The following is a 55,937-nucleotide window of genomic DNA, read 5'->3' as shown; positions in this document are numbered from 1 at the left end:
GTTCGCACGGTTGCGGGTCATCGGCGCCATGATAATGCGATTAGGCAGTTCCAGTGTCCCGACTCGAAAGGGTTCGAATAGCATGGTTCTCTCCTTGGTCTGAACGTTTGTCTGATCCGGTTAGCGCCCCAGCATCCGCATCAGCGTGCGGTCGCGGTCCAGGAAGTGGTGTTTCAGGGCCGCCAGGGCATGCAGTGATGCCAGTGCCACCAGGGTGATGGCGAGTGTCAGGTGGATGGTCCCGGCGATGTCTTCCTGATGTTCGATTCCGTGGAGGGTGGCCGGGATGGCAAACCAGCCGAAGACCTCCAGCGACCGGCCGTCGGCGGTCGAGATCAGATAACCGCTGATCATGATGGCGAATAGCAGCAGGTACAGCAGTCCGTGCATCGTTTTTGCCAGGCGATGCTCCCAGCGCGCATGACTCGGCAAAGGCACCGGCTGCGGATTGAGGGCACGCCACCCCAGGCGCACCAGCACCAGCAGGAACAGTGATACGCCGATACTCTTGTGCCACCAGGGGCCGAGTTGATACCACTGATCATAATAGGTGAGTCCGGTCATCCACAGACCGAGGCCAAAGAGGCCGAATACCGTCAGCGCCACCAGCCAGTGCATCAGTACGGCGGCCAGACCGTAGCGGGTTGTATCGTTTCGCCATTGCATAGGTTGCCTGCGTTCTTCGTACCGGGACGTTCCGGGAATCGGCCGACCGAAACGGTGTCTATTGTATCGTTCCAGTTTATGCTAAAAAGACGTTAATCTCGAAAACTGTGTTGCGAAATTAAGAACAATGGATCGACTGGATGCCCTCGAGTCCTTTACAGCAGTAGTGGATGCCGGCAGCTTCAGTGCCGCCGCCGAGCGCCTGGGGATCGCCAAATCCGCGGTAAGCCGCCGGGTGACCGATCTGGAGTCGCACCTCGGCGTGCAACTGCTGCGGCGTACCACACGGCGTCTTTCGATGACCGAAGCCGGTCGCGATTTTCACCGCCGCGCCACTCTGCTGCTGGCCGAGTGGGAGGAGGCCGCCCAGTCGGTGAGCGAGGGTCAACAGACGCTGCGGGGCCGGATTCGTCTCGCGGCACCCCTCTCCTTCGGTCTGTTGCATCTCAATCCTGCCCTGACCGCCTTTTGTGCCGAACACCCCGGGGTAGTGCCGGATGTGGACCTCAATGATCGCTCGATTAGCCTGGTCGACGAGGGCTTCGATCTGGCCGTGCGTATCGGCTATCTGGCCGATTCGACGCTGATTGCCCGCGCTCTGGCGCCGGTGCGGATGGTGCTGTGTGCCAGTCCCGAGTACCTCGCTCGCCACGGGACCCCTCGTACTCCGCGGGAATTGGCGGATCATCAGGGTCTGGTATATGCGAATGTGCCCGAGTCACAGCAGTGGCGGTTTACCGACAGGGAGGGCCATGGCGAGTCGGTCCGCGTACCGGTACGTCTGCGTGCCAACAACGGCGATCTGCTCCTCGATGCGGCTGTTGCAGGACTGGGGGTGCTGGCCTCGCCCACCTTTCTCGCCTATCGGGTCATCGCCGAAGGGCGTCTGGTGCCGCTGCTCCCCGACTACCGTCTGTCGACGGCCTATGCCTATGTGGTCTATCCGTCGCGACGCTTTGTACCGCGACGGGTACGCGTACTGGTGGATTTCCTGCTTCAGCGCTTTGGTGATCATCCCTATTGGGACGATGGCCTGCCGGTGGCCGATGATGTCGAGGCCCCGCTCGCCAGGTGAGCGGACCTTCAGGCAAACACGCCCTGCAGGAACCAGCCTTGATTTCGCCGCTCGCGGAAGATCCAGAAGTGTTCGCCGTGGGCGTCTGCGGCGACGAAGTAGTCGCGGGCGGCGTCTTCGCCATCCCACCAGCCGGTTTCGATCCGCTCCGGCCCTCGAATCAGGTGTAACTCACCTTTCAGCCAGGGCTGGCCGTTGCGCTGTTCGAGCGGCTTCGGTTCGGGGAAGAGCCAGAGCGGGCGGAGGGGTTTCGCTGTCGGAAGCGGTGCATTATGAATGCACCCTGCAGTTTCGTCCTGTCCGGGTGGGCAGGGGCGCCAGGCCTTTTCCGGTCGGTGATCGGCAGCCGGACCCAGCCCACCGACGGCGTTGTCGCCCAGGCGGGCGCGCAATTTCTCCAGCCATACACTCGCATCGGGAATGCCGGTCTGCTCTCCGGTGAAGAGGTCGTCGTGCTCGCTTTCCCGTTCCGGGAACCGGTCGGCGTGCAGGCCGATGGCATCGGTGGGGGCGGGCAGTTCGAAGCGCTCCAGGCGCTCGCGGATCAGGGCAAGAAGGTGATCCGCATCCCGCGACGGGCGCCGCAGGCCGATCGGGAGTTCACTCTCCGGGCGCCCCCGGTGTTCCAGGATAAGGCGCATGTCCTGCACACCGGCTCCCTTGGCGCGCAGCAGCCCTATCAGCTCCAGCACCAGTCGGCGCGCGGCAAACAGCAGGGCGTCGGTGTTATCCACTTCCGTCGGCAGCGGCAGGCGACCATCGAAACGGGGAGGGGGCTCGAACGGCCGGCGCGGATCGGCACGCAGCCCCATGGCGCGATCCAGGTAATCATAAAATTCGGGGCCCACCCGACGCGCCAGGGCGCTGCGGGACTGGCGCAGTACATCACCGACCCGCCGCAGCCCCATTCCGCGCAGGGCGGCAATGGTTTCGGGCTTTACCTCCAGGCCGTTCAGCGGCAGGCGTTGCAGGATGTCCTGCAATCGATCCCGCTCCTCAATCAACAGCTCGGCGCCGTTTTTCGCCAGTAGCCAGCCCCCCAGTGGGGTCGGGGCGGCGGTGAGATGGGCCCGATAGCCCATATCCTGTAGTCCCTCGGCCACACCATCCCGCAAGGCAGCGAGGCCGCCGAACAGCTTCCGGCTGCCGGCCACCTCCAGCATCAATCCTTCATGAGGGCGGATGTGTACCAGCGGCGTGAATTGCTGGCTCCATAGCGCGAGGGCGTTCAGCGCCTGATGCTCCGCCGCCCTGTCCCGCTCGCGGGTCAGCAGGGTATGGCACAGGGCAAGGGCCGCCCCCAAGGGCTGGCCGGGATGGATGCCGTGCTCCTCCGCGGCGGCATTGCAGACATGCACCACCGGCCGGTTATCCGGTCCGGTACGCACGGCAAACGGAGTCTCCGTGTCTCCGAAGACCTCGAGTGCGAGGTTGGGTAGGTAGATACTGAGCCACAAGCAGCTCATCCCCGCATCTCGAATCTCTTATCTCGAATCTCGGTTATTGGTGCTCCCGCCCAGCCGCCGCGGCGTTTCAGTATGTGTATGGTCAGTCCTCCAGCATCGTGTTCCAGCTCCAGCCGCACGGCGGCGGGGGAGGGCTGGTGTGCTTCCTGGCGGGGTCGGAACAGGAAGCCGGAGGCTTCGCCGTGTTCGGCGGCGAGTTGCAGTCGGCGCAGGGCGTGGTTGTCGGCTCGCCCGGGCCAGCCGAGGACGGCGCCGCAGACGCCGGAGCGCAGGCTCTGTTCGAGACTCCAGAGGGTCTGGTCGTCTCCGCTGGTGCGGACCCAGACCAGGCGCTGCAGGTCGATTCCGGCCGCGGCCAGTGCGGGGGCGTAGGGGATGTGCGGCGGGGCTATCCAGGCCTGCCAGTACTCCTGCGACAGATGGGCCAGGGCGGGCATCAGCAGGCGCAGTTCCCCTATGCCTTTCTGGTTGACCAGGATCTCGGTCAGGGCGCCCACCGGCCAGCCGCCGCCCAGCCGCTCATCCAGCATCGGATGGCCGGTGGAGAGGTGAGGCGTCGTCTGGGGAGACGTCTCCCGCCCGCGCCAGATATCGGCGCGGGCAAGGAGGGAGTTCAGGTTCATACCAATTGGCCGTTGCGAACAATTCCGACACCGATACCTTCAATCACCAGTTCCTGCCGTGTTGGATTCACCTCGATAGGCTCGAATTCGGGGTTTTCCGGCAGTAGCAGAACCCGGTTCCGCCCCTTTCGCTGCAGCCGCTTGACCGTGACCTCGTCTTCAATGCGGGCCACCACGATTTGGCCATCACGGGCCTCGCCGGTACGGTGTACCGCCAGCAGATCACCGTCCAGGATGCCGATGTCCTTCATGCTCATGCCTTTTACCCGCAGCAGGTAGTCGGCACGGGGGCTGAACAGGCCCGGGTCGAGCCGATAGCGGTTTTCGATGTTCTCCTCCGCCAGGATAGGATTACCGGCGGCTACCCGGCCCACCAGCGGCAGCCCCTCGCCGCCGCGCAGACGGATACCGCGCGAGGTGCCGGGAATCAGTTCGATGGCCCCTTTTTTGACCAGGGCGCGCAGGTGCCCCTCCGCGGCATTGGGAGAGCGAAAGCCCAGAATACGGGCGATCTCCGCGCGGGTGGGTGGAGCCCCGGTGGCTTCGATGGTTTCGCGAATGAGTTGCAGAATTTCCGTCTGCCGGGGAGTGAGTTCATCGCCCATGGTCATTACCGGTTTTGAAAGACTGTATACTGTAAGTTTATACACTATGTATTCGGTGATCGGCAAGTTCGAGGGGAACGACCGTCCAGTGATATCCTGCAGCCCCTTCTGACGACAGGCGCAATCTGCTATAACCGCGTCCAGGAGTCTGTCCGAAACAGGAGTCAAACCGACTTTCCCCGCTACGATTGCTCAAGCTCGATAGATTCCAGATTTCCAGATTCCCGGTCCCGGAGGATTGCAGTGAGTGAACGGAACATCGTACGTGTCCGCGATGTGATGAAGGCGGAATTCGACATGGTGGACGGTATGGCGACGGTCAGTGAGGCGCTCACCGCCATGAGGCGCCTGCAAACCAAGTGTCTGATGGTCGACAAGCGCCACCCGGACGATGAGTTCGGCATGCTGCTGGTGTCGGACATCGCGCGCCATGTGCTCGGCAGGGACCGATCCCCGGAGCGGGTCAACGTCTACGAGGTCATGGCCAAGCCGGTGATCAGTGTTGATCCGGATATGGATATCCGCTTCTGCGCCCGTCTCTTCGAGCGCTTCCAGCTGACCCGCGCACCGGTGGTCGAAAGCGGTAAAATCATCGGCATCGTGAGCTTCACGGACATGGTCCTGCGCGGCATGTGTACCGACAGCGAATGACTTCTGTGAGATCGGTGACCGTTTCCTCCGGCCTTTCTATTGATCGCGTCTCCGGTCTCATCAATGAGGCGCGTCAGGTCCCGTCCCCCAATTGTGATGATCGGCCGGAAGACGCGGCGATTGACCTTGTAGTGGTGCACAGCATCAGTCTCCCTCCTGCCGAATTCGGTGGCCCCTGGATCGATGCCCTGTTCACCAATACTCTTGATCCGCAACTGCATCCCTACTTCCGTGAGATTCACCGGATGCGGGTCTCCTCGCATCTGCTAATCCGCCGTGACGGGGAGCTGGTGCAGTATGTACCGCTGCATCGCCGCGCCTGGCATGCCGGGGCGTCCTGTTTCGCCGGACGTGAACGCTGCAATGATTTTTCCATCGGTATCGAACTGGAAGGGACGGATGAGGACCCCTACGAGGTGGCCCAGTACCAGCGGCTCGCAGCGGTTATCGCGGTGCTGGAGAAGGTGTACCCGGAGGTAACCCGCGACCGCCTGGCGGGCCACAGCGATATCGCCCCGGGCCGCAAGACCGATCCGGGTTCGGCCTTTGAATGGGCGCGACTGGAACACGAGTTGGAGCGGATCGCCTAACTTTGGTTGCAAGTTTGCCCGCCAGATTCGAAACTAGGAGCCTGTCCGAGAATAGCGATCGTCACGAGGGCAAGACTGATTGAGTCAGATTTTTCGGTCATTTGAGGCGAATAATGGTTTTATTTAACGAAAATGAGCGGAAAATCTGGCCAATCAGGTTTGGCCGCACGACTCCATGGATGGAGGAGTTAGAGCGAAGCAGGATGCCCGAGCCGAGTAGGCCAGTCTATTCTCGGACAGGCTCCTAGATCGCGTTTATTCTTGGCCACAGAGGTCCACGGAGTCTCCAGACGAGCCTCCTGTTTGTGACACTTTTCTGTGTGCTCAGTGGTTAGCCCCAGACCCAGCGGAACCTTGTCCATGTCTCTGATTGCCATTATTTTTGCACTTTTTGTCGAGCACTTTCTCGGTTCGCTCGAGGAGTTGCGACGCTTCGACTGGTTTACTACCTTTTCTGACCGGGTGCGGGACCGGTTGCCGGCGGGGCGTTTTCGGGACGGTCCGTTCGGCGTCCTGCTGGTGATCGGCTTGCCGGTGATTGGCGTCGGCTTGGTGGGGTATGCCCTGGAGGAGCTGTGGGGTGTACTCGGGTTTATCTATGCAGTCCTGATACTGCTTTATGCCTTCGGACCCCGCGACCTCGAGGCGGAAGTGGAGGCGTTTGCCGATGCCCGTGAGCGCAACGATGAAGACTCGGCACGCTGGCACGCCGCCAGTCTGCTCGGCGGTGAAGTCCCCGAAGAGCCTGAAACTCGGGCGAGGGTCATCATCGAGACCATTCTCGTAGAGGCCCACGAACGCGTGCTCGGCATCATCTTCTGGTTTCTTCTGCTCGGGCCGGTGGGTGCGATCCTGTACCGGCTCAGCCGAGTGCTGGAGGCGCGTTACCGGGGGGCCGATGAGGGCTTTGGTCTGGCGGCCTGGCGGCTGCACTATGTCCTGGCCTGGGTGCCTGCCCGACTCTGCGCATTCAGTTATGCCCTGGCCGGCAGCTTCGTCGACGCGATGCAGCGCTGGCGGAACGAGGCCTGGCGCTATGCGGATGAGAATCGCGGCGCACTGGTGTCGGCCGGTTTCGGCGGCCTGCGTTATGACCCGGCGGAACAGGAAGATGGGCATCCCGATCAGCGGGTCGAGACCGAAAACGTTCGCGAGACCCTGGCACTGGTGCGCCGCGCCGCCATCATCTGGGTGGCGGTCCTCGCGGTGTTCACCCTCGCCGGCTGGCTCGGCTGACCCGATTTCGCGCCTCATGACTCACCTGATCCTGGGGGGCGCCCGTTCCGGGAAAAGCCGGTATGCCGAACAGCTTGCTGGTGAGAATGGCCTGGATGTCATCTATGTGGCCACGGCCACGATGGGCGACCAGGAGATGATCGAACGCATCACCCGCCATCGTGCCGATCGGCCGGCGGGCTGGCGCACCATCGAAGAGCCACTGGCGCTGGCCGCGACCCTCCAGAGGCATGCCGCCCCTGGGCATTGTCTTTTGGTCGATTGTCTTACCCTGTGGCTGTCGAATCTCCTGCAGGCCGGTGATACAACCCTGGATCAGGAGCGTGAGCGTCTGCAGGAGGCGCTTCCGCACCTCCCGGGGCGCATCCTTTTGGTCAGCAACGAGGTCGGCCTCGGTATCGTCCCCGACAATCCCTTGGCGCGCCGTTTTCGGGATGAAGCAGGCCGGCTCAACCAGGCGCTCGCCGCTGCGTGCGAACATGTGACCTTCGTGGCCGCCGGACTGCCGATGCAATTGAAGTGATGGAGAATTTGCCAGCCTATAACGGTACACGAGGGAGCGCGGGTCCTTGATTTTCCCCGTGAGCCCCGTGTTCCCCGTGGTTTTATAGCGAGTTCTGGATCGACTGACTGATGATTTCCACCACGATTGACATGATCCGCCATGGCGAGCCCGTGGGCGGCAGGAAATATCGCGGACAGATCGATGACCCGCTGAGTGAAAAGGGGTGGCGACAGATGCGCGAAGCCGTCGGCCGGCACTGTCCCTGGGATGCGATTGTCTCCTCGCCGTTGCTTCGCTGCGGTGCATTCGCGGCGGAACTGGCGAAGCAAAACGTCATTGCCCTGGCCTACGATGCACGGCTGAAGGAGATTGGTTTCGGTGAATGGGAGGGGAAAACGGCCGAGGCGCTGATGGAAGAGGATCCCGATATCCTCATGCGCTTCTGGAACGACCCGCTGAACAATACGCCGCCCGGTGCGGAGACCCTGATCGAATTCCAGAGCCGGATCACCGCGGCCTGGCGTTCCATTCTGGAAGAGAATGCCGGCCGGCACACCCTGATCGTCGGGCACGCGGGCCAGATGCGGATGGTGATCCGTCATGTGCTGGAGATGCCGCTGGATCGCATGTTCCGTATTCAGGTGCCGAACGCCGGCATCACCCGTATCCGTGTGGATGGGCTGGGAGACGAAGCACTGCCGCGGCTGATGTTTCACGGCCAATCGCTGCCGGGATAAACGACAGCTGACTGCCAAGGGCTACTGTTTACACAGAGGAAAAGCTCTCTTTTATGAACTTCCCCCCTTTGTCATTACGAGCCGTACCCGCCGCTGCGCGGCCCCAAATCAATGACGAACTTCCCTCTTGTCATAGCGAGGAGCCACAGCGACGAAGCTATCTCGAAGTGCCAAGTACCAGATTACTTCGTCGCTGGGGCTCCTCGTAATGACAGCAGGGGGAACAAGTTCATCAGGAGGAGCCTAAGCGACGAAGTAATCTCTGCTCCAACCCCGAGATTGCCGCGTCGCTGGGGCTCCTCGCAATGACGGTTAAGAATTCGTCACCGATTCGTCACCGATTCGGGGCCGCGCAGCGGCGGGTACGGCTCGCAATGACGGTTGAACGTTTGTCACTAATTCGGAGCTGCGAAGCGGTGGGTGGACTCGCAAGGCAGGCTTTCCCAAGTTTCTCTGTGTCCTCTGTGGTTAAAAATTTGAAAATCCAATGAACCCTATCGACCCCAAACACTTCTGGATTGCATTGCAATTCCTCACCCGATTGCCGACGCCGAAGCAGGAAGCCGCCGAACCGTCGGACAGTGCCCGGGCGGTGTTGTGGTTCCCGGTGGTGGGTTTTCTGATCGGCACGCTGTTGTGGATTACCGACAGCCTGTTGGGAGCCGCCGACCCGATGGTGCGCGCCGCCGTAGTCCTCGCGGTGTGGGTTTTGCTGAGCGGAGCACTGCACCTGGACGGGCTTGCCGACACCACCGACGCCTGGGTCGGCGGCCACACCGATCGCGAACGGATGCTGGCGATCATGAAGGACCCCTACCTCGGGCCGATGGGCGCTACTGCCATCGTCCTGGTTCTGCTTGCCAAGTTTGCAGCGCTCACGGCGTTATCCGGTGGTGCGATGCTGTTGCTGGCCCCGGTCCTGTCCCGCACCTTGATCATCGGTCTGTTTCTCACCACTTCCTACGTGCGTGCCGGCGGCATCGGTGAGGCGATGGCCTCCACCCTGCCGGGAACCCACGCCCGGTACGTGATACTCACCGTGGCGGTTCTTGCGCTGCTGCTGTTCGGGTGGACCGGTCTCCTCGCGGTGAGCGCCGCTGCGGCTTGGCTGTTTCTGTTCCGCGCCCGGCTAATGGCACGCCTCGGCGGCACCACAGGAGACACGGCGGGCGCCATGGTCGAAATTGGCGAAGCGCTGGTGCTCATCACGTTAACGCTGGTTTGAGTCCCCGCTAAGACTCAGAACGCAGAGCTTTTACAGGGAAATTTCCGCGAAGCGGAAACGTCGGTCACTGACGAATCTCTCCGCGCCCCTCTGTGGTTCAACCCCTATCCTGCTAAAATCCGCTCTTTGAGCCTCGAACTACGGAATACGTTTCACCATGAGCGAAAGCCAGCCGCAAGCCGTCTATCTCAAGGACTACACCGCCCCCGACTACCGCATCGAGACCATCAATCTGCGTTTTGATCTGGATCCGGAAGCCACCACCGTGACCTCGCGTATGGAGGTTCGGGCGAACTACGACCCGGCAGAGGGGCGGCGGCCTTTCGTCCTGAATGGTCAGGAGCTGGAACTGGTGTCGGTGAGCATGGATCACGACCCGGTCGGTGATGAGGGCTACGAGATCTCCGACGACACTCTGGTAATCCCGCACCCCCCGGCGCATTTCCATCTGGAGGTGGTGACCCGCATCAACCCGTCGGCCAATACCGCTTTGGAGGGGCTGTATGTCTCCGGTGGCAATTTCTGCACCCAGTGCGAGGCGGAGGGCTTTCGCAAGATCACCTATTTCCCGGATCGTCCGGATGTGATGACCCGTTTCACCACCACGGTTGTCGCCGACCGGAAAGAGTACCCGGTGCTGCTCTCCAATGGCGATCGCATCGACAGTGGTGAACTGGAGGACGGCCGTCACTACGTCACCTGGCACGACCCGTCGCTGAAACCCAGCTATCTGTTCGCGCTGGTAGCCGGTGATCTGGCCTGTATTGCCGATCATTTCACGACGATGTCAGGCAAGGAAGTAAAGCTCGAACTCTATGTGCAATACGGCAACGAAGACAAGACCGAGCACGCCATGCGCTCCCTGAAAAAGGCGATGCGCTGGGATGAGGAGGTCTACGGCCGCGAGTACGATCTGAACACCTACATGATTGTCGCGGTGGATGATTTCAACATGGGCGCGATGGAAAACAAGGGACTGAATATCTTCAATTCCCGGTTCATTCTCGCCAAGCCCGAAACTGCCACCGATATGGATTTCGTCAATATCGAAGGCGTTATCGCCCACGAGTATTTTCACAACTGGTCGGGTAACCGGGTCACCTGCCGCGATTGGTTTCAGCTCTCTCTCAAAGAGGGATTCACCGTTTTTCGGGATTCCCAGTTCACTGCCGACATGACCTCACCGGCGGTCAAGCGGATCGATGATGTCAGCCTGCTGCGGACCCGACAGTTTGCCGAAGATGCGGGGCCCATGGCCCATCCGATACGGCCCGACTCCTATGTGGAGATCAACAATTTCTACACGTTGACGATCTACGAGAAAGGCGCCGAAGTCGTGCGCATGATCCATACGCTGCTCGGTCCGGAGCGTTTCCGGAAAGGGAGCGATCTCTACTTCAAACGGCACGACGGTCAGGCCGTTACCACCGACGATTTTGTGCGGGCCATGGAGGATGCCAACGGGGTCGATCTGTCCCGGTTCAGTCATTGGTACGAGCAGGCCGGCACCCCGAGAGTCGAGGTTGAGCGCGCCTACGATGCCGCTGCGAAACAGTACCGCCTGACCCTCCGTCAGAGCTGCCCGCCGACACCGGGGCAGCCGGAAAAGGCCCCTTGCCAGATCCCGGTGAAGACAGCCCTGCTTTCGAGGGAGGGTGCCGCACTGCCGCTCAGGCTGGCCGGTGAGTCTCAGGCCGGCGGCAGTGAACGGGTGCTGGTACTCAACGAGCCGGATCAGACCTTTATCTTCGAAGAAATTCCCGCCGAGCCGGTGCCTTCCCTGCTGCGTGCCTTTTCCGCACCGGTGAAGCTGGAGGGTGGATACAGTGATGAAGAGTTGGCCTTCCTGATGGGGAACGAGACGGACGATTTCAACCGTTGGGATGCCGGGCAGCAGCTCGCTCTGCGGGTCATCGTTCGCTTGATCGAAGGCGCGCCGCGTGAGTTGGATCGGGGACTGTCTGCCGCGTTCGGAAAGATCCTCGCTGATGACCGGCTGGACCCCGCGTTGGTGGCCGAGGCCCTGGCATTGCCGCCGGAAGAGTATATTGCCGAATGCATGGACGAGGTCGATCCCCTGGCGATCCATGAGGCGCGCCAGTTTGTGCGAATCGCACTCGCCGAAACCCATCACGAAGCATTGGCGGCGCGATACACAGCGCTAGCCGACCCCGGCCCCTATCGTGTGGAGGCCGATGCCATGGGACGTCGTCGGCTTCGCAACGCCTGCCTGGCTTATCTGGTGCAGCTGGAGGGGGAATCGGAGCGGGCGTTTGCCCAATACGAGGCGGCCGGCAATATGACCGACTCCATGGCGGCCCTGGTTGCGCTGGTCCATAACGCCGCGCCCCGTTATGACGAGGCCTTGCAACACTTCTATCAGCGCTGGCATGAGGATCCACTGGTCCTCGACAAGTGGTTTGCCGTACAGGCAGCGGCACCCGCGCCCGGCGCGCTTGAGCGGGTCAGGAAACTGCTCGACCACCCGGACTTCACCATGCGCAACCCCAACCGGGTGCGGTCGGTGATCGGGGCCTTCGTGATGCGCAATCCCGCCGGTTTTCATCGCGACTTGGCCGCCTACACCTTCCTGGCTGATCAGATCATCAGCCTCGACAGGCTCAACCCTCAGGTGGCGGCCCGCATGCTCGATCCACTGACCCGCTGGAAGCGCTACGATGAATCACGCCGCAACGTGATGAAGGAAGAACTGGAACGCATTCTTCGCGTACCCCGGATCTCCAGCGACGTCTACGAGGTGGTGAGCAAAAGCCTGGCTGCCTGATTCTTCGGAATAGTCGCTCAACGCGTGTTGCGAGCCGTATTGGCAACCACGGGGTACACAGGGACTACGGGGTAAAACCAGTTGTTCGGGTTTTCTCCCCCGTGCGCCCCGTGTTCCCCGTGTTCCCCGTGGTTCGAAATTCACGTGACTAAAGAGCGTGATCGCTCCTCGCGGTCTCCGCCTCACCGCGCTCCTTGTCGCCCCTTCGCACTGTCGCTATCGGCAGCTTGAGAACGGCCCGTGTGCCACCGCCGTGGCGTGAGAGGAGGGTGACTTCCCAACCGTTGGCCTGGGCGAGTTGGTGGGCGATGGCGAGGCCGAGCCCGCTGCCGCCGGTGGCGCGGCTGCGGGAGCCTTCCAGGCGGTAAAAGGGGCGGAAGACAGCCTCGCTCTCGGATGCGGGAATCCCGGGGCCCCGGTCGAGAATATGGATGGCAATGGAACCTGCGCTACAGTGCCATTCGATATCCACGGGACTGCCCTCACCGTAGCGCACGGCATTTTCCAGCAGGTTTTCCAGGATGCGGCGCAGGGCCAGTTCCGAAGTCTCCAGGTTGCAGCTCTTGCCCGGCGTTATGCGAATCTCGGCACCGCTACGTTTGAATGCCTCGGTAACGGATGCCACCAAACCATCCATATCCACGTTGACCCAGCGGTCGTCCTCGAGTCCGCGGGCGACTTCCAGGAAGCGTCGGATGAGCGAATTCATGTGGGCAATGTCTGCGTTCAGTCCCTCCATCAGTTCCGGATCGTTTTCAGCCGGAAGCATCTCCAGGGCGACCTGCATGCGTGACAGCGGGGTGCGCAAGTCGTGGGAGATGCCGGCCAGTAGCGTCGTACGGTTGGCCAAAAGCTCCTCGACCTGAATCATCATGTGATTGAAACTGCGTGTCAGGTGCACCAATTCTTTGGGCCCGGTCTCCGGAAGGGGGGCCGGCCACTCGCCGCTTCCCAGGCGGTGGGTCGCAGCCGAGAGCCGCTCCAATGGCGCTGTGAGCCGCCGTACAAGGGCGATTGCCGTGGCCATCGTCACGAGAATGCCGACCGAAAACACCAGAAACAGGGCCAATGGGGGCTGCACACTCATATGGGTGCGGGGAACTCCGACGGATGCAACCTTGGCGCCCACATCGAACCGGGCAAAGTACCGCGGTGTACCATCCCGATCCGTTTCCACACACAGGGTCACCGGTTTGCCGGTTTGCTTCTCAAGGGCATTTTCAAGGAAATAGAAGTAGGGCAGTACCAGGCCGCGTTCAGGAAGATTGTATTGTGGATGACGAATACGAAGTCCACTGCGCGCCTCCAGCTCTCGGGCATAGGGCGCCTGTTGCTCATCGGGAAGTTCTGACCAGGTCTCTGCTGAAAAAACCATGAAGGCGGCCAGGTCGGCGGCGGAGCGTTCCCCGACCGGCATCAGCAGAAATTTCGCCATCACCGTGAGGGTAAACAAGAGAAAGCCCATGGAAACCAGGGCTATGGTGGCAAGTGTCTTGCCGAAAAGTGTGCTGGGACGAATTGTCATCTGGTTTTACTGGCCATCCAGGGCAAAGAGATAACCCTCTCCCCACACGGTACGGATATAGATCGGTGCGGTGGCATCGGTCTCGATCTTTCGGCGCAGCCGGGTGATGCGGACATCGATGCTGCGATCGAACGGCTGGTGTTCATAGCCTTTTAGCAACTGCAGCAGCCGATCCCGGGTGAGCACCTGATTGGGATGAGCGGTGAAGATGGAGAGCAGGGTGAATTCACCGGTGGTCAGCGGGATCTCTTTGCCGTCACAGGTCAGTCGGCGGCTCTCGACGTCGAGGAGGTAAGGGCCAAAAGCTCTTTCGTCCTGCATCGGTTGGGCCATGTTCCGGCTGCGACGCAGGACTGCGCGGATTCGGGCCAGTAGTTCACGCGGGTTGAAGGGTTTGGCGAGGTAGTCATCCGCACCCACCTCCAGGCCGACAATGCGGTCTACGTCCTCTCCGCACGCCGAGAGCATGACAATCGGCAGATTGCCGCGGCTTCGAAGCCGCTTGGCAAGGGACAGGCCATCTTCACCCGGCAGCATCAAGTCGAGGATGACGAGATCAAATGAAGTCTTCGTCAGCACACCTTCCATCGTCCTGCCGTCGGGTACGGTGGTGACTTCAAACCCATGTTCACCCAAATAGCGCTCAAGCAGCCGTCGCAGGGCATCATCATCATCGACGACAAGCAGGCGGTGCCGATCGGTCTTTTCGTTCATAGATTATTTCCTACGGCTTGCTGAATCTTACCCCTTAATGACCCGTAAATGCCCGTAACATTCTGTTACAACTTCATGCTTGCGGGAAATCCTTGCGAAACACCTCTTCTGCAGACTCCATGGGTAGAGCGTATCAAAACGCCTGACAAGCCTAACCAACTTATACACGGGAGAAAAATGATGCGGAAGAAAACGATCATCGGAGGATTGATTGCAGGGGTCCTGTTCATCGGCGGCAGCTCGGCGCTCGTCGCTGCAGAACCCTCGGTTGCTCAAAAGATGATGCAGAAGCAGTTGCAGATCATGGAGCCGGAAATGCGTAAGCGTATTCAGAAGCTTTCGCCGGAAACCAAGAAGGCCCTGCTCAAGATCTACAGCCAGCATACCCGCCACAGTGATAACGCCACGCTGCGCCACGTCATGCACGAAGTGCTTGGGGACTACCAGGCCGTGGCCACCGGGCTGATGACGGACAACCCGGAGCAGGCTGCCGAGGCCGCCCGCCGGCTGGCCAATCACCGTATCCCGCGTGGTGGCCTCCTTCCGTACATGAAACTGGAGGATATCACTGACGAGAAGATTGGCGTACTGGTGCCGTTCAACGACGACGTCGAGGGTAATGCCCTGCGTCTGGCCGACGCTGCTGAAAAGAATGATATGGCCGGGGCTGCCGAGTATTTTGGAAAGGTCACCAACGGTTGCATGAGCTGTCATCAGGTTTTCCGGGGCAAACCCGGCGTATCACAGTACTTGCGTTAAGTGCGCAATCGTTGTCGTGAATCATAACAATAAAACTGAACGATAAAACCATCAAACCAGAGGGGAATGGTTATGGAGGCAATAGGCAAAAAAGTCGGTTTCGTACTGTGTGCGACACTGGGAGCAAATGGGGTGGCCTGGGCGACCAACGGCGATCAGATGCTGGGTGTTACCGCCACCCAGTGGGGTATGGCTGGCGCGTCAACGGCAGCACCTCAGGATGCCGGTACGGTTCTGACCAATCCGGCGGGACTGGCCACCCTGGAATTCGACGAGTTCCGATCCGACATGGGGTTCGGTTTTCTCAATCCGCCCCGAAAGGCCAACGGGGTTGACAGTGACTCGGACCTTTACCTGATCCCCTCCGGGGCACTGGCCTACCGGGCCAACGACAAGCTGACCTTCGGGATGGGGATGTCCGGCCTCTCCGGCATGGGGGTGGATTTCGATGACATCACCCCAATGCCCGGCAATCAGAATGTCGTCACCACCAAGCAGTTCTACAAGATCGCCCCCGGGTTCGGATATCGAATCAATGAACAGTGGACCTGGGGGGCGGCACTCAACATCGACTACCAGAGTTTGGCTGTCGATACGTCTACTTTGCATCTGCCGCAAAACCAGACCTTCGGGTTCGGTGCCACCGTCGGTGCCACCTACCAGCCCAACGATGTCATGCGTTTCGGCCTCTCCTACATCTCCGAGCAGGACATGAATGAGTTTGAATGGAATGCGACTGACGGGAAATACGAGATGGACATGGACGCCGCGCAGCAGCTGGCCTTCGGAGCAGCCTTCATGCCTTCCGATGATCTGCTGATCGAGGCGGACATCAAATGGATCGCCTTTTCCGATGTGCTCGACAGCATCGATCTGTCTCGCGATGGTCAAGTTGTCAGCACCTTCAATTACGGTTGGGATGACCAGATGGTCTATGCCATCGGTGTACAGAAGAAGGTAAACCCCAAGACTACGGTCCGTGTCGGCTACAACTACGGCGAGTCGCCGATTGGCCCCGAGGACGTAAAGGCCAATATCGGTTCATTGGCAGTCACGGAGCATCACCTGTCTCTGGGTTTGACAAGGGAGCTGGCCAAGCGCCTTTCGGGTTCGCTCTCTTACGTACACGCGTTCAACAACGAAATTACTTCGGAAGATGGAACAACCACCATCGAGCTTGAACAGAATGTAGTTAACCTGCAGATTTCCTACCGCAACTAAAAAGGAGTCAGGAAATGACCGTAAACCGTGTGGTGGCACTCGTTGCCGGCCTGATGGTGCTGGCCAGCATCGGGCTTGCCCAATTCGTGCATCCGAACTGGATATGGCTGGGTGTTTTCGTCGGCTTCAATCTGGCACAGAGCGGGATTACCACGTTCTGTCCCCTGAGCGTGGCGCTCAAGAAGGCGGGCGTACCTGAAGGGAAAACCTGCTGATTTTTTGCGGGCTGGCCCGGGCCGCAAGGCCCGGGCCTTTATTTGAGCCCTAGTGGTTCACTACTTACTCGCCATTCGGCAGTTGCTCAACGCAAGCTGTGGTTTGGGCTCTGTGACGAAGGCGAACGGCGCTGCCTGCTTGAGCGCATTCATCCCCAGAAGAAAGCGGGTACGCCCGGGAAAGACCGCGGCTTCGATATTCTGAAGCTGGCAGCCGCCCAGTTCGATGCTGGCGATGTGATACACAGGTACACGCATTCGGCTTCCATCAGCGAGAATACCCGTGAGATCGCGGCTGTAACTGGCCAGTTGGCGCTCCTTGAGGATCGTCAGCGTCTCCTCATTGATGGTCGTGTGACCGGCACCGGTATCCACCAGAAACTCCACATCGCCCAGCCCATCAATGCTGCCCCGGACATAATAGGTCGAGATGCCCTTGTCATGCAGCGGCACGGCAGTGGCAAATTCGGCCGGCGCTTGGGCGCGGGCGGCAAAAATCAGGATGCCGGTGGCGATGCCAACCAGCAGGGAGAGGACCGGGTGTCGCATTATCGATTTCATGTGCAGTTCCGTTCAGCGGTGGTCGGGGCGGAGTACTCGGACTCGTGAGCCTCGTGGTGAGTACCGCCGCGTGCGGGAAATACGTATCCAACTGATAGACCCGGCCGTTTCCCGGAAAGTTCCTTCCCCCGAACTCATTTAGCCTGGATTATTCACCGCTAAGACGCAAAGAACGCAAAGTTTTGATCGCCGTAATTTTCCTGGATCGCCCGCGGTTCTGCCGTTTCCCATGGTTCTCGGCGGCCCTGTGCGCTGATAAACCATTGAATTATCTGCGCTCTTGGCATCTTCGCCTACATGGATGTAGGTGAGGGGCGTGAGCAGGAGCGGAAGCTTTGCGGCTGATTCGTGAACTTTTCGGGTTAGTACAGGTAGTTCCGTAGAGACACCTATCCGGCTCAACGGAGTGTCACTGAATACTCGACTTGCTCGCTGCCGGCCAACCACCGGCCACGCTCCACCGTCAGGGTCACCGTATCGCCGGGATCGCCATCCAGCAGGGCAAGCTGTACGTCGGTGGTGTTGTCGATGGGCTGGCCATCGATTTGCACCATGCGATCCTCCTTTTGCAATCCCGCCGATCGGGCGGCACTCTCTTCCGTGAAGTCCCGCACTAGCACTCCGTTGTCGCTATCTTCCATGAAAATACCGAGTCGGCCTTTGGGCGGCAGCGATACGGACTCCGTCATCAGTACGAAATCGGCGATATCCGGTGTGAGTTCCTCCCCGGGATCATTCAACACAAGCGCCGTGTCTACCGCTATGCGGCGTTCCAGGCGGGAGGGGATGCCGACACCGTAGGCAAGGTGGCCCGAGCCGGCCAGCAACACCATGGCCCGTTCCGGGTTTTCACTGAGGAAATCCGCCGCTCGTTCCGCCATACCCTCGTCCCAAAGCAACTGCGCCTGCATAAAGTATTCAAACGCCTTCTCGTTGTCTTCGCCCTCGTGGGGATGGGTGCTGTAAATCGATTGCAGCCGCTCTCGATACGCCTCTCCAGCCTCGCCGATTTCGGGCAGCTGCGCCCGCTCCTCGGGTTCCAGCCCGTCAAACCCCTGGCGGGCTACCTTCCGGGTCAGTTCCGCGGGGACATTGAGTGCAAGCAGTTTGAGACCCTGTTCGCGGGCATAGTTCAGGATCGGGCGGTAGAGGCGATAGTCGAATTTCCAGCGGGAGTAGTATTCAGTGCCGCGCAGCATCTGCTCTTCAGAGATCTTACCCGCCACATAGTCGTCCAGATAGTGCTGGAAGGGCTGCTGAAAAAACTCGAGTCCGATCACCAGGTCGGGGTGGCGCTCGTGCATTCCGCGGATGATGGCCAGCTGGTTCAGATGATGACTGTAACGATCGTGGCTCTCGCCTACGAACACCACCCATTTCTCGGTCAACTGCGGAATAATCGCCTCCAGGCGCGGGATGTCACGCAGATCCACTGCGAAAGTAGCGGGTGTCTCGGAAGGTCCGGCCTGCTCGGGGTCCGCCGCCGTGGCACAGCCGAAGAGCAGCAAAACCGCAGCCGTAAGCAGCATTTTAAGAATCGTCATTGGGACTCCTTTTAGGGAACGCAAACGGACCCGGCGACCGGGCCTATCCATGCAACTATAATACACGCTGCTTTTTCATGATTTTCGGGGAGGTTGCATGCGTCTGTCCGCGCTACTTATGGGTTGGCTGCTGGCCCTGCCGGCTCTGTCCGCTCCGGTGCTTGAGCATCAGCTACGGGTCACCCTGAAGCCGCAAGCCCATGCCCTGGCAGTCACTGATACGGTGGTCTGGCCCGAGCCACCTGCCCAGGCTCCAACCTTTCTCCTGCACGCAGGGCTGAACCCGAAGGCCCTGAAGGGAGCGAAACTGAAGCCCATGGGCCGTGTTCAGGGCGCCATTCCCCTCGAGCGCTATCGCCTCGAACTGGAGCCGGGTATGCAGCAGGTGACCCTCAGCTATGGCGGGCGCCTGCACCATCCCCTGGATGAATTCGGCGAGGGTGTCGGCCGCAGCCGGCAGATGACCCCCGGCTACATCGCGGAAGATGGCGTTTATCTGGGTGGCGGGAGCGGCTGGGTGCCCTTCTTCGAGCCTGAGCAGCGCGTCACCTTTACGCTCGACGTCAAGGCACCCAAAGGCTGGAGCAGCGTCAGTCAGGGCGCCGGGAGTGCGGGGGAGGGCTCCACCATGCGCTGGACCGAACATCTCCCCCAGGACCAGATCTATCTCATGGCCGGGCCGTTTCACGTCAGTCGGCAGCCGGCGGGACCTACCGAGGCCCAGGTGTATCTGCGTGAGAAGAATCCGCAACTGGCACGGCGCTACCTGGACGCCACCGGCGATTATCTGGAGCTGTTCAGTGAATTGATGGGCGAGTACCCCTATGCGAAGTTCGCAATGGTGGAGAATTTCTGGGAGACGGGCTACGGAATGCCTTCGTTTACCCTGCTCGGCCCCAGAGTGCTGCGACTGCCTTTTATTCTCTACTCCTCCTATCCGCACGAGATCGTCCACAACTGGTGGGGCAATGGTGTGTATGTGGATTATGAGGCGGGCAACTGGAGCGAGGGGCTGACGGCCTACATGGCCGACCATCTGCTGAAGGAGCGCAAGGGAGAAGGTGCCGAATATCGCCGCGACCAGTTGCAGAAGTATGCCGAGTACGTCTCGGGTAGCCGCGATTTTCCGTTGTCCGCCTTTACTTCCCGGCATAGCGGGGCCAGCCAGGCCATCGGCTATGGCAAGTCGTTGATGCTGTTCCACATGCTGCGCCTGCGCCTGGGGGATGAGGTCTTTCTCGAGGGGCTGCGGCATCTCTATCGGGAGTATCGATTCACCGAGGCGGCCTTTGCCGACGTGCGCCGCTCCTTCGAGGCGGTTAGCGGGGAAGCCCTTTCGGAGTTCTTCCGGCACTGGGTCGAGCGGCCGGGAGCGCCCCGTGTGGACCTGGAGGCCGTCGAAATCGAAAAACGGGTGCTGAACCTGACGCTGGCCCAAAAGGGACCGGGAAAACCCTTCCCGTTGCAGGTGCCGGTGGTGGTTCGAATGGCCGATGGCACGCTGGATGAGCACCGGGTGATCCTGGATGATGAGCGCACCGAGATTTCACTGCCACTCTCTGGAGAACCACAGTGTGCCGCCATCGATCCCCGCTTTGATCTGTTCCGGCGACTGCTTCCCGGAGAGCTTCCGGTATCCCTGGATTCGCTGCTGGGTGCCGACCGTCTGCTGCTGGTGGTTCCTTCCGGGGGACCGGAATCTATGCGCCAGACTTATCGGCGGTTGGCCGAGGGCTGGGCGGGGGGACAGTGGGGTGTCAGTGTACGAGCCGATGACGAGCTCGAGTCCCTGCCGGCGGACCGGCCGGTATGGCTGCTGGGTTGGGCGAATCGCTATCGGAAGCAGTTGGAGGATGCGCTGGGCGATTCCGCGCAACTGACGTCCGACAGCATCGAACTGGAGGGGCGCGACTGGCCGCAGGAGAGGCGGAGTTTCGTGCTGACCGCTTCCCGCCGGGGCGGAGCACCCATCGCCTGGATGGCCGCCGATAACCCGACCGCCGTCTCCGGACTTGCCCGCAAGGTGCCCCACTATGGCAAGTACGGTTACCTGGTCTTTGCCGGTGATGCCCCCGACAACCAGGTAAAGGGACAGTGGCCGGCCAACTCCTCACCGCTGGTGCGCCGCTTTGACGGAGCTGGCGGTGGCTGTGAAGTGCCGCCGCGCAAGCCGTTAGCGGGGGACTCCCAGCGGTCGCGGGCCCCGGCGTGATTATCGCGGCTTCCGCCGCTCCTACAGGTGGGCACGGCAGCCACCTGGTGCCCGAATGTAGGAGCGGCGGAAGCCGCGATAGCCCTCACCCGTCCCCGTAGGAGCGGCGGAAGCCGCGAAAACTACCTCTCATCTGCCTACAACCAGACAGCGTCCCAGTGCGGATAGTCGCCAACCCGCCTGACCAGGCCGGCACGGAGCGGGTTGGCGATGACGTAGCGTGCAACCTTGACGATGTCCTCTTCCTTGCGCAGCGCGTGATCATGAAACCCCGGTTGCCAAATGCGATGCGCCGGTGTGCCGCATGCCGCATTAATTACCTTCCCGGAGTGCGCCTTGAAAAGCCTCAGCAGCCGCGAAAGGTCGGTATCTCTGAGCTGAAGCAGCCAATGCAGATGGTTGGGCATGAGCACGAAGGCCAGCGTCTCGCAACGTCCGCGCATGTCGCTCTGCCGCAGCTCCTTGATAGCGAGCCGGGAGAGATGAAAATCGGTGAACAGAGGGCGTCGGTGGTTGGTGGCGGTGGTGACTAGATAAATGCGGCCAGGTTCGGAGAAGCGCCCACGGCGTAGGGCGGACACGTGAGGTGACTGGTGGTTGGCAGATTCCATTGCACAATGAGTGGTTTTTGCCGAGATTGTACCGTGGGTTTTGCTGTTCCTCCAGGGAATCGCGGCTTCCGCCGCTCCTACAGGGGTGCACGACCACCACCTGAAGCCTAAATGTAGGAGCGGCGGAAGCCGCGATAACCCTCACACCTCCGTAGGAGCGCGGAAGCCGCGATAGCCCTCACTCCCCCGTAGGAGAGACGGAAGCCGCGATAAGCCTTGATTTGAGAACTGCGTCACAACCGGTCTCCGGCACGCCTTGAATCCGTTGCCGTTCCGTATACGCTTTCGGGAGGCGCAAGCACGCGCCGTTAAATCCACACGGAGGTGAATAATGCAATTCAAACCCATTCTCGGACTGTGTGCAGCGGCCGCGCTGATGTCGGCGCCGCTGGTCCACGCAGCAGGTGAACAGTCGGGGGGAGCGTACTCTCCCGGTTCGGCGCAGCAGGGTGCGATGGATCAGCCGGGGGCCGGAGAGCAGCAGCCCGCCCGGGGTGAGCGTTCGGATGCTATCCTGCAGCTGCAGGAGGCGCTGAATCGCGAAGGCTACTCTGCCGGTCCCGAAGATGGGATCTGGGGCCCACTGACCCAGAGTGCCCTGAGCGAGTTCCAGGAAGCGGAAGGCATGCAGGCGACGGGTGAAATCGATCGCGATACTGTCGATGCCCTCGGCCTCGATCCCGAGTCCTCCGAGTTCGCGGCTTTCGTCGAGAGTGAAGAGGGTGCGGATACCGGTCTGCAGGATGGCGGTACCATGCAGGACCCCATGCAGGACGGTGGTGCCATGCAGGACGGCATGCAGGACGGCGGGGCCATGCAGGACGGTGGTGCCGGCGAACGCCCTTCCTCTCCTTCGGGCATGTAGTAACTCATCTTCTGCACGCGTGGACCCCGCGCGTGCAGAATTTTTTTGCTGCCTTCTCGGCGTTCCCCGCCCGAAATCTTCCGCTGGCGCGAAGGCCGCCTCAGCCGGTTAAGTTCGGAACCCCGGCAGGTTCTGTCTCGAAGCCCAGTCCCCAGTCGCTCTCCCCTCTGGTATCCTATTCCGATTACCGGCCGGCTCGGAGTCTGTCCGAGAACAGACTGACCTACTGCGATGGTCGCTATCGGACAGGCTCCCAAACCGGATGCTGATTCGCATTTTTCAACAGAAAGGTTTCCCCATGCCGCGCTATCGCTCCTGGACCTCGACTCACGGCCGCAACATGGCCGGCGCCCGCGCCCTCTGGCGTGCCACCGGTATGAAAGACGACGATTTCGGCAGCAAGCCGATCATCGCCATCGCCAATTCCTTTACCCAGTTCGTGCCGGGCCATGTCCATCTCAAGGATATGGGCCAACTGGTGGCGCGGGAGATCGAGGCAGCCGGCGGGGTAGCCAAGGAGTTCAATACCATCGCCGTTGATGACGGCATCGCCATGGGTCACGGCGGCATGCTCTACTCCCTGCCCTCGCGGGAGATCATCGCCGATTCGGTGGAGTACATGGTGAATGCCCACTGTGCGGACGCTCTGGTGTGCATCTCCAACTGCGACAAGATCACCCCCGGGATGTTGAACGCCGCGATGCGTCTGAACATCCCCACCATCTTCGTCTCCGGCGGGCCGATGGAGGCGGGAAAGGCGGTGGTGAAGGGCGGTGAGGTGCACCTGGACCTGGTGGACGCCATGGTGGCGGCGGCCGACCCCAACGAAACGGATGAAGACGTGGAGACCCTGGAGCGCTCCGCCTGTCCCACCTGCGGCTCCTGTTCCGGCATGTTCACGGCCAACTCCATGAACTGCCTCACCGAGGCCCTGGGGCTCTCCTTGCCCGGTAACGGTACACTGCTGGCGACCCACGCCGATCGTGAGCGGCTGTTCAAGGAGGCAGGGCGCATGGTGGTGGCCCTCGCCAAGCGCTGGTACGAGGAAGACGACGCTTCGGTACTGCCGCGCTCCATCGCCACCTTCGAGGCCTTCGAGAACGCCATGAGCCTCGATATCGCCATGGGCGGCTCCACGAATACGATTCTGCACCTGCTGGCCGCGGCCCGCGAGGGCGAGGTCGAGTTCACTATGGCGGATATCGATCGGCTTTCCCGCAGGGTGCCGCACCTGTGCCAGGTGGCGCCGGCCACCCCGCAGTATCATATCGAGGATGTACACCGCGCCGGCGGCATCATGGCGATCCTCGGTGAGATGGAGCGTGGCGGCCTGCTGCACCGCGATGTGCCCACCGTGCACGCTGGCTCCATCGGCGAGGCCATTGACCTGTGGGATGTGCGCCGTACCCGGGATGCCAAACGCTGGACCTTCTATCAGGCGGCACCCGGCGGTGTACCGACCCAACAGGCGTTCAGTCAGGACAAACGCTACGCCAGCCTTGACCTGGATCGGGAGAACGGCTGCATTCGCGACATGGAACACGCCTTCTCCAAGGAGGGCGGCTTGGCCGTGCTCTACGGCAATATCGCCGAGGAGGGTTGCGTGGTGAAGACCGCGGGGGTGGACGAGTCGATCCTCAAGTTCTCCGGCCCGGCGGTGATCTGCGAGGCCCAGGAGGAGGCGGTGGAGAAGATCCTCAGTGGCGAGGTCAAGGCCGGCGACGTGGTGATCATCCGCTACGAGGGGCCGCGCGGCGGACCCGGCATGCAGGAGATGCTCTATCCCACCTCCTATATCAAATCCATGGGGCTGGGCAAGGCGTGTGCGCTGCTGACCGACGGGCGCTTCTCGGGCGGCACCTCGGGACTCTCCATCGGCCACGTTTCACCGGAAGCGGCTGAAGGTGGCGCCATCGGCCTGGTGGAATCCGGCGATACCATCGAAATCGATATCCCCAATCGCTCCATCCGTGTCGCCCTCTCCGATGAGGAGCTGGGCCAGCGCCGCGAAGCGATGCAGGCCAGGGGCCCCAAAGCCTGGAAGCCGGTTGACCGGGAGCGCCAGGTATCCGACGCGTTGAAGGCCTACGCGGCGATGACCACCTCTGCCGCTCGTGGCGCGGTACGGGACGTTAGCCAATTGGAGAAGTAACCGGTTCGGAAAAGGCAAAACGGATTTATTGCAGAGATGCGGATTGGCAGAGAGCGATCCGCCGTGTCACACCCTTGTCATATACGGGGCTTTAAAATGGCAGCGACCGTTGCAATGGTGTTGCGAGGATATGACAGGCAAATGCATTCTGCTGGTTGAGGACGAGCCGGCCATCCGCACCATGGTGGTGATGGCGCTGGCGCGTGCCGGCTTCGAAACCCTGGAGGCCGGTGACGCGGCGGAAGCCGATCGTGTTTTGGCCGATCGGCGACCGGATCTGCTGCTGCTCGACTGGATGCTGCCTGGCGCCAGCGGTATCGAACTGGCCCGTCGTTTACAAAAAGACGACTACACCAAAGATCTGCCGATTATCATGCTGACCGCCCGTAGCGAGGAGGATGATCGCGTTCGCGGCCTCGAGGTGGGAGCGGATGACTACATCACCAAACCCTTTTCTCCCCGGGAACTGATCGCGCGCATCAACGCCGTCCTGCGGCGCGCCTCCCCGGATAATCTCGAAGGAATATTCTCGGCGGAGGGGTTGAAGCTGGATGCGCAAAGCCATCGCGTGAGCGCCAATGAGCAGCCCCTTGATGTGGGGCCGACCGAGTTTCGGCTGTTGCATTTCTTCATGTCTCACCCGGAGCGGGTCTACAGTCGTTCGCAACTGCTCGACAGGGTGTGGAGTCGCGGTGCGGTCGTGGAGGAGCGTACGGTCGACGTGCATATTCGCCGACTGCGCAAGGCACTGATCCCGAGTGGCCACGATAGTCTGATTCAGACGGTTCGTGGCGCCGGCTACCGTTTTTCACCTGACGGGTAAACTTCCCTTGCCACGCCCCTGGAGTGCCGAATTCGTCCGACTGGGTGCCATTCTGGTCGGCGCCTGGCTAATCGGCGTGATCCTGGACAGGCCGGGCGTTTTCCTGTTTCTCGGGCTGCTGACCTATCTGCTTTGGCACCTGCATCACCTGTATCGGCTCGAAAAGTGGCTACGCGAAGGACGGACCTACTATCCGCCGGAGGCGAACGGCATCTGGGGCGAAGTCTTTCATCTTCTCTACGGCAAGCGGCGGCGGGAGCGAGCCCGGAAAAGACGCCTCGCCGCCATTCTGGGTCAGTTCAAGGAAGCGACTTCGGCAATGCCGGATGCCACGGTGGTGCTTGGACCCGGTGACGAAATCCAGTGGTTCAATGATGCCGCCCGGCAACTGATCAAGCTGCACGCGGGACAGGATGTCGGCCAGCGCATCGACAATCTGATCCGCGATCCCGAATTCGGTAATTTTCTGGAACGAGGCAACGAGTCGGGGTATATCCTGATTCCCGCACCCAAGGACCCGGCAATGACGCTGAGTGTCCGGGTGGTCCCCTATGGCCGCGACCTGCGGCTTCTGATCCTGCGTGATGTGAGCCAGCAGCAGCGGCTCGAACAGATGCGGCGGGACTTCGTGGCCAACGTTTCCCACGAGTTACGGACGCCGCTTACCGTAGTAAGCGGATTTCTGGAAACCATGATCGACGCCGATGACGAGTGCACCCGTGAATGGAATCGTTCACTGGTTCTGATGCAGCAGCAGGCGTCTCGCATGCAACACCTGGTCGAAGATCTTTTGCTGCTCTCGCGTCTGGAGACCGACAGTAGCCGTCCCCCTGACGAGCCGGTGGCCGTGCCGACGCTCATCGCGACGATTTGTGAGGATGTCGAGCACCTTGCCGTCCAGAAAGACCAGCAGGTGAGTGTCGACGCCGAAGCGGATTTGGGGCTTTACGGTGCCGAGCGCGAGTTACACAGTGCCTTTGCCAATCTGGTTACCAATGCCATTCGCTATACGCCCGCGGAAGGGCGTATCCACATTCGTTGGTGGTCTGACAAGGAGGGTGCCCATTACTCGGTTTCGGACACCGGTGTCGGTATTGAGGCTGTGCACATCCCGCGCTTGACGGAACGGTTTTACCGAGTTGATGTGGGCCGCTCCCGGGATAGCGGCGGTACCGGTCTCGGACTGGCGATTGTCAAACATGTTTTGAACCGGTACGAGGCGCGCCTGCGCATCGACAGCGTGCCGGGTCGCGGTAGCACCTTCACCTGTGATTTTCCCTTGTCGCGTATCTGCCGCACCCGGATTGACAGCGTTCGCCGGCCGGGCTGATTGTCACCCAACGATTACGGCTTGGTCACGCTACTGTCATATTCGCCCGCCATCATGTCCTCAGCATCTCAAAACCCGAAGTGAGGAGTGATCTATGAAATCGTTCAAACTGCTTGCAGTAACCGGCTTGGCCGGATTCATGGCCGGTGGCCTGGCCGTAGCCCAAACGACCGTCGACCCGGCGGTTCCCGAATATACCCGGGCCAGTGGCGTGTCCGGCAGCATCTCTTCGGTGGGCTCCGACACTCTGGCGAACCTGATGACGCTCTGGGCGGAGGAATTCAAGCGCGAATATCCCAACGTCAACATTCAAATCCAAGCTGCCGGCTCCTCCACTGCGCCGCCCGCACTCGCCGAATCCACCTCCAATCTCGGTCCCATGAGCCGGAAAATGAAGGACAAGGAGCTGGGGAGTTTTCAGAAGAAGTTCGGCTATAAACCGACCGCCGTCCCGGTCGCCATTGATGCGCTGGCGGTATTTGTTCATAAAGATAATCCGGTCAAGGGCATGACCATCCCGCAGGTGGATGCCATCTTCTCCGCCACCCGCAAGTGCGGGGCTCCCGCCGATGTTACCCGCTGGAGTGATGTTGGGGTTGATCGCAGCCTCGGTAGCAAGAGCATTCAGCTCTACGGTCGTAATTCCGTTTCCGGCACCTACGGATACTTCAAGAAGATGGCCCTGTGTAAGGGAGATTTCAAGAACGGCGTCAACGAGCAGCCCGGGTCAGCTTCTGTAGTGCAATCCGTGGGAAGCTCCATCAACGGCATCGGCTATTCAGGACTCGGCTACAACACATCGGGTGTGCGCACTGTTCCCCTGGCATGGGCGGAAGGTGACGAGTTCTTCGATGCCACGCCGGAAAATGCACTGTCGGGTGACTATCCGCTGGCCCGTTTCCTCTACGTCTACGTCAACAAGCATCCCAACAAGCCACTCCCGCCGCTGGAGCGCGAGTTCATCAAGATGGTGCTCTCTCAGCAAGGTCAGAATGTTGTGGTCAAAGATGGTTATATTCCCTTGCCGGCCAGTGTGGTTGAGGAAACGCTGAATGCCTTGAAATAATCTCTGCAGCTCGCCCTGATAAAACGCTTCCGGTTTCTCCGGGAGCGTTTTTTTTATGTGTCTTTTGCAGACGCCGTGGGTGAGGTGGGCGTCTTACCACAGGCATGTATAGAGCGCAGGCCGTATGGGACCGAGTGCCAACCTTTGTACCGCCAGAGAAGTTTCATTGGTTTGTTACCGAACGGTAAGCTCTGCGTAACACTAACTCGCAATACTGCATGCGGCTTTCGACACACGCTTATCGACGTTTTAACCAGGAGAGAAAAGCAATGCAGAAAACTGTGCACAACGGCCTGATCGCCGCCGCCGTCGCCCTCGGTCTCAGCGGGGCCGCTGCTGCCGAGATGACCGTTTACGGAAAAATTCATGTCTCTGCCGGCGCCATCTCGGAAGATGACGGCACCAGCGACAGCGATTCCACGGCGGTGACCTCCCACGCCTCGCGTCTCGGCGTCAAGGCGGATCAACTGCTGGACAACGGCATGACCATGAAAGGACAGATGGAGTTTCAGGTGGACACCGTCGGTGACAATGCCAAATCTTCCGACGACCTCATCAAGGCACGCAACACCTATGTCGGTCTGGAAGGTGGGTTCGGCGAGGTGCGTGTCGGCTATCACGACATGCCGCACAAAATGGCCACCGGCAAGTTGGACCCTTTCGGTGATACCTATGCCGATTACAATAACGTGGTTCAGACCGATACACGGGCGAAGAACAGCATCCTGTATCTCAACAGCTTCAACAACTTTTCGGTCGGCCTGGCCTATGCCGGCGGTGACGACGCTGTGGAGGAGGAGAACGAGAATGACCGCGTCTCCGCCATGCTCAGCTACAAGGGCGGCCCACTCTATCTGACCGCGGCCCGTGAGGATATCAACGACGTCACCGATCCCGAAGCTACAGAGGCTTCCACCAAACTCGGCGCCGGTTTTACCTTTGGCGCGGCGAAACTGGGACTGGTCTATGACATGGAAGAGCGGGCGAACGGCGATGACGATACCGCGATGTTTCTCAGCGGCCAGTTCAAGCTGAACGAAAAGGGGACTTTCAAGACCTCCTACGGCATTCTTGACTACGATGACGGAGCAAAAGAGGACCCCACCTTCTACGCCCTGGGCTACAACCATAAGATGGACAAGGCGGCGAGTCTTTATGTGTTACTGGCCAGTGGCGATGATGACGGCCTGGCAAAAAAGGGCAAGCTGGACGGCGACGGCAGTGCTGCCGTCGTCGGCATGGTTTACAAGTTTTAGGTCGCACTTATTTACCGCTGGACTAGCAGAGCGCTCCCGGAAATCGGGGGCGCTTTTTTTGCGGGTGGACCAGCTCTGGGATGCACGAAATCATATCCCGACCAAGTACCCATGGCTGAAACGGTCCGGTACTCCGACTCGGTTTCGATAGTCTGGCGAAGTTGGCAGTCGAGTCTGCTGACAATATCGACGATGGAGTGAACGAACTTTGTTTTACCCGATCTTAATTGGTGCTCTGAAGGACTGGTCGACTCACAGGATTCGTTTGTAGCTCGGACCACATGTGCAAGATCTGAAAGCCCATGCGGCGATGGTGTTGCGTGACCTGAAGCATAATGTAATCGTCGGGATGCTGCTGCTCCGTCGATTCGATAAGACGCTTTCCGGAATCAGGCCAATGTCGCACAGGGGCGCCAGTTGCAAGGCGTTCGCCGTGTTTTGTTGACCACCGCCCCATATGAGTTGCAGGGGATAGATATTGCTCCTTGACATGCAGGGTAACGGAAGTCTGTAACCGGGAGGCGCCCACCAACAGGGCAAATGGCGCCATGACCCAGACAGCCCGGGGGAAATGGGCCACTGTAACAAACAGGAATGCGGTCGCATGGAGTGTAAAGATTTTGGTCACCTGCGGGTGCTCGGGCCCAGACCGACCACCCCCATGTGCAGGGAAGCGGAAATCCCCGGTGCGCCGTAGAGCAGCGGCCAGACCAGGATCATGATGTACCACACCACACCGTCACCAAGGCGACTGATTGCGATAAAGAAACTACGAACCGGTCTTGCGGCTCCGGCCCGATTAATCAGCAGACAGAGCGACAGGTCGACAGCCGCCATGCGGGATGATTGACCAGCCATGATCTTCGATCAAGGTGCAAGGTCAAGAACTGATCCCGGTTCCTCCTGGAAGCAGCTTGTCGGGCTGAAGCCCGACCTACGGGTCGACACGGGATTAGTCCGTTGTTGTGTTTTCCTCCTGCTGCGCACAGATTCTGCGGGAGAGCCAAAAAAAACGCCGCCTCGCGGCGGCGTCCATGTTCTTCCATGCTTGCTCTTTACATCGATTATCAATCGCGTAGTCCATTGAACTTCGCTATCAGTCCCTGTGGTTTTTGGCTTTTGTTGTCGCTGTTCAGGACGAATACGATAGTCTCTCCTTTGGGTCCCGCGCCAATATCACTGTACATATAGGCCGGGTGACCGAAATTTCTGACTGCCTGAAAGTCTTCCCAGCGGTCGAAAACGTAGATGCGTCCGTCCCGGTGAAGCTCGCCGTAGAAGTTTTCCGCCGGTTCCAGCTTGCCGTCGAAGATATCGATACTGGCGATACCGGTCTGCTTCTTTTTGTCTTCGTCGGTCAATCCGAAAACGATTGTTTCGCCATTGGGCCCGTCACCGATACGCGCCTTCCGGAATGGAGTTTCTCCATGCTCCAGAAAGGCGAGATAGGTGTCGGCATCATCGAAGACGTACAGCCGGCCTTCATCATAGGCTTCGAAATAGTCGTCATTGTTTACGGCGGCGATTGCGGTCGATTCCTTTGTCTGGCCGCCGTTGGCGCAGGCAGTGAGCAGGACGCCTGCGCTCACACTCGCGACAAGCAGGGAGTGTTTCAGACTAAAAAGCATGGGTATCTCCTGTTCGTTTCATCATGGTTGGCAGCCGCTAGCCTGCCGTGGGCATGTGATGGTTTGATGAACAGAGTATGACGCTTGAGTGACGGCTTGTTAGTCCGGGTGTTTCATCGATGCTCATGATGGTCGTTCCCGGGGCATGTGCCTCGATAAGATATCTAGGTTGGTATCTTAGCGGGAATGGTAGGAGAGCGAGGCAGGTTAGTTGATTTCCCGGCGCGGAATCTTCCCCAATGCTCCCGGATGAGCATAGAGAGCCGACAGAGGATCATCCAGAAACAGACGGGTGGCCGCCCATGTTTCAGTATCGAATTCCAGACAGGTTTCGCCGGGTTCCGAGCGTGTGACCCACGCCGATACCCTGTGCACTCGGTTACGTCCCTCACGGCGGTAGGATAAAGTTACGTCCACCTCGACTTGGTTTGGCAGCAAAATACATCCGGTCTCGACCATCATGCCAAAGGCGCTAAACGCCTTGGGGGTGGCTCGGACCAGTCCCAGCGGTCGGTAGTTGAGAATGAGGTGCAGGGATTCGTTCAAAGGAGTATTCAGCATCATAAGGTCCTCGCAGTGTGCGGAAGCGGTTGTGATCCTTCGATAGCGACTCTGGACGGGTGCGATGACAATGCGGTGAAGGTTCGGTTGTAATCTGATGAAGAGTGGCTGCTGGTGTGCGGCTTTCAGTCAATGAGCTGCCTACCGGTCGCGCTGCTCAAAAGCGGCCTGGGCCTCCCGGGCGAGCACTTCACCGTTGGGATATCGTGCCGAGTAGTGAAATGGGACGATGCGTCCGACTCCGGCGCGACGGGCCAGTTCGCCGGCGCGGGCGGCGGTCAGGTGGTATTTGCCGTTGGCCATAGCCCCATCTTCCTGCAGGAACGGCGTCTCGATGAAGAGGATATCGGCGTCGCTGATCAGTTCCAGGATCCGTTGGGCATTTGCCTCATGCCCGGCGGCATCGGTGACATACGCCACCTTCTGCCCGGGCTCGATATGCACCAGGTTGCGTTTCAGTTCACCCAGGCTGAGTAATCGCTCACCACCCTCGGCACCGGCCCGAACCAGCGTACTGTCCGCCTCTCCGGCGAGGATCGCCCTCTTCAAGTCGCGCAGCCACGGGCCGGTTGTCAGGCCCATTTCATCAAGGCGATTTTTCCAGACATTGATGTGCTGCTTCTCCTCCAGCGCATACGCAACGGAGGGGATACGGTGATCAAGCAGAGCATGGCGAACGCTGAATTGCGGCTCGTCCACCAGCCGGCGATCGGGGATAGCCGATTCGGTTTCATGGGTGCGTCGGAAGGCGTCGCGACTGTGATAGTGCGCATGGCGGGCCGCGCCGTCATGAGCAAGTTCGGTGACGGTCACAGCGAAATCGGCCGTGTAGTTGGCGACCAGATTCCAGGTGTAGGCAGCGAGTTTGTGGCCGACCTGGTCGATCAGCCCCGGGGGACCGAACAGGTGGAGCTGTTTGTCGCGCCCCACCAGCAGGCGGGCCAGCCGGTCGAAGCCGATGAAATGATCCATGTGGGTGTGTGAAACGAATGCGTGAGTGACCGACAGCAGCGTGCGCGGCGACAGCGGGGTATTGTCCCCCAGGTCGAACAGCAGTGCCCGTCGCTCGAACAGAAACTCGACCAGAACCCCGGGATCGCCATTCGGTGTGTTGACCAGTCTGGGGTGAAACAGAGGCTTCATCGTTTCTTGCCACCTATCCCGGAAAATTCACGAATTCGAGAAACAACGGAAACGGCACAACCTCGGCGATAATGCAAGATGCATTGTAATCAAAGCTTTGCGTCCTTTGCGTCCTTTGCGTCTTTGCGGTGAATAATCTGGGCTATATCGATCGAATACTTTGGGTTGTCATACAACTGTAATCTTCGCTGGCTATCCTGCGCGCATGGAAACACCCAGCGAATTTCCGGTCAGCCTCGACAACAGCGCCCTGAATGCGCGCCAGCGTTGGCGCATGATCAAGGACAGAGTGGCTCACCATGCCGTGGGCCTCGGCGGTGTCGGTGTAATCATCGCCATCCTGCTGATCTTTTTCTACCTGCTGTACGTGGTCTTTCCGCTTTTCCTTCCCGCTTCCATAGCCAAGCTGAACAGCTATCCGGTGCCCGGAGGAACCGGTGCGGAATCCCTGCATGTCGCGCTGGAAGAGAGCGCCACGATGGCGGTCCGCTACACGAGCGGGGGCGATGCGGTCTTCTTCGACACCGACAGCGGCAAGGTAAACACCACCATTCCTCTTTGGGAAGGGGATGTACGCGGTATCGCTGTCGACTCCACGGGGAGCGGCCTGGTGGCGCTCGGTCTGGAGGATGGAAGCGCACTGGTGGTCAAGCACCGCTTTAACGTCAGTTACCCCGATGACGTGCGGACCTTGACGCCCCAGATTGAGTATCCCTATGGTCCGGAACCCCTGCGCATTGCAGATGACGGGGTCCTTCTGAAGCAACTGGTGCTGACGGATACGGACCGTCGTCTGTTGCTGGCAGGAGCGGGCGATGATGGACGGGTGCGGCTGGCCGCCTTTGATAAAAAGAGCTCCTTCATCAGTGATGAGGTTACGCTGAAGCGCAGTGCCGGTATCATTGAAGCGGCGGGGGTGGCGCCCGCTTTTGTCCGGGTGAGCCCCAATCAGAAGCGTCTTTACGTCGCGGGAGAGGATGGAACGCTCCTGCACTATGGCGTGCAGGACCCACGAAAGCCGGAACTGCTCGAAACCGTAGCCATGACCGACAATGGCGTCGAACTGACCTCGCTGGAGTTCCTTCTGGGTGGCTTCTCGCTCCTGGCGGGTGACTCCGAGGGGCGGCTCAGCCAGTGGTTCCCGGTGCGTGACGAACAGAACCGGTATCACCTGGAGCGGATCCGCGGCTTCGAGTTTCAGGAGGCGCCGATCACGGCTATCGAGCCGGAAGAGCGCCGCAAGGGTTTTCTCGCCTCGGATAGTGAAGGACGGCTGGGGATCTACCACTCCACGGCAGAACGTACCCTGCTGCTGGACCGAGTCGTCGATAGTCGGATCCGGAATCTAGCGTTGTCGCCACGCGCCAACCGACTGTTGGTGGAGGATACCCGCGGGAACACCCATGCCTGGTCGGTGGACAACGAGCATCCCGAGGTCTCCTGGTCGTCACTGTGGGGAAAGGTCCACTACGAGGGCTATGCGGAACCCCGCTACACGTGGCAGTCGTCCGCCTCGACCAATGAGTTCGAGCCCAAATTCAGTCTGATGCCGCTGGCGTTCGGGACCCTGAAGGCCGCTTTCTACGCGATGCTGATGGCTGTGCCGCTGGCGATATTCGGCGCCATCTACACCGCCTATTTCATGGCGCCGAAGATGCGCAGTGTGGTGAAGCCGACGATCGAGATCATGGAGGCGCTGCCCACGGTCATTCTCGGCTTCCTTGCGGGCCTCTGGCTGGCGCCGATCATGGAGAAGCACCTGCCGGGGATCTTCATGCTGCTGCTTATCGTGCCGTTGGGGGTTCTGCTGTTCGCCTTTGCGTGGCGTCAGCTGCCTGGCGCGATTCGGCGCCTGGTTCCCGAAGGTTGGGAAGGCCTGCTGTTGATGCCGGTGGTGCTTTTCCTGGGATGGCTGGCCATGGCCCTCAGTGTCCCGGTGGAAATCTGGCTGTTCGGCGGCAACATGCCGCAGTGGCTGACGAACGAGCTGGGCATTCCCTTCGACCAGCGCAATTCTCTGGTGATTGGGCTGGCGATGGGATTTGCCGTCATCCCCACTATTTTCTCCATTACCGAAGATGCGATCTTCAGTGTCCCCAAGCACCTGACCTTCGGCTCACTGGCACTCGGCGCCACGCCCTGGCAGACCCTGACCCGGGTGGTCATTCTGACGGCATCTCCCGGCATCTTCTCCGCGGTGATGATCGGCATGGGCCGGGCCGTGGGCGAGACCATGATCGTGCTGATGGCAACCGGCAATACACCGATCATGGACTTTTCCATCTTTGAGGGTATGCGCACGCTGGCGGCCAACATCGCGGTGGAGATGCCGGAGTCCGAGGTGGACAGTACCCACTACCGTATTCTTTTCCTGGCGGCCCTGGTGCTGTTCCTGTTCACCTTTATGGTCAATACGGTGGCCGAACTGGTCAGGCACCGTCTGCGCCGCAAATACAGCAGTCTTTAAAAGCCGATGCGACAAAACGTAAAAAGCTGGTTTCGTGAGGGTACACCCTGGATCTGGCTGAATGCCGGGGCGGTGAGTATCAGCATCATCATGGTGGCCGGGCTGCTGCTGTTGATTGCCTATAACGGCCTCGGGCATTTCTGGCCGAAGTCGGTGCTGGAGACCGATTACCGTCAGCCCGGCGGTGATCGGATTCGGGTCATCGGGGAAATCCACGGCAGCGAAAGTGTACCGGTCGGCCGCTTCACTGGAACCGGCGTCGAGTTTCCCGAGGGTCAGGAAACGGTAACGCGCCTGCTGGTCAAGACCGGCAACCGCGATGTGGGTGGCCTGGACTTTCGCTGGCTGGTCGAAACCCGCATGGAGGATGTGCACTATCCCGACCGACTGATGGTTCTGGAGCGCCGCGAGTGGGGCAATTTCTACGGCTACATCGAAAGCGTGAGAGAGCGGGACGATATCGTTACCCGGGGAGAGGGCGCCTGGGAGGAGCTTCAGGCACGCCTGGAGCGTGTCGAGCATCTGCATGCCAGGATCAAGACGCTCGAGAAGGACCAGATTGGTGCCATCAATTATCAGCTCGAGCAGTTGCGCCTGGAAAAACGCGGTCTCGAGCTCGAGGGGATGAGTCCCGAAATGGCCGCGGCGGCGATTGCCGATGAACGCAGTGTGCTTGAGGCCCGTTACGGAAAACTCGAGACGGAACTGAATGCCCTGTACGAGGCGAGCAACCGTGACAGCCTCACCGCAGTGACCATGAGTGGCGCCGAGATGGATATCCCGCTCGGACAGGTGGTGCGCGCCTACCGGCCCAACGCCATGGGCCCCATCGACAAGGTGGCTTTCTATCTGGCGAAGGTCTGGGAGTTCGTCAGCGACGACCCGCGGGAGGCCAATACCGAAGGTGGTATCTTCCCCGCCATCTTCGGCACCGTGATGATGGTGATCCTGATGTCCATCCTGGTGACGCCATTCGGAGTGGTGGCGGCCATCTATCTTCGCGAATATGCCAAGCAGGGGCCGTTGGTGCGCCTTATCCGTATCGCGGTCAACAATCTGGCCGGCGTGCCGTCGATTGTGTATGGCGTTTTCGGGCTGGGTTTCTTTATCTACTTCCTGGGCGGCAATATCGATCAGCTGTTCTTTCCCGAGGCCCTTCCGGCACCCACGTTCGGAACACCGGGGATCATGTGGGCGTCACTCACCCTGGCGCTGCTGACGGTGCCGGTGGTAATCGTCGCCACCGAGGAGGGCTTGTCGCGGGTCCCCAGCTCCATTCGCGAGGGGAGCCTGGCCCTGGGTGCCACCAAGGCGGAGACCCTCTGGAAAACGATCCTGCCGATGGCCAGTCCGGCGATGATGACCGGCCTGATCCTGGCAGTGGCCCGGGCCGCCGGAGAGGTGGCGCCGTTGATGCTGGTGGGGGTAGTGAAGCTGGCCCCTTCCCTGGCCGTGGACGGCAACATGCCTTTCCTGCATCTCGAGCGGAAGTTCATGCACCTGGGCTTCCATATCTACGATGTCGGCTTTCAAAGCCCCAACGTCGAGGCCGCCCGTCCGCTGGTCTATGCCACGGCGCTGTTGCTGGTGCTGGTGATTGTAGTGCTCAATCTGGCGGCGATTGCCATTCGTAATCGCCTGCGCGAGAGATACCGGGCACTCGAACATTGACGAATCAAAGTCGGAATGAACTGATGAATGATGCATCTGCTGTGATGACCAAAAAGAAGCCGTCGAAAGGCGGTGCGCACGGGCTCGACCTGAGTTCACTGGATCGGGAGAAGCGCGAACTCGATCTGGCCAGTGAGGAGATCGCCCTGCGGGTACGGGACCTCGATCTCTACTACGGGGAGAAGCAGGCACTCGACAAGATCAACATGGATATCCCGCGGCAGCGGGTCACGGCCTACATCGGACCCTCGGGCTGCGGCAAGTCGACGCTGTTGCGCTGCTTCAACCGCATGAACGATCTGGTCGACGGCGCACGCATCGAGGGCCGCATCGAGCTGGATGGTCACAATATCTATGATCGCAAGGTCAATGTGCCGCAGCTGCGGCGGCGGGTGGGCATGGTGTTTCAGAAGCCCAATCCGTTTCCCAAGTCCATCTACGAAAATGTCGCCTACGGGCTGCGACTGCAGGGTGTCGCCAGTCGCAGAGTCCTGGACGAGTCGGTGGAACAGGCGCTGCGGGGAGCGGCGCTGTGGGGTGAGGTGAAGGACCGGCTGCATGACAATGCACTGGGTCTCTCCGGCGGTCAGCAGCAGCGCCTGGTGATTGCCCGTTGTATCGCCATCGAACCGGAAGTACTGCTGCTTGACGAGCCGGCGTCCGCTCTGGACCCCATCTCTACGCTCAAGATCGAAGAGCTGATCTACGAGCTCAAAGAGAAGTACACGATCATTATCGTGACCCACAACATGCAGCAGGCCGCACGCGTCTCCGACTATACCGCCTTCATGCTGCTGGGCGAGCTGATCGAATTCGGCGATACCGATACCCTGTTTACCAACCCGGCGCACAAGCAGACCGAAGACTACATCACCGGCCGCTACGGCTAACTGAAGCGGAACCAAAGGCTAACCGCAAAGACGCAAAGAGCGCGAAGATTCCTTTGCTGAATACGTGATGGAATGCATCCAGGCGTACGTTCAAAAAATAAAGCGCGCCTGACGAGAAGTTTCCTTGGCGCTCTTTGCGCCTTTGCGGTGAACAACCGAAGAGGAACAACGGCAGAGATGGAAAACAAGAGCTACGGTCAGCATATCTCGCAGCAGTACAACGAGGAACTCGAGGACGTTCGCAATCGGGTTCTCGCCATGGGTGGTCTGGTCGAGCAGCAATTGGCCGATGCCGTGACGGCACTGGTCGACGGGGATGTCGAACTCGGTGAGCAGGTGATCACCCTCGACTACCAGGTCAATGCGTTCGAGGTATCCATCGATGAGGAGTGCAGCCGAATCCTGGCTCGCCGTCAGCCGGCGGCGAGTGATCTGCGGCTGGTGGTGGCGGTGATCAAGACCATCACCGACCTGGAGCGCATCGGCGACCAGGCGGAGCGGGTCGGCCGAATGTCGCTGCGCCTCGCGCAAGGGGATGCAGGCCGCGCCCACTATTCCGAGATCAAGCACCTCGGGGATCATGTGCGTCAGATGCTGCATGACGCCCTCGATGCCCTGGCACGTATGGACCCCGAGGCCGCCGTGAAGGTGGCGCGCGAAGACATCAAGGTGGACAAGGAGTACGAGTCACTGATGCGGCAACTCATCACTTACATGATGGAGGACCCGCGTACCATTACCCGGGTGCTGGACATCATGTGGTCGGCAAGGGCGCTGGAACGGGTCGGTGATCACGCGCGCAACATCTGCGAATACATCATCTACCTCGTAATGGGCAAGGATGTACGCCATACCAGTCTGGAAAGAATGGAGCAGGAAGCCCGCGGCAAGCGCTGAACCGCAGCCTTCCGAACCACGGGGAACACGGGGTGCACGGGGAGAAAAGATCGGGCTGGGCAGTAGAACTTGTGGGTGTCCCCGGACACGAGAGCATCGCGCCGGGGGCGGCCCTCCTACCGGTAAGGGCCCGGGCTTGCGGGTGCAATCTCGGTGTTGCGGTGGGTTACGGTGCACGTTGCGGGCACGAGCAACCCGGACGGGCGGTGCATGGCGCGCCTGAAACCCACCCTACGAAATCGGAGGCTCGGACCCGGTAGGAGGCGCGCCCTCGCGGCGATTTTGGCCGCAAAGCCCCCCGTGCCGACAATGCCCGCCATCGGTCGACGAAGGCAATGTGGCCCCTGTAGGAGCCCCCCGTGGTCCCCGTGTCCCTCGTGGTTACCGTTTGTTTTTGATTACCGGATCAGGAATTCGAGAAGTGCCTTCTGCGCGTGGAGGCGGTTTTCCGCCTGGTCCCAAACAATGCTCTGTGGGCCGTCGATCACCTCGGCCGAAACCTCTTCGCCCCGGTGGGCGGGGAGACAGTGCATGAACAGCGAGTCATCGGCCGCGGCCTCCATGAGTGTTTGCGTCACCTCATAGTCGGCAAAGACCTTCTCGCGCTCCTTCTGCTCCTCCTCCTGACCCATGCTGGCCCAGACGTCGGTGGTAACCAAATGGGCGCCTTGGGCAGCCTCAAGGGGATCGCGCATCACCGTGGCCGTGTCACCTGCAGCACTCAGCACCGCGCTATCGGGCTCGTAACCCTCCGGACAGGCGATATTCAGCTTGAAATCGAACTGCCGGGCGGCATTGATATAGGAGTGGCACATGTTGTTGCCATCGCCAATCCAGGCGACGGTCCGTCCCTCGATACTGCCGCGCTGCTCGACAAAGGTCTGTACGTCGGCCAGCAACTGGCACGGGTGATACATATCGGTGAGGGCATTGATGACGGGTACCCGGGAGAATTCGGCAAAGCGCTCGAGCTTTTCATGTTCGAAGGTGCGAATCATCACCACGTCCACCATGCGCGACAGGACCCGCGCGGTATCCTCTATGGGCTCGCCGCGGCCCAGCTGGGTGTCGCGCGGTGAAAGGAAGATCGCGTGGCCGCCGCACTGTGCCATGGCCGCCTCGAAAGAGACGCGGGTCCGGGTCGAGGACTTTTCGAATACCATGCCCAGGGTGCGGCCCCGAAACGGCTCTTGGTGTTCGCCGTTGTTCAGGGTGCGCTTGAGTTCGATCGCCCTTGCAATGAGCTGGTTGAGCTCGTCACGGGAGAAATCAAGCAGGGTCAGGAAATGGCGGATGGCCATATCACTTGGTCTCCGTCGCTTTCGGCTCCGACACGAATGCCTCGATCAGTCCGCTGACTTCTTCGACAATGCGATCGGCCTGTGACTCATTGATGATCAGCGGAGGCAGAAGCCGAACCACCTTCTCAGCTGCAACATTGATCAGCAGGCCCTTTGCGAGTGCCTGCTTCACCAGTTCGCCGCAGGGACGATCCAGTTCGATGCCAATCATCAGACCCTGACCGCGGATTTCGGTGACGGGATCAAGTATCCCGAGCCGCGCCTCGAAACCTTTCCGCATGCGCTGTCCCAGTTTGCCTGCGCGCTCTGCCAGTCCTTCGAATTCGAGGATTTCCACTACCGCCAGTGCGGCTGCACAGGCAAGCGGGTTGCCGCCGAAGGTGGAGCCGTGGTTTCCCGGCTGGAACAGGTCCGCCGCGTGGCCGCGCGCCATGCAGGCGCCAATGGGAACGCCATTGCCGAGCGCCTTGGCGACAGTGACCACATCCGGAGCGGCGTTGCCATGCTGCCAGGCGAACGGCTTGCCGGTGCGTCCCATGCCGGTCTGGATCTCGTCCAGCATTAGCAGCCAGCCGTTTTCGTCGCAGACCGTGCGCAGTTGGGCCAGGTATTCCGGGTCCGGCTGGTTGATGCCGCTTTCACCCTGGATCGGTTCCACCAGAACGGCGACCACCTCGGGATTCAGTTTGGCGGCATGGCGTACCGCCTCGACGTCGTTGTAGGGCACACGCGCGAAACCCTTGACCAGGGGCTCGAAACCGGCCTGCACTTTGCGGTTTCCGGTGGCTGAGAGGGTGGCGAGTGTACGGCCGTGGAAACTGCCTTCAGCCACGATGACTGTCGGGCTGTCGATTCCCCGCTTGTGGCCATACAGACGAGCGAGTTTGATCGCCGCTTCATTGGCCTCGGCGCCTGAATTGGCAAAGAACACGCGGTCCATACTCGCGTAGGCACAAAGCCGTTGAGCGAGCTGTTCCTGCTTTTCGATGCGGTACAGATTGGAGGTGTGAACCAGCCGGCCCGCCTGCTCGCAGATGGCCCGGGTGACTGCCGGGTGAGCATGCCCCAATCCGCAGACGGCAATGCCGCTTACCGCGTCGAGGTACTGGTTGCCTTCACCATCCCAAAGATACGGCCCCTCTCCGCGCTCGAAAGCCACGGGGAGCCGGGCATAGGTCGACATCGTTACGTCAGCCATTTCCACGTTCCCTAAAACGCAAAAGGCAGTCTCGGGATGAGACTGCCGTTCCACCGAACCGGTGATCATATCGAGTCGTTCAGGGCAGGGCAACTGTCGCCCGTTTACCCAAAAACCGCAGCATGCAACAGTACACTGTTCCCGGCAGGAGGCGTGCCCCCGTAACGATGGCTGGTCGCATCGCGCAGGGGCGGATGGACCTCCGCCGCGAACACGACCCTCAGCCTCCGAAGTTCTGAGCGGCAAAGTCCCAGTTTACGACGTTCCAGAATGCTTCCAGATACTTGGGACGGGCATTGCGATAATCGATGTAGTAGGCGTGCTCCCACACATCGCAGGTCATCAACGGGGTCTTGCCGTCCCGGAGCGGATTACCGGCGTTCGAGGTATTGACGATTTCCACGGACCCGTCACTGTTCTTCACCAGCCAGGTCCAGCCGGATCCGAAATTGTTTGCGCCCATGTCGCTGAATTTCGTCTTGAACTCTGCAAAGGAGCCAAAGGCCTTGGTCATGGCTTCGGCCAGATCGCCGGAGGGTTCGCCGCCGCCGTTCGGGCTCATGCAGTTCCAGTAGAACGTGTGGTTCCAGACCTGGGCGCCGTTATTGAAGATCTTGCCGTCGGCTTCCTTGATGATCTCTTCCAGGGAGGCGTTCTCAAACTTGCTGCCCTCGATCAGCCCGTTCAGCTTGGTAACGTAGGTCTGGTGATGCTTATCGTGGTGATAATCCAGCGTCTCGGCTGAGATATGCGGCTCCAGTGCATCCTTCGGGTAGGGGAGATCCGGCAGTTCATGCTTCATCTTGCTACTCCTTTTCCGTTTGCGGTTCTTGTTTCCGGTGCCAAAAAGTCGCGGCGCGACGGCTTATCCGCTCAAGTGTAGAGGCTTTTTCCGGGTTAGGCTTGTTTACCTGAGCAATACGCTAAAGAATAGACGCCTAACAAGGCGTGTACAACCCCTGTATGGCTTCGCAGTGTGTCGGGTTCAAGGCTTGCGGGTGATTGCCCAGGCCACAGGAGGTAGCCGCATGAGCAGCAAAATCGCAAGCAGGAAGGCATAGATGAGCGGTTCGCGGGTATCGGCCTTGACCATCAGGTAGAAGTGCAGCACCGCCAGTGCCGCGGCGGGGTAGACGAGTCGGTGCAGTCGCAGCCAGCGCCGACCGCCGAGCCGACGCTGCATCTTGCGGGTGGAGGTGATCGCCAGAGGGACAAGAAGGACACAGGCGGCCATGCCCACGGTGATGAAGGGCCGCTCGATGATGTCCTCCACGATCGCCCCCCAGGCGAAAAACTGGTCCAGTACCAGGTAGCCGAGCAGGTGAATGGTGGCGTAGAAGAAGGCGAAGAGCCCAAGCATGCGTCGAAAGCGCATGATGCCGCCCCATCGGCTCAGGCGGCGTAGCGGCGTGATGGCCAGCGTCAGCAGCAGAAAGCGCAGCGCCCAGTCGCCGTGACCGCGGATCAGGGCCTCGATGGGATTGGCGCCCAGGTTGCCGGTCAAGGTGGCAAACCAAAGGTAGAGCGCAGGCAGCAGGGCGGCCGGAAACACCAGGGCCTTGATCCGGGGAATGGGGTCTTTGCGAACCGTACTCCCTGCGGCGCGGGCCCGCATTGACGAACGTTTAGCCGTCATTGCGAGGAGCCCCAGCGACGCGGCAATCCAGGGTATTGGGAGCAGGAGATTACTTCGTCGCCGGGGCTCCTCGTAATGACAGCAGGGGAAGGCAAGTTCATCAGGAGGAGCCCCGGCGACGAAGCAGTCTCCTGTTCCACAGCGGCGAGATTGCTTCGCACACTTGGATTAGCAGGGTGTCTCCGGCATCAACCTGAGAGCCTGCAGCCCGCAGACGAGCTCGCAATGACCGCTGAAAGTTCGTCGTTTGTTTCGAAGCCGCGCAGCGGCGGGTAGTGTTCGTAATGACAGCGGAGGGCACGTTCATGACGGCTAGTAGAACCGCTCCAGGTCCATCCCCTTGTAAAGGTGCGCCACCTGTTCGGCATAGCCGTTGAACGGCAGGGTATCCCGTTTCAGGAACTCGCCGATGCGCCGCTCGCGCGCCTGGCTCCAGCGTGGATGGGAGACCGCCGGGTTGACGTTGGCGTAGAAGCCGTACTCGTGGGGCGCCATTTCGTTCCAGGTGTTCTGCGGCTGCTTTTCGGTGAGGCGGATCCGGACGATGGATTTGATGCTCTTGAAACCGTACTTCCAGGGTACGACCAGTCGTAAAGGGGCCCCGTTCTGGTTGGGCAGTTCCCGACCGTAGAGGCCTACCGCCATTAGGGTGAGCGGATGCATCGCCTCGTCGATGCGCAGCGCCTCGACGTAGGGCCAGTCGAGTACGGTGCGGCGCTGTCCGGGCATCTGCTGCGGATCGTGGAGCGTGGTGAACTCGACGTATTTGGCGCGTGACGTCGGTCCCAGGCGCCGGATCAAGTTGGCAAGGGGAAAACCGACCCACGGAATCACCATCGACCAGCCCTCGACGCAGCGCATCCGATAGACGCGCTCCTCGAGCGTGTGGGGCTTTAGCAGGTCCTCGAAGGTGTAGCTGCCGGGCTTCTCCACCTCGCCCTCCACCGTGACCGACCAGGGGTCGGTCACCAGGGTGTGGGCGTTTTCGGCCGGGTCTTCTTTACCGGTGCCGAATTCGTAGAAATTGTTGTAGGTCGTGACCGACTCCCAGGAGGTCGGCGGTTCGTCGACACTGAAGCGGCTCTGTTTCAGACCGGGGAAATCCGGTTCTCCCGGCGGTCTCTCATCACCGCCGCCGAAGAGACCGGCCTGTGCCGGTAAGGCGAGCGCGCCGATGGCGCCGGCGGCGCCCAGTTTCAGGAAACGGCGGCGCTCCCGGTAGACCGATTCGGGGGTGATCTCCGAGGAGCGGATCGCGTTCGGTTGTTTAATCAGCATAACGATTTCCTCGGGTCATGAAGCGTCGGCGTAGCCAGTAATCAACGCTCAGGTAGCGTCCGCCGCCGATGAAGAACAGCGTCAGCAGCATGATGAAGTAGGTGGCGGCGAATTCGATACCATTATTGAGTACAACCGGTCTGCCGAGTTCGGTAACGAACTCATGGCGCCCGGGGTGCTCGGCAGCCAGCCACTCGAGCAGGCCCGAAAGACGCTGTGACGCCTCGGTACCGCTCTCGGCAATCGCCAGCCAGCCGTTCTCCCAGTGCACGGTGAGCGCGGCCACGGCCATGGTCACCATCAATGGAATGGTGGCCCAGCGCACTGCCAGGCCCAGCACCAGCGCTACTGCCCCGCCGGTTTCGGAAAGGGCCGCCAGCCAGGCCATGAGGGTGGGAAACGGCAGGCCCAGTCCCCAGTCGGGATTGCCGAACCAGGCGATGGTGCCCTCCATATGGCTGATCTTTTGGGTTCCCGCCATCCAGAAGACCGGCGCCAGATAGAGGCGTAGCGCCAGCGGCGCCAGAAAGTCCAGATGTCGGGTCTCATCCAGCAGCTGGTGGGCCCTTTGCAACGGTTGCATCATGCACCTCCTTGGGTGGCCGGCTGTGTACCGGCGAGCACCCCTTTTTCACGCAATTGCTCCAAAAGCGCCCAACCCTGTTCGACCAGACGCTCGGGTTCGGGGTGATTCATTTCGCCGGCCAGGCACAGCAGCAGCCGACGGCCGCTGAGGTGAGGAGACGCGGTAATCAGCTCGATCAGTCGGGCGCTGGTCGGGCTCAGCGCCAGGGTTCGGACCTGTTCGTTGCTGTCGCGCCAGAGCAGCAGCCGGGCAGGCTCCTCGTCCTGCAGCGACTCCCCCTCACACATCCGGTGAACCGGGTAACGATAAGGGGCCAGGCGGAACAAAGGTGCCAATACCGGTGCGCCGGCCAGCAGATCGCCGTTCGGTGCCAGGGCTTCGGGAAGCGCCGGTGCCGGCGACAGCGCCAGGTGGAGTTGCGACCATTCGTACCGGGCCAACTCTGCCAGGTAGGGCGGGGCTAGATCGGGTTGCCGCTCGAGCCATGCCGCGAACTCGCCGGGCAGGCGGTGAAAGTAGGGGGTGGTACTGGAGTGTTCCGTGAAAAAACGCCTGGCGGTCGCCTCCCAGTCGATTTTTGAAAGGCGGGCGCGGACGGCGAGAAACGCGTCTTCGAGAACGCCGAGGATATTGTTGAAAAAGAGCTCGCGGTAGATCGCCATGCGTCGTGGGGAGACATCGGCAGGCGTAGCCTGCTCGGGGTCGCGAATGGCTGCCGCAAAACGGCGCTGGCGCTCGGCCAGGGTGGTGTCAGGCGATACGACGTTCATCATGCCCTTCCTCATTCTGTAGTCGGCGGATGGTGCCCAACTCGTCCAGTAGCTCCGAGAGGGACGGCAGGTTGAAGTCTCGCTCCAGCAGGGTGGGTCGAACCCCGGCGTGCCGATAGGCCGTTTCCAGCAGAGACCAGACAGGGTCGACCACCGCCGCGCCATGGGTGTCGATGATGAGCCTTTCAGACTCCCGATAGTGGCCGGCCACATGCATATAGGCGATGCGTTCGGCCGGCAGAGAGTGAATAAACCTCACTGGGTCGTAGCCGTGATTGACGCTGTTGACGTAGGCGTTGTTGACGTCCAGCAGTAGGTCGCAGTCGGCCTCCTCCAGGACGGCGGTGACGAAGGCCGCCTCGTCCATGTCGCCCGACTGGTCCGCGTAGTAGGAGACGTTCTCGACGGCGATGCGCCGTTCGAGAATCGCCTGGGTACGGCGGATGCGACCCGCCAGATGGTGCACCGCCTCCTCGGTGAAGGGCAGGGGCATCAGGTCGTAGAGATGGCCCCCGTCGGTGCAGTAGGAGAGATGTTCCGAGTAGAGCACCACACCATTCGTATCGAGGAACGCTTTCAACTCTCCGATGAAGGCCTCGTCCAGTGGATCGGGGCCGCCGAGGGAGAGCGAAAGCCCGTGACTGGCAAGGGGCCACTGCTCGGCGAAAAAGGCCAGGTCGCGGGCGTATCGGCCGCCCAACCCCATCCAGTTCTCCGGGGTGACCTCCAGAAAGCCGATATTTGCCGGGTGCGCCTCGGCCAGCGCGCCCGTCAGGGCACGCCTCAAGCCGAGGCCGGCACCTTCCAGCATCCGAGTGGGATCGGACATCGTACTCACCTTACTTGCCGGCGCCGCACTTGGCCTCACCACAGCTCGCTTCGCGAACGACGGGCTTGGCCTTGGCCTTTTCGGCACCGCAGTTGGCCTCGGCGGCCGCTTTTTCCTTGGCCCCGCAGTTGGCTTCGGCTGCATTTTTCTTCTCGGTCTTGCCACCGCACTGACCCTGTCCCGCCTCGGCGATACGCAGGCCGCCGAACTCCTCGACGCTGAAGGGGTTGGCGTCGACGGCACCGAGTGCGGTCCCGGAAAGGCCGAAGGCCATGGCGGTACCGGCGGCGAAGGAGATCGGTTTGGTGATGTTGTTCATGTCTGCATCCTCGTGATGTCGATTTCGATTCTGTGAACCGGACAATTCGCGTCCGGTTGCAGATAAGGATGCGTGACGGGTCTCACGTGCCGTTCACGGAGTTATCACGTTTCTGTAACAGCGTCAGGGAGGACGGCTATCGCGGCAGGATGCCGGTCCCGCCATTGCAGCTTCGGCGTCGCGGTCCGGGTGTTTTGTGGGAGCGGCTTTCGGCCGCGACGGTCTATCCCTTGTGCAGAGAGGGTATTCAGCCCGTCGGCAGGTGGAAGGTGAAGCGGGTCCGGCCATTGGCGCTGTCGGCGGCGACATCGCCGCCGTGCAGTTCGACGATACGCTTGACGATCGCCAATCCCAGGCCGGCGCCGCCATGATGCCGGCTGGGTGATTGGTAAAAGCGTTCGAAGACGTGGGGGAGCTCTTCGGCAGGAATGGTGGGACCGGTGTTGACGACGTCGACCTCGACCCTGCCCTCACGAAGGCGGCTGTGGATATCTATCTCCCCCTGCTCGGGGGTATGACGCAGGGCATTGCCGAGCAGGTTTTCCAGCACCCGGTCGAGCAGACCCACGTCGCCGGAAATCGGAGGCAGGTCCTGTGCGATGGAGGCCCTGAAGGTGAGGTTCTGCTGCTCGGCACGCAGCCCGTATTTCTGGGCGGCATCCTGGATGAGTTCTCCAAGGGCAACCGGTTCCGATTCGGGCAGTGCCTCCCTCGCATCGAGACGGGAGAGTTCGAACAGCTCCTCCACCAGACAGGTCAGGCGCTCGCTTTGCCGGTGAGCGACACCCAGGTATCGCTGGTATTCCTCGGTCGAGAGCTCCCCGGCCTTCAACTGAAGCGTCTCCAGATAGCCCTGAAGGGAGGCCAGCGGCGTGCGCAGGTCGTGAGAGACATTGGCCACCAGGTTGCGCCGCAGCACATCCTTCTCCTCCAGCGCCCCGACCTGCTCCTCGATGCGCGCGGCCATCGCGTTGAAGGTGGTGCCGAGGCGATCGATTTCGTCCCCGCTGCGTCCCACGATATAGGGTTGGCGGGTGGTATCGAAGTCGCTGGCGCGAAAGCCGTCCATTACCTTGGTGAGGCCTCGAAGACGGCGCGTGAGTTGATGAAAGGCCACCGCTCCGGCGAGGATCCCGAACAGCACTACGCCGACGACCGCAAACAGGCTGAAACGGACCAGATAGCTCTCCTGCAGCAGTTTCCTGGCCGAGGAGAAGGATTCGCCGCCGAGCACGACGTAGAGATACTGCTGGGTCGGCCCTCGGAAAGGGAATGCCGCTGCGGAGAAAGCCTTGTGGCCGTTCGTCTGGCGGGGGTCGTCACCGAGGATAGGGAGCGGCGCATCGTCGAGAAAGCGTTTGATCGGCGCCAAGTCGACCCGATTGCGCTTGATCTTCATCTGGGGGGCCTCGTAGGCCACGATCGTGCCCTCGCTATCGAGCAGGTAGATCTCGATAGCGGGATTGACGTGCATGTAGTGGCTGAACAGCGACTTGACGGTGTCGCCGTCGAGACGGTCGGCACCCACCAGATTGCGTTGCACGAGCAACTGGCGCGCCAGGTCCCGGTTGAAACGCTGGTCGAGTTCCTGCAAAAAGGTGGCGCTGGCCTGCACCGCGAACGCGGATACCACCGCACCAACGACGATCAGCAGCAGCGCCAGGACGAAGGCGAGGCGGGCATAGAGGCTCTTAAACATGGGGCGTACGGCGTCGTTTCGCGTTCATTGGAGCGGCTCTGCAAATTTGTAGCCCACGCCCCAGACCGTCAGGACATAGCGCGGGTGGGCCGGGTCGGCTTCCACCTTGTTGCGCAGGCGGTTGATGTGGGAGTTGACCGTGTGTTCATAACCATCATGGTTGTAGCCCCAGACCTGGTCCAGCAGTTGGCTGCGGGAGTAGACCCGTCCCGGATGGCGGGCGAAATGCAGCAGGAGGTCGAACTCGCGGGCGGTCAGCTCCACCGGCTGATCGTCGACCGAGACGGTGCGCCGTTCCGGATCGATGCTCAGTCCGCCGGCCGTGATCGCCTCTTCGGTACCGCTTTCCCGTGCCGGTGCGGCCATCGCTTCGGCACGGCGCAGCAGGGCCTTGACCCGGGCCACCAACTCGCGGATCGAAAACGGCTTGGTAAGGTAGTCATCGGCGCCGATCTCGAGCCCGAGCACCCGATCCAGTTCCGACGAGCGGGCAGTCAGCATCAGCACCGGCAGGTAGCGGTCCTCGGCGCGCAGCCTCTGGCAGAGACTCAGGCCATCCATGCCCGGCAGCATCAAATCGAGTACCACCAGGTCGTAGCGGCCGCCGAGGGCCCGGGTCAGTCCGGCTTCCCCATCAGCGGCGATATCGACGCTGTGGCCTTCATCGCGTAGATGCAGCGCCACCAAGTCGGCGATATCGGCATCGTCTTCAATTACCAGAATCGAGCGATTCACAGCTAAGCTCCCGTTACTTTTGCAGAATATCGCCTAAGATTCACAGAAGTATCACGGGAGCACCGGTTGACACAGCCCACCGACTCTCCTTCATACTGCACAAACCCTCAAATGTCGTAGTGATATCACAATGGATCATAATTCGGTCATTTCCGCCTACCGGCGCTACGCAGGCATTTACGATTTCGTTTTCGGCAGTGTATTCGAGCCGGGGCGTCAGCGGGTGGTAGAGATGATGGATTGCCGGCCCGGGGAGAATATCCTTGAAGCGGGTGTCGGCACCGGGCTGTCGCTCACCCACTATCCGGCCCACGCCGACGTTGTCGGCATCGACCTGTCGCCGGATATGCTGGACCGTGCGGGTAATCGCGTGCGCAAGACGGGACTCGGCAACGCCACCCTTCACTGCATGGACGTGCAGGAGATGGGCTTTCCCGACGACAGTTTCGACAAGGTGGCCTGCATGTACGTGGCCTCCGTGGTCCCCGACCCCGTCGCCATGCTGGCGGAGGTCAAGCGGGTCTGCCGGCCCGGTGGTGACATCTTTGTCGTCAACCACTTTACCAGCTCCGGTGGCCCTGCGCGTTGGATGGAGGAGATGCTCTCACCGCTGGCCAAGCGGCTGGGCTTCCGACCCATCTTCCCAATGGACGAATTCATCGAGTTGGCGGATATGGAAGTGGCCGAAGTTGCACCGGTCAATGCTTTCGGTTACTGGACCCTGGTGCACCTGCGCAACAGCCCCCGCTCGCTCGAGGCCGTCGGAGAGCAGGCGGCGTAGGCCTGCCATCTCCGGCCTCGGGGCGACAACCGGCCCGAGCCTGTCCATCCACGAAAAGCGCAGCACCCCTATTTCGCGGCCGCCAGACCGTATTCACCCGCAGGTTCGGCCCCGACCAAGCCGCGCCCGATGGTCGACGCGCTCACCCGCTCGATAGCGCACCCGTCTGCGCCGGCGCTTCTGTTACCATTCAAGGATGAACGATGCCGTTGAACTTTCGATTTTTGCCAGCCGCGTAGAGGCCGTCTGCGAAGAGATGGGTGCGGTGCTCAAGCGTGCCGCCTTTTCACCTAACATCCGCGACCGTTGCGATTTCTCCTGTGCCGTATTCGACCCCGAGGGTGAACTGTGCGCACAGGCTGCTCACATTCCGGTACACCTCGGGAGCATGGCCTTTGCCATGCGCGATATCGTCGGGCGGATGGAATGGCATCCGGGGGACATGGTCGTTGTGAATGACCCCTATCTGGGCGGTACTCATCTCCCTGACATCACGGTCATTGCACCCCTTTTCCTGCACCACCGCCTGATGGGCTTCGTGGCCAACCGTGCGCACCATGCCAATATCGGCGGTGACTCGCCGGGCTCGATGCCGATCTCCGGCCGGCTTGACGAGGAGGGGCTGGTCATCCCGCCCACAACGTTAGTATGGGCCGGCCAGCTGGATGAAGCGCTGATGGAGCGCATCGTTGCCGCCACCGGAAGTCCGGTGGAGACCCGGGGTGACTTCTCCGCCCAGGTGAGCGCCAACGCGAACGGTCTCAAGCGACTCGAGGAGTTGGTCGAGAGTCTGGGAGTGGAGCGTTACCGGTCGTCCCTTGCCGAACTCAATGACTACGCCGAACGCCTGGCACGCTCCGCCCTGGAAGCGATCCCCGACGGACACTACGCGTTTACCGACTACCTGGATGATGACGGCAAGGGCCACGTGGACCTGCCCATATGCGCCACGGTCACAGTCGAGGGCGGTCGCATACACGTGGATTTCACCGGTACGGCGGCGCAGACGCCGGGCAACGTCAACTGCCCGCTCTCGGTGGCGGCGGCCGGCGTCTTCTACGTCTTCCGTTGCCTGATGCCTGATCAGACCCCCGCCTGCGCGGGGACGTTTCGCTCCATTACCCTGGAGGCCCCTGAAGGCTCCCTGTTGAATGCGCAGCGGCCGGCGGCGGTGGCTGCAGGCAATGTGGAGACCAGCAGCCGCGTCGTCGACGCCGTCTGCGGGGCGCTGGCCGGCGCTATCCCCGAGCGTATTCCCGCCGCCAGCCACGGCTCCATGAACAATGTAGCCATGGGCGCGCGCGATACGGGCAATTACTGGGATTACTATGAAACCATGGGCGGCGGCATGGGCGCAGGCGCCCTTGGGGGCGGTCTATCGGCCGTTCAGACGCACATGACCAATACCCTCAATACCCCAATCGAAGTGCTGGAGATGGCTCATCCGCTGCGGGTCAGCCGTTATGAGGTGCGAAGCGGCTCGGGTGGTGTCGGTGAACGGCCGGGTGGCGAGGGGCTGATTCGTGAGTTCGAGTTTCTCGCACCTGCGCAGGTGACCCTGCTGACCGAACGCCGCAGGCGCAGCCCTTGGGGCCTGGCCGGGGGCGGCGAGGGGAAGGCGGGGGAAAATCTCCTCAATGGTGAACCGCTTCCCGGCAAGACCACCCTTTCGGTGGCTGTTGGCGACCGTCTCACGGTGATCTCCGCCGGCGGTGGCGGCTGGGGGAATCCATGAGCCGCAGGAACCCGGCTTCTGGGTGAAAATCGGCTTTGGTTGGTATTTTCCACTGGTAGGGGCTGTTTTTTTCCCGGCACGTTCGGGTTATCTGGAGAACCGTGATGAACTGTATCCGCCGGGTGTTCCTGGTGTTAATTACCGTAACCACTACCATCGCCATCAGCGGCTGCGCCACTGCGGTCATGACCGGTGCCGCCCAGGGTGGCTATGATCCCGACGATGGCCGAAGCGCGAGGCAGGCTCCGGCCGATGCCGAGATCAGCGCCGCTGTGACCCGGGCCCTTGTTCATCATCCGCAAATACCGGCCATGCCCATTACGGTACGGACCGAACGGGGCCGGGTCACTCTTAGCGGAAAGGTCCCCGACCGCGACACAGCACGGCGAGCTGCTCGTCTGGCCGCTGCCGTGCCCGGCGTCGAGTCGGTACGGAATCTTCTTCGAGTCGAACAGCGATAAAACCGTGGAGAGTAGACCCCGTGCCATCTCCGTGTTCTCCGTGGTTAAGACCCAATAGGCAAAGATATGTGTGGAATCTGTGGTGAACTTCGTTTTGATGGCCAGCCCCCCGATCTGGGACGGCTCGGCCGGATGCTGCATCGTCTGGAGCGGCGCGGGCCGGACCACGAGGGCAGTTATTCGGACGGACCTCTGGCCTTCGGACACCGGCGGCTCTCGATTATCGACCTCTCGGAACGCTCCGATCAGCCGATGCATGACGCTGAGCTGGAGCTGGTGGTGGTGTTCAACGGCACCATCTACAACTATCCGGAACTGCGCAGGGAATTGCAGGGGGCCGGCTTCCGTTTCTTTTCCGATGGCGACACCGAGGTTATTCTCAAGGCCTATGCGGCCTGGGGGGAGCAGTGCGTCGAGCGTCTGCACGGGATGTTTGCCTTTGCCGTGTGGGATATCCGCCGCCAGCGGCTGTTTCTGGCCCGCGATCGCTTCGGTATCAAGCCACTCTATTACGCCCTGGCGGACGGTGAGTTGCGCTTCGCTTCCAATACCCAGGCACTGCTGGCCTCGGGCGGAGTGGATAGGGATATCGACCCGGTCGGCCTCCACCATCAATTCACCCTGCATGCCGTGATTCCTGCGCCGCGTACGATCCTCAAAGGGATTCGCAAGCTGGCGCCGGGCACCTCGATGAGTATCGATACCGAGGGTGGGGTCCGCGAACGCCGCTACTGGGATCTCTACGCCTCCCGGCCGCCCGTACCGCGCAGTGAAGAGGAGTGGCTGGAGGCAATCCATGAGTCCCTGCGCAATTCGGTGCGCCGGCGCCTGGAGGTGGCGGATGTGCCCGTCGGCGTCCTGCTCTCCGGTGGTCTGGATTCCAGCCTGCTGGTGGCGCTGCTGGCCGAACAGGGAGTCGAGGACATTCTGACGTTTTCGGTAGGGTTCGAGGATCAGCCGGAGGAGAAGGGCAGCGAGTTTGAATTCTCGGACCTGGTGGTGGAGGAATACGGCACCCGTCACCACAAGTACAACATACCCAATGAACAGGTCCTCACCCGCCTGCCGGAAGCGGTGGAGCAGATGGCCGAACCGATGGTGGGCCAGGATGCGGTTGCCTTTTACCTGCTGGGTGAGCGGGTCTCGCAGGAGGTGAAGGTGGTGCAGAGCGGGCAGGGGGCCGATGAGGTCTTCGGTGGCTACTTCTGGTACCCCTTGATGGATGCCGAGTCGGGGTCCGACCTGGAGCGCTTCGCCCGGCATTACTTCGACCGGCCTCACGAAGAGTTTCTGGAGATGGTGACACCGGCGTTTCGCGGGGGGGACTATACCTCGCAAAGCATCGAGCGACTGCTGGCGGCCCCGGGTGCCGATACCTTTATCGACCGGGTGCTGCGCATGGATGTAACCACCCTGATCGTCGATGACCCGGTCAAGCGGGTGGACAATATGACCATGGCCTGGGGGCTGGAGGCGCGTGTGCCATTCCTGGACCACGAACTGGTGGAGCTGGCCATGCAGGCGCCGCCCTCGATGAAGCTGGGGCCGAATGGTGATGACCATAAATATGCCCTGAAGCGCATCGCTCGCGGTCTGGTTCCCGATGCGGTGATCGATCGTCCCAAGGGCTACTTCCCGATGCCGGCACTCAAGTACGTGCGCGGCGACTTTCTCGATTTCATGCACGATATCCTCGATTCACAGGCCTGTCGTGAGCGTGGGGTATTCGACCGTGCCTACGTCGAGAAGCTGTTCGCTGAACCGGACCGGCATTTCACCCGGCTTCGCGGCAGCAAGCTCTGGCACCTTGCCCTGCTCGAGCTTTGGCTACAGCGCAACGTCGACGCCGCGGTGCACTAGCAGGCGTTGAAAAACTCCCTCTCCCCGAGGGAGAGGCCGGGGTTAGGGGGCTCAATAAAGGTAAGCTACTAATTCATACCCCCTCGACCTAACCTTCTCCCTCAGGGAGAAGGGACAAAAACCTTTTTCAAACAGCCTGTCAGAGCGGTGCGTGCAAAAGTCCGGCGTCTTGGACGATGGCACCCTCCGAATCGCAACCTCTGCCGCCCCTTTCAATAATCACCCCGCGGACTTCCCGTTTCTGTCGTCTACACTCCCTATATCCGCAATAACACGGAGAGTGGGGCGATGAAACGGATCTCGGAACGAATTCCGGTGGTGATAATGCTCACGCTGGTCATGCTGCTTGCAGGTGGCTGCGCGGGCAACGGTGAAACCAGGAGTACCGGACAGTACGTCGACGACGCAGCACTGACCAGCAAGGTAAAGACTGCGCTCTTCAGGGACGACGATGTGAGTGGTTTTCAGGTGGATGTGGATTCCTTCAAAGGCCGCGTGCAGCTGAGTGGGTTTGTGGACTCCGAGGAACAAAAACTTCGGGCGGAGCAGGTTGCGCGGGGCATTGAAGGCGTCCAGGAAGTGACCAACAACCTTGAAGTCAAATGACGGGTCCAGAGTAGAACAAGGAGTTCCATAAACCGGTCAGGAGGTAGGAAAAAGCTATGGACGACAAGCTCAATGCAGAAATCAACGCGCTGAAAGAGGACATTGCCATACTGCGGTCCGACGTGGCCGGGCTCGCGGAAAATCTGCGGCATTCGGCGTCGAGTACGGCGGAGAATGCCCGTGAATCGGTGGAGGAAGAGGTCCATCGGGCCCGGGAGCGCCTGCGCGAGAAGATCGCTGGAGCCAGGGGCCGCAGTGCACGCACCATGCACGAGATGGAAGAGAGCATCGGCGAGCGGCCGCTGGCGAGTGTGGCCACGGCAGTCGGCATCGGTTTCATTTTGGCCAAAATACTGGATTTGGGCACCAAGCGGTGAATTCGCTGGCCGAATATGTCATTGCCATAGCCGATCTGGCCGAGGCCGAGGGGAGGGCGCTGCGTCGCAGCCTCGCCCTCCTCGGCTGGGCTTTTGCACTGATCGTCGTGGTGACGGTATTCGTCCTGTTCGGCATGGCCCTGTGGATCTGGGCTATCTATCTGTTCGCCGACACGCTGCTGCCATCGTGGTTGGCGGCAGCCGTAGCCGGTGCCATTGTATTGGGAATTGCCGGAGTGATCGCATGGCTCGCCGCAAGGAACGTCCGCTAACGACGGAAGAAGCAAAAGCCCGGCTGCGTTTCGTCTCCCGAGAAATGGGTGCCGGGCCCTGGGTCCGACGCAACCCGTTAGCCGCGACCACCTACGCCGTTTTGGGTGGAATCGTGCTGGGAAGCGCCCCCAACCTTCGCCGGAGCCTGAGTCGGGCGGTTCTGGCGCTACTGCCATTATTGATGCGGCGGGGTTGAATTTTTCCCGCGGCGCTACCACCTTATCCGCAATGGTTTGTCCCGGAAGGTGAGCTTACGACTTTCGTCTTTTCAAGTGACTGCACGTCAGGGCCGAGACAGGGTGAATTGATTCGCTTTGTGATGCCTTCCGTGGCCATCCTTGAACTATCCGGCTATATCAACACTCAGACTTTCTGCCGTCCTACCGGCGGCCCCATCCCCCCTATGCGAAGAGGTTTTTATGGACGTTTTAGAGCGCATCGGTAAACAGGTCGAAGAAAATCCCATTGTCATCTTTATGAAAGGCTCGCCGCAGATGCCCATGTGCGGCTTCTCCAGCCGTACCGCCCAGGCGATGCAGGCTAGCGGTGTGAACTTTGCCTATGTGAATGTGCTGGCTGACCCGGAGATCTTCGAGAACCTGCCGCGGTACGCCAACTGGCCGACATTTCCGCAGATTTACATGAACGGCGAATTGGTCGGCGGCCATGACATCGTCATGGAACTGTATCAGAAGGGCGAACTGAAACCGATGATGGAAGCAGCCGCTGCCAAGGCGGAACAATCCGAAAGCTGATCGGTTAAACCCCCGATTCGGACCAAAAGCCGGCTAGCGAAGCCGGCTTTTTTTTTGGCTTCAAGGGGCATCGCGCCGGGGGCGGCCCTCCTACCGGTATAGCGGAGGCACTGAACGGGTAGGAGGCGCGCCCCCGCGGCGATTACCGTGACGGATAGCATCGCGCCGGGGCGGCCCTCCTACCGGTATAGCGGAGGCACTGAACGGGTAGGAGGCGCGCCCTCGCGGCGATTACCGTGACGGATAGCATCGCGCCGGGGCGGCCCTCCTACCGGTATAGCGGAGGCACTGAACGGGTATGAGGCGTGCCCCCGCGGCGATTACCGTGACGGCCAGCATCGCGCCGGGGGCGGCCCTCCTACCGGTGTAGCGGAGGCACTGAACGGGTAGGAGGCGCGCCCTCGCGGCGATTACCGTGACGGATAGCATCGCGCCGGGGGCGGCCCTCCTACCGGTGAGCGGG

The 55,937-nt window shown here is 60.9% G+C and carries 56 protein-coding genes (1 of these 56 cut by a window edge); 31 read left to right on the top strand and 25 right to left on the bottom strand.

The genetic code is table 11. The features are described from left to right. Together BLP65_RS07050 and BLP65_RS07045 are read right to left on the bottom strand one after the other, a co-directional pair. Nucleotides 1-84, bottom strand: partial view of an alkene reductase gene (locus BLP65_RS07050; protein ID WP_092994603.1) — the 5' portion only. The gene continues 1,002 nt to the left of window position 1, outside the view; 84 of the gene's 1,086 nt are visible here — the first part of the coding sequence; the start codon lies at nucleotides 82-84; its stop codon lies beyond the left edge, outside the window. Between the two features lie 36 nt (nucleotides 85-120). Then, nucleotides 121-666, bottom strand: coding sequence for a cytochrome b (locus tag BLP65_RS07045; protein ID WP_092994600.1), 546 nt, complete (start codon nucleotides 664-666; stop codon nucleotides 121-123). Nucleotides 667-793: 127 nt separating this feature from the next. On the opposite strand from BLP65_RS07045, the gene BLP65_RS07040 reads away from it, so the two are divergent. Beyond that, on the top strand, nucleotides 794-1,741 hold the full coding sequence (locus tag BLP65_RS07040; protein WP_092994597.1) for a LysR family transcriptional regulator: 948 nt from the start codon (nucleotides 794-796) through the stop codon (nucleotides 1,739-1,741). A gap of 8 nt (nucleotides 1,742-1,749) precedes the next feature. Here the strand turns inward: BLP65_RS07040 and BLP65_RS07035 are convergent, their stop codons facing one another. Genes BLP65_RS07035 through lexA form a run of 3 tightly spaced genes read right to left on the bottom strand, consistent with a single transcriptional unit; the run spans nucleotide 1,750 to nucleotide 4,435 of the window. Continuing rightward, nucleotides 1,750-3,198 carry a Y-family DNA polymerase gene (locus BLP65_RS07035; protein WP_175452479.1) on the bottom strand — a complete coding sequence of 483 codons (1,449 nt, stop codon included), beginning with the start codon at nucleotides 3,196-3,198 and terminating at the stop codon, nucleotides 1,750-1,752. 5 nt (nucleotides 3,199-3,203) lie between these two features. Further along, the gene (gene imuA, locus BLP65_RS07030; RefSeq protein WP_092994591.1) at nucleotides 3,204-3,830 is read right to left on the bottom strand and encodes a translesion DNA synthesis-associated protein ImuA; all 627 of its coding nucleotides are present in this window, start codon (nucleotides 3,828-3,830) and stop codon (nucleotides 3,204-3,206) included. Next, complete coding sequence (lexA, locus tag BLP65_RS07025) at nucleotides 3,827-4,435, bottom strand: transcriptional repressor LexA (protein ID WP_092994588.1); 609 nt, start codon at nucleotides 4,433-4,435, stop codon at nucleotides 3,827-3,829. Before lexA ends, imuA begins: the two co-directional genes overlap by 4 nt. 243 nt (nucleotides 4,436-4,678) lie before the next feature. Between lexA and BLP65_RS07020 the strand changes: the two genes are divergently transcribed. From BLP65_RS07020 to pepN, 7 genes are all read left to right on the top strand, one after another. Next, a complete protein-coding gene (locus BLP65_RS07020; RefSeq protein WP_092994585.1) occupies nucleotides 4,679-5,086 on the top strand; it encodes a CBS domain-containing protein in 408 nt (135 codons plus the stop codon). Beyond that, nucleotides 5,083-5,676 carry a 1,6-anhydro-N-acetylmuramyl-L-alanine amidase AmpD gene (gene ampD, locus BLP65_RS07015; protein WP_092994582.1) on the top strand — a complete coding sequence of 198 codons (594 nt, stop codon included), beginning with the start codon at nucleotides 5,083-5,085 and terminating at the stop codon, nucleotides 5,674-5,676. The genes BLP65_RS07020 and ampD overlap by 4 nt, the downstream gene beginning before the upstream one ends. A 360-nt stretch (nucleotides 5,677-6,036) precedes the next feature. Beyond that, nucleotides 6,037-6,912, top strand: a complete 876-nt coding sequence (ampE, locus tag BLP65_RS07010; protein WP_092994579.1) for a regulatory signaling modulator protein AmpE — start codon at nucleotides 6,037-6,039, stop codon at nucleotides 6,910-6,912. 16 nt (nucleotides 6,913-6,928) lie between these two features. After that, nucleotides 6,929-7,435, top strand: coding sequence for a bifunctional adenosylcobinamide kinase/adenosylcobinamide-phosphate guanylyltransferase (cobU, locus tag BLP65_RS07005; protein ID WP_092994576.1), 507 nt, complete (start codon nucleotides 6,929-6,931; stop codon nucleotides 7,433-7,435). Between the two features lie 110 nt (nucleotides 7,436-7,545). After that, nucleotides 7,546-8,154: a histidine phosphatase family protein gene (locus BLP65_RS07000; protein WP_245688258.1), complete on the top strand. Its 609-nt coding sequence runs from the start codon at nucleotides 7,546-7,548 to the stop codon at nucleotides 8,152-8,154. A gap of 487 nt (nucleotides 8,155-8,641) precedes the next feature. Then, the gene (locus BLP65_RS06995; protein WP_092994573.1) at nucleotides 8,642-9,379 is read left to right on the top strand and encodes an adenosylcobinamide-GDP ribazoletransferase; all 738 of its coding nucleotides are present in this window, start codon (nucleotides 8,642-8,644) and stop codon (nucleotides 9,377-9,379) included. A gap of 157 nt (nucleotides 9,380-9,536) precedes the next feature. Then, nucleotides 9,537-12,164 carry an aminopeptidase N gene (gene pepN, locus BLP65_RS06990; protein WP_092994570.1) on the top strand — a complete coding sequence of 876 codons (2,628 nt, stop codon included), beginning with the start codon at nucleotides 9,537-9,539 and terminating at the stop codon, nucleotides 12,162-12,164. Nucleotides 12,165-12,312: 148 nt separating this feature from the next. On the opposite strand, the gene BLP65_RS06985 is transcribed toward pepN, so the two are convergent. Both BLP65_RS06985 and BLP65_RS06980 read right to left on the bottom strand, forming a co-directional pair. Then, nucleotides 12,313-13,689: an ATP-binding protein gene (locus BLP65_RS06985; protein ID WP_092994567.1), complete on the bottom strand. Its 1,377-nt coding sequence runs from the start codon at nucleotides 13,687-13,689 to the stop codon at nucleotides 12,313-12,315. A gap of 6 nt (nucleotides 13,690-13,695) precedes the next feature. Next, a complete protein-coding gene (locus BLP65_RS06980) occupies nucleotides 13,696-14,403 on the bottom strand; it encodes a response regulator (protein ID WP_092994564.1) in 708 nt (235 codons plus the stop codon). A gap of 177 nt (nucleotides 14,404-14,580) precedes the next feature. On the opposite strand from BLP65_RS06980, the gene BLP65_RS06975 reads away from it, so the two are divergent. The 3 genes from BLP65_RS06975 to BLP65_RS06965 all read left to right on the top strand — a co-directional run bounded on the left by BLP65_RS06975 (nucleotide 14,581) and on the right by BLP65_RS06965 (nucleotide 16,598). Next, nucleotides 14,581-15,162 (top strand): cytochrome c, encoded by a 582-nt coding sequence (locus BLP65_RS06975; protein WP_217631924.1) that lies wholly within the window; start codon nucleotides 14,581-14,583, stop codon nucleotides 15,160-15,162. 72 nt (nucleotides 15,163-15,234) lie between these two features. Further along, nucleotides 15,235-16,383: an OmpP1/FadL family transporter gene (locus BLP65_RS06970; RefSeq protein ID WP_092994558.1), complete on the top strand. Its 1,149-nt coding sequence runs from the start codon at nucleotides 15,235-15,237 to the stop codon at nucleotides 16,381-16,383. Between the two features lie 14 nt (nucleotides 16,384-16,397). After that, complete coding sequence (locus BLP65_RS06965) at nucleotides 16,398-16,598, top strand: YgaP family membrane protein (RefSeq protein WP_092994555.1); 201 nt, start codon at nucleotides 16,398-16,400, stop codon at nucleotides 16,596-16,598. A gap of 60 nt (nucleotides 16,599-16,658) precedes the next feature. Here the strand turns inward: BLP65_RS06965 and BLP65_RS06960 are convergent, their stop codons facing one another. Together BLP65_RS06960 and BLP65_RS06955 are read right to left on the bottom strand one after the other, a co-directional pair. Next, entirely contained in the window at nucleotides 16,659-17,159 is a 501-nt protein-coding gene (locus BLP65_RS06960; RefSeq protein WP_092994552.1) for a retropepsin-like aspartic protease family protein, read from the bottom strand. 398 nt (nucleotides 17,160-17,557) lie between these two features. Further along, a complete protein-coding gene (locus tag BLP65_RS06955; protein WP_175452478.1) occupies nucleotides 17,558-18,703 on the bottom strand; it encodes a ChaN family lipoprotein in 1,146 nt (381 codons plus the stop codon). Between the two features lie 97 nt (nucleotides 18,704-18,800). Between BLP65_RS06955 and BLP65_RS06950 the strand changes: the two genes are divergently transcribed. Continuing rightward, nucleotides 18,801-20,915: a M1 family metallopeptidase gene (locus BLP65_RS06950; RefSeq protein ID WP_092994546.1), complete on the top strand. Its 2,115-nt coding sequence runs from the start codon at nucleotides 18,801-18,803 to the stop codon at nucleotides 20,913-20,915. 137 nt (nucleotides 20,916-21,052) lie between these two features. On the opposite strand, the gene BLP65_RS06945 is transcribed toward BLP65_RS06950, so the two are convergent. Next, complete coding sequence (locus tag BLP65_RS06945; RefSeq protein WP_092994543.1) at nucleotides 21,053-21,526, bottom strand: REP-associated tyrosine transposase; 474 nt, start codon at nucleotides 21,524-21,526, stop codon at nucleotides 21,053-21,055. A gap of 331 nt (nucleotides 21,527-21,857) precedes the next feature. Here BLP65_RS06945 and BLP65_RS06940 point away from each other — a divergent pair, with 331 nt between their 5' ends. The 6 genes from BLP65_RS06940 (at nucleotide 21,858) to BLP65_RS06915 (ending at nucleotide 29,018) form a co-directional block, all read left to right on the top strand. After that, complete coding sequence (locus BLP65_RS06940; protein ID WP_092994540.1) at nucleotides 21,858-22,391, top strand: peptidoglycan-binding domain-containing protein; 534 nt, start codon at nucleotides 21,858-21,860, stop codon at nucleotides 22,389-22,391. 298 nt (nucleotides 22,392-22,689) lie between these two features. Then, nucleotides 22,690-24,543, top strand: a complete 1,854-nt coding sequence (gene ilvD, locus BLP65_RS06935; RefSeq protein ID WP_092995422.1) for a dihydroxy-acid dehydratase — start codon at nucleotides 22,690-22,692, stop codon at nucleotides 24,541-24,543. A 130-nt stretch (nucleotides 24,544-24,673) separates the two neighbouring features. Beyond that, nucleotides 24,674-25,366, top strand: coding sequence for a phosphate regulon transcriptional regulator PhoB (gene phoB, locus BLP65_RS06930; protein WP_092994537.1), 693 nt, complete (start codon nucleotides 24,674-24,676; stop codon nucleotides 25,364-25,366). Nucleotides 25,367-25,373: 7 nt separating this feature from the next. Then, complete coding sequence (phoR, locus tag BLP65_RS06925) at nucleotides 25,374-26,696, top strand: phosphate regulon sensor histidine kinase PhoR (protein WP_092994534.1); 1,323 nt, start codon at nucleotides 25,374-25,376, stop codon at nucleotides 26,694-26,696. Between the two features lie 94 nt (nucleotides 26,697-26,790). Continuing rightward, the gene (locus tag BLP65_RS06920) at nucleotides 26,791-27,762 is read left to right on the top strand and encodes a PstS family phosphate ABC transporter substrate-binding protein (protein ID WP_092994531.1); all 972 of its coding nucleotides are present in this window, start codon (nucleotides 26,791-26,793) and stop codon (nucleotides 27,760-27,762) included. A gap of 269 nt (nucleotides 27,763-28,031) precedes the next feature. Next, complete coding sequence (locus tag BLP65_RS06915; RefSeq protein ID WP_175452477.1) at nucleotides 28,032-29,018, top strand: porin; 987 nt, start codon at nucleotides 28,032-28,034, stop codon at nucleotides 29,016-29,018. Between the two features lie 624 nt (nucleotides 29,019-29,642). On the opposite strand, the gene BLP65_RS06905 is transcribed toward BLP65_RS06915, so the two are convergent. The 4 genes from BLP65_RS06905 to BLP65_RS06890 all read right to left on the bottom strand — a co-directional run bounded on the left by BLP65_RS06905 (nucleotide 29,643) and on the right by BLP65_RS06890 (nucleotide 32,350). Further along, entirely contained in the window at nucleotides 29,643-29,876 is a 234-nt protein-coding gene (locus BLP65_RS06905; RefSeq protein ID WP_139181445.1) for a hypothetical protein, read from the bottom strand. Nucleotides 29,877-30,085: 209 nt separating this feature from the next. After that, a complete protein-coding gene (locus tag BLP65_RS06900) occupies nucleotides 30,086-30,646 on the bottom strand; it encodes a hypothetical protein (protein WP_092994519.1) in 561 nt (186 codons plus the stop codon). 207 nt (nucleotides 30,647-30,853) lie between these two features. Continuing rightward, entirely contained in the window at nucleotides 30,854-31,210 is a 357-nt protein-coding gene (locus BLP65_RS06895; protein ID WP_092994516.1) for a hypothetical protein, read from the bottom strand. A 138-nt stretch (nucleotides 31,211-31,348) separates the two neighbouring features. Then, nucleotides 31,349-32,350, bottom strand: coding sequence for a ribonuclease Z (locus BLP65_RS06890; protein WP_092994513.1), 1,002 nt, complete (start codon nucleotides 32,348-32,350; stop codon nucleotides 31,349-31,351). A 205-nt stretch (nucleotides 32,351-32,555) separates the two neighbouring features. On the opposite strand from BLP65_RS06890, the gene BLP65_RS06885 reads away from it, so the two are divergent. The 4 genes from BLP65_RS06885 to phoU all read left to right on the top strand — a co-directional run bounded on the left by BLP65_RS06885 (nucleotide 32,556) and on the right by phoU (nucleotide 38,275). Further along, nucleotides 32,556-34,817, top strand: a complete 2,262-nt coding sequence (locus BLP65_RS06885; RefSeq protein ID WP_092994510.1) for an ABC transporter permease subunit — start codon at nucleotides 32,556-32,558, stop codon at nucleotides 34,815-34,817. Nucleotides 34,818-34,823: 6 nt separating this feature from the next. Further along, a complete protein-coding gene (pstA, locus tag BLP65_RS06880; protein WP_092994507.1) occupies nucleotides 34,824-36,488 on the top strand; it encodes a phosphate ABC transporter permease PstA in 1,665 nt (554 codons plus the stop codon). 44 nt (nucleotides 36,489-36,532) lie between these two features. Further along, nucleotides 36,533-37,378 (top strand): phosphate ABC transporter ATP-binding protein PstB, encoded by an 846-nt coding sequence (pstB, locus tag BLP65_RS06875; protein ID WP_092995419.1) that lies wholly within the window; start codon nucleotides 36,533-36,535, stop codon nucleotides 37,376-37,378. 177 nt (nucleotides 37,379-37,555) lie between these two features. Further along, nucleotides 37,556-38,275 carry a phosphate signaling complex protein PhoU gene (gene phoU, locus BLP65_RS06870; protein ID WP_092994504.1) on the top strand — a complete coding sequence of 240 codons (720 nt, stop codon included), beginning with the start codon at nucleotides 37,556-37,558 and terminating at the stop codon, nucleotides 38,273-38,275. 398 nt (nucleotides 38,276-38,673) lie between these two features. On the opposite strand, the gene argF is transcribed toward phoU, so the two are convergent. From argF to BLP65_RS06815, 11 genes are all read right to left on the bottom strand, one after another. Next, the gene (gene argF / locus BLP65_RS06865; protein WP_092994501.1) at nucleotides 38,674-39,576 is read right to left on the bottom strand and encodes an ornithine carbamoyltransferase; all 903 of its coding nucleotides are present in this window, start codon (nucleotides 39,574-39,576) and stop codon (nucleotides 38,674-38,676) included. A gap of 1 nt (nucleotide 39,577) precedes the next feature. Further along, nucleotides 39,578-40,774, bottom strand: a complete 1,197-nt coding sequence (locus BLP65_RS06860; protein ID WP_092994498.1) for an aspartate aminotransferase family protein — start codon at nucleotides 40,772-40,774, stop codon at nucleotides 39,578-39,580. A gap of 220 nt (nucleotides 40,775-40,994) precedes the next feature. Continuing rightward, complete coding sequence (locus tag BLP65_RS06855) at nucleotides 40,995-41,576, bottom strand: superoxide dismutase (RefSeq protein WP_092994495.1); 582 nt, start codon at nucleotides 41,574-41,576, stop codon at nucleotides 40,995-40,997. Nucleotides 41,577-41,759: 183 nt separating this feature from the next. Then, a complete protein-coding gene (locus BLP65_RS06850; RefSeq protein ID WP_245688257.1) occupies nucleotides 41,760-42,410 on the bottom strand; it encodes a protein-methionine-sulfoxide reductase heme-binding subunit MsrQ in 651 nt (216 codons plus the stop codon). Nucleotides 42,411-42,722: 312 nt separating this feature from the next. Further along, nucleotides 42,723-43,688: a protein-methionine-sulfoxide reductase catalytic subunit MsrP gene (msrP, locus tag BLP65_RS06845; protein WP_092994489.1), complete on the bottom strand. Its 966-nt coding sequence runs from the start codon at nucleotides 43,686-43,688 to the stop codon at nucleotides 42,723-42,725. Continuing rightward, on the bottom strand, nucleotides 43,678-44,274 hold the full coding sequence (locus BLP65_RS06840; RefSeq protein WP_092994486.1) for an HvfX family Cu-binding RiPP maturation protein: 597 nt from the start codon (nucleotides 44,272-44,274) through the stop codon (nucleotides 43,678-43,680). The genes msrP and BLP65_RS06840 overlap by 11 nt, the downstream gene beginning before the upstream one ends. Further along, a complete protein-coding gene (locus BLP65_RS06835; RefSeq protein WP_175452476.1) occupies nucleotides 44,271-45,047 on the bottom strand; it encodes an HvfC family RiPP maturation protein in 777 nt (258 codons plus the stop codon). The genes BLP65_RS06840 and BLP65_RS06835 overlap by 4 nt, the downstream gene beginning before the upstream one ends. After that, nucleotides 45,025-45,873 (bottom strand): HvfB family MNIO-type RiPP peptide maturase, encoded by an 849-nt coding sequence (locus BLP65_RS06830; RefSeq protein WP_092994480.1) that lies wholly within the window; start codon nucleotides 45,871-45,873, stop codon nucleotides 45,025-45,027. Before BLP65_RS06830 ends, BLP65_RS06835 begins: the two co-directional genes overlap by 23 nt. A 10-nt stretch (nucleotides 45,874-45,883) precedes the next feature. Then, nucleotides 45,884-46,192 (bottom strand): hypothetical protein, encoded by a 309-nt coding sequence (locus tag BLP65_RS06825; protein WP_092994477.1) that lies wholly within the window; start codon nucleotides 46,190-46,192, stop codon nucleotides 45,884-45,886. A 247-nt stretch (nucleotides 46,193-46,439) separates the two neighbouring features. Next, entirely contained in the window at nucleotides 46,440-47,891 is a 1,452-nt protein-coding gene (locus BLP65_RS06820; protein ID WP_092994474.1) for a sensor histidine kinase, read from the bottom strand. Nucleotides 47,892-47,915: 24 nt separating this feature from the next. Then, nucleotides 47,916-48,626 (bottom strand): response regulator transcription factor, encoded by a 711-nt coding sequence (locus BLP65_RS06815; RefSeq protein WP_092994471.1) that lies wholly within the window; start codon nucleotides 48,624-48,626, stop codon nucleotides 47,916-47,918. Nucleotides 48,627-48,756: 130 nt separating this feature from the next. Here BLP65_RS06815 and BLP65_RS06810 point away from each other — a divergent pair, with 130 nt between their 5' ends. From BLP65_RS06810 to grxD, 9 genes are all read left to right on the top strand, one after another. Next, complete coding sequence (locus tag BLP65_RS06810; RefSeq protein ID WP_092994468.1) at nucleotides 48,757-49,407, top strand: class I SAM-dependent methyltransferase; 651 nt, start codon at nucleotides 48,757-48,759, stop codon at nucleotides 49,405-49,407. Between the two features lie 196 nt (nucleotides 49,408-49,603). Next, nucleotides 49,604-51,142, top strand: a complete 1,539-nt coding sequence (locus tag BLP65_RS06805) for a hydantoinase B/oxoprolinase family protein (protein WP_092994465.1) — start codon at nucleotides 49,604-49,606, stop codon at nucleotides 51,140-51,142. 104 nt (nucleotides 51,143-51,246) lie between these two features. Next, nucleotides 51,247-51,603, top strand: a complete 357-nt coding sequence (locus tag BLP65_RS06800) for a BON domain-containing protein (protein ID WP_092994462.1) — start codon at nucleotides 51,247-51,249, stop codon at nucleotides 51,601-51,603. Between the two features lie 66 nt (nucleotides 51,604-51,669). Continuing rightward, the gene (locus BLP65_RS06795; protein WP_092994459.1) at nucleotides 51,670-53,463 is read left to right on the top strand and encodes an N-acetylglutaminylglutamine amidotransferase; all 1,794 of its coding nucleotides are present in this window, start codon (nucleotides 51,670-51,672) and stop codon (nucleotides 53,461-53,463) included. A 288-nt stretch (nucleotides 53,464-53,751) separates the two neighbouring features. After that, a complete protein-coding gene (locus BLP65_RS06790; RefSeq protein WP_092994456.1) occupies nucleotides 53,752-54,069 on the top strand; it encodes a BON domain-containing protein in 318 nt (105 codons plus the stop codon). Between the two features lie 56 nt (nucleotides 54,070-54,125). Then, nucleotides 54,126-54,446, top strand: coding sequence for an ElaB/YgaM/YqjD family protein (locus tag BLP65_RS06785; protein ID WP_092994453.1), 321 nt, complete (start codon nucleotides 54,126-54,128; stop codon nucleotides 54,444-54,446). After that, on the top strand, nucleotides 54,443-54,718 hold the full coding sequence (locus BLP65_RS06780; RefSeq protein ID WP_092994450.1) for a hypothetical protein: 276 nt from the start codon (nucleotides 54,443-54,445) through the stop codon (nucleotides 54,716-54,718). Before BLP65_RS06785 ends, BLP65_RS06780 begins: the two co-directional genes overlap by 4 nt. Further along, complete coding sequence (locus tag BLP65_RS16655) at nucleotides 54,691-54,915, top strand: hypothetical protein (RefSeq protein ID WP_139181444.1); 225 nt, start codon at nucleotides 54,691-54,693, stop codon at nucleotides 54,913-54,915. The genes BLP65_RS06780 and BLP65_RS16655 overlap by 28 nt, the downstream gene beginning before the upstream one ends. 223 nt (nucleotides 54,916-55,138) lie before the next feature. Further along, nucleotides 55,139-55,474, top strand: coding sequence for a Grx4 family monothiol glutaredoxin (gene grxD / locus BLP65_RS06775; protein WP_092994447.1), 336 nt, complete (start codon nucleotides 55,139-55,141; stop codon nucleotides 55,472-55,474). Nucleotides 55,475-55,937 lie beyond the last annotated feature (463 nt).

The sequence above is a fragment of the Thiohalomonas denitrificans genome, assembly GCF_900102855.1.
Lineage (GTDB): Bacteria > Pseudomonadota > Gammaproteobacteria > Thiohalomonadales > Thiohalomonadaceae > Thiohalomonas > Thiohalomonas denitrificans.
Note: the sequence above shows the minus strand (reverse complement) of the source record. Positions and strands in the feature narration are given on the sequence as shown.

Coding starts and splice junctions, on each gene's coding strand:
- BLP65_RS07045 (WP_092994600.1), bottom strand. CDS start 666: ATGCAATGGCGAAACGATACAACCCGCTACGGTCTGGCCGCCGTACTG.
- BLP65_RS07040 (WP_092994597.1), top strand. CDS start 794: ATGGATCGACTGGATGCCCTCGAGTCCTTTACAGCAGTAGTGGATGCC.
- imuA (WP_092994591.1), bottom strand. CDS start 3,830: ATGAACCTGAACTCCCTCCTTGCCCGCGCCGATATCTGGCGCGGGCGG.
- lexA (WP_092994588.1), bottom strand. CDS start 4,435: ATGGGCGATGAACTCACTCCCCGGCAGACGGAAATTCTGCAACTCATT.
- ampD (WP_092994582.1), top strand. CDS start 5,083: ATGACTTCTGTGAGATCGGTGACCGTTTCCTCCGGCCTTTCTATTGAT.
- ampE (WP_092994579.1), top strand. CDS start 6,037: ATGTCTCTGATTGCCATTATTTTTGCACTTTTTGTCGAGCACTTTCTC.
- cobU (WP_092994576.1), top strand. CDS start 6,929: ATGACTCACCTGATCCTGGGGGGCGCCCGTTCCGGGAAAAGCCGGTAT.
- BLP65_RS07000 (WP_245688258.1), top strand. CDS start 7,546: ATGATTTCCACCACGATTGACATGATCCGCCATGGCGAGCCCGTGGGC.
- BLP65_RS06995 (WP_092994573.1), top strand. CDS start 8,642: ATGAACCCTATCGACCCCAAACACTTCTGGATTGCATTGCAATTCCTC.
- pepN (WP_092994570.1), top strand. CDS start 9,537: ATGAGCGAAAGCCAGCCGCAAGCCGTCTATCTCAAGGACTACACCGCC.
- BLP65_RS06985 (WP_092994567.1), bottom strand. CDS start 13,689: ATGACAATTCGTCCCAGCACACTTTTCGGCAAGACACTTGCCACCATA.
- BLP65_RS06980 (WP_092994564.1), bottom strand. CDS start 14,403: ATGAACGAAAAGACCGATCGGCACCGCCTGCTTGTCGTCGATGATGAT.
- BLP65_RS06975 (WP_217631924.1), top strand. CDS start 14,581: ATGATGCGGAAGAAAACGATCATCGGAGGATTGATTGCAGGGGTCCTG.
- BLP65_RS06970 (WP_092994558.1), top strand. CDS start 15,235: ATGGAGGCAATAGGCAAAAAAGTCGGTTTCGTACTGTGTGCGACACTG.
- BLP65_RS06965 (WP_092994555.1), top strand. CDS start 16,398: ATGACCGTAAACCGTGTGGTGGCACTCGTTGCCGGCCTGATGGTGCTG.
- BLP65_RS06960 (WP_092994552.1), bottom strand. CDS start 17,159: ATGAAATCGATAATGCGACACCCGGTCCTCTCCCTGCTGGTTGGCATC.
- BLP65_RS06955 (WP_175452478.1), bottom strand. CDS start 18,703: ATGACGATTCTTAAAATGCTGCTTACGGCTGCGGTTTTGCTGCTCTTC.
- BLP65_RS06950 (WP_092994546.1), top strand. CDS start 18,801: ATGCGTCTGTCCGCGCTACTTATGGGTTGGCTGCTGGCCCTGCCGGCT.
- BLP65_RS06945 (WP_092994543.1), bottom strand. CDS start 21,526: ATGGAATCTGCCAACCACCAGTCACCTCACGTGTCCGCCCTACGCCGT.
- BLP65_RS06940 (WP_092994540.1), top strand. CDS start 21,858: ATGCAATTCAAACCCATTCTCGGACTGTGTGCAGCGGCCGCGCTGATG.
- ilvD (WP_092995422.1), top strand. CDS start 22,690: ATGCCGCGCTATCGCTCCTGGACCTCGACTCACGGCCGCAACATGGCC.
- phoB (WP_092994537.1), top strand. CDS start 24,674: ATGACAGGCAAATGCATTCTGCTGGTTGAGGACGAGCCGGCCATCCGC.
- BLP65_RS06920 (WP_092994531.1), top strand. CDS start 26,791: ATGAAATCGTTCAAACTGCTTGCAGTAACCGGCTTGGCCGGATTCATG.
- BLP65_RS06915 (WP_175452477.1), top strand. CDS start 28,032: ATGCAGAAAACTGTGCACAACGGCCTGATCGCCGCCGCCGTCGCCCTC.
- BLP65_RS06905 (WP_139181445.1), bottom strand. CDS start 29,876: ATGGCTGGTCAATCATCCCGCATGGCGGCTGTCGACCTGTCGCTCTGT.
- BLP65_RS06900 (WP_092994519.1), bottom strand. CDS start 30,646: ATGCTTTTTAGTCTGAAACACTCCCTGCTTGTCGCGAGTGTGAGCGCA.
- BLP65_RS06895 (WP_092994516.1), bottom strand. CDS start 31,210: ATGATGCTGAATACTCCTTTGAACGAATCCCTGCACCTCATTCTCAAC.
- BLP65_RS06890 (WP_092994513.1), bottom strand. CDS start 32,350: ATGAAGCCTCTGTTTCACCCCAGACTGGTCAACACACCGAATGGCGAT.
- BLP65_RS06885 (WP_092994510.1), top strand. CDS start 32,556: ATGGAAACACCCAGCGAATTTCCGGTCAGCCTCGACAACAGCGCCCTG.
- pstA (WP_092994507.1), top strand. CDS start 34,824: ATGCGACAAAACGTAAAAAGCTGGTTTCGTGAGGGTACACCCTGGATC.
- pstB (WP_092995419.1), top strand. CDS start 36,533: ATGACCAAAAAGAAGCCGTCGAAAGGCGGTGCGCACGGGCTCGACCTG.
- phoU (WP_092994504.1), top strand. CDS start 37,556: ATGGAAAACAAGAGCTACGGTCAGCATATCTCGCAGCAGTACAACGAG.
- argF (WP_092994501.1), bottom strand. CDS start 39,576: ATGGCCATCCGCCATTTCCTGACCCTGCTTGATTTCTCCCGTGACGAG.
- BLP65_RS06860 (WP_092994498.1), bottom strand. CDS start 40,774: ATGGCTGACGTAACGATGTCGACCTATGCCCGGCTCCCCGTGGCTTTC.
- BLP65_RS06855 (WP_092994495.1), bottom strand. CDS start 41,576: ATGAAGCATGAACTGCCGGATCTCCCCTACCCGAAGGATGCACTGGAG.
- BLP65_RS06850 (WP_245688257.1), bottom strand. CDS start 42,410: ATGACGGCTAAACGTTCGTCAATGCGGGCCCGCGCCGCAGGGAGTACG.
- msrP (WP_092994489.1), bottom strand. CDS start 43,688: ATGCTGATTAAACAACCGAACGCGATCCGCTCCTCGGAGATCACCCCC.
- BLP65_RS06840 (WP_092994486.1), bottom strand. CDS start 44,274: ATGATGCAACCGTTGCAAAGGGCCCACCAGCTGCTGGATGAGACCCGA.
- BLP65_RS06835 (WP_175452476.1), bottom strand. CDS start 45,047: ATGATGAACGTCGTATCGCCTGACACCACCCTGGCCGAGCGCCAGCGC.
- BLP65_RS06830 (WP_092994480.1), bottom strand. CDS start 45,873: ATGTCCGATCCCACTCGGATGCTGGAAGGTGCCGGCCTCGGCTTGAGG.
- BLP65_RS06825 (WP_092994477.1), bottom strand. CDS start 46,192: ATGAACAACATCACCAAACCGATCTCCTTCGCCGCCGGTACCGCCATG.
- BLP65_RS06820 (WP_092994474.1), bottom strand. CDS start 47,891: ATGTTTAAGAGCCTCTATGCCCGCCTCGCCTTCGTCCTGGCGCTGCTG.
- BLP65_RS06810 (WP_092994468.1), top strand. CDS start 48,757: ATGGATCATAATTCGGTCATTTCCGCCTACCGGCGCTACGCAGGCATT.
- BLP65_RS06805 (WP_092994465.1), top strand. CDS start 49,604: ATGAACGATGCCGTTGAACTTTCGATTTTTGCCAGCCGCGTAGAGGCC.
- BLP65_RS06800 (WP_092994462.1), top strand. CDS start 51,247: ATGAACTGTATCCGCCGGGTGTTCCTGGTGTTAATTACCGTAACCACT.
- BLP65_RS06795 (WP_092994459.1), top strand. CDS start 51,670: ATGTGTGGAATCTGTGGTGAACTTCGTTTTGATGGCCAGCCCCCCGAT.
- BLP65_RS06790 (WP_092994456.1), top strand. CDS start 53,752: ATGAAACGGATCTCGGAACGAATTCCGGTGGTGATAATGCTCACGCTG.
- BLP65_RS06785 (WP_092994453.1), top strand. CDS start 54,126: ATGGACGACAAGCTCAATGCAGAAATCAACGCGCTGAAAGAGGACATT.
- BLP65_RS16655 (WP_139181444.1), top strand. CDS start 54,691: ATGGCTCGCCGCAAGGAACGTCCGCTAACGACGGAAGAAGCAAAAGCC.
- grxD (WP_092994447.1), top strand. CDS start 55,139: ATGGACGTTTTAGAGCGCATCGGTAAACAGGTCGAAGAAAATCCCATT.